The sequence below is a fragment of the Citrobacter sedlakii NBRC 105722 genome (assembly GCF_000759835.1).
GTDB classification, from domain to species: domain Bacteria; phylum Pseudomonadota; class Gammaproteobacteria; order Enterobacterales; family Enterobacteriaceae; genus Citrobacter_A; species Citrobacter_A sedlakii.
Map to the genome: position 1 here is coordinate 113,595 of NZ_BBNB01000007.1, position 57,671 is coordinate 171,265.

The window sequence follows — 57,671 nt, forward strand, 5'->3', positions numbered from 1 at the left end:
TTGGACTGACCCATGCACTGGCAGACGTCAGCGGACTGGCTTTCGATCGGATTTTTATGATAACCGAAGCGGACGGCACCTTCATTACCGCCCGTCAGTTTCCGCAGATGGTACGTTTTACCCCCTCACCTCTGCATGATGGCCTGCATCTGACCGCGCCGGATGGCAGTTCCGCCATCGTCCGGTTTAACGATTTCGCCGCACAGGACGCGCCGACGGAAGTATGGGGGAATCATTTTACCGCCCGCATCGCACCGGAGGCCATCAACCAGTGGCTGAGCGGCTTCTTTTCCCGCGCCGTGCAGTTGCGCTGGGTCGGGCCTCAACTCACCCGCCGGGTTAAGCGCCATGCGAGCGTCCCACTCTCCTTTGCCGATGGCTATCCTTATCTGCTGGTGAATGACGCCTCGCTGCGCGATCTTCAGCAGCGTTGCCCGGCAGGGGTTCAGGTTGAACAGTTCCGCCCGAATCTGGTGGTTTCTGGTGCCAGCGCGTGGGAAGAGGACACCTGGAAAGTGATTCGCATCGGCGGCGTTATCTTTGACGTGGCGAAACCCTGCAGTCGCTGCATTTTTACCACCGTCAGTCCGGAAAAGGGGCAGAAACACCCGTCGGGTGAACCGCTGGCGACGCTTCAGACCTTCCGCACCGCGTCGGATAATGGCGATGTGGATTTCGGTCAGAATCTGATCGCCCGAAACAGCGGCGTCGTCCGGGTCGGCGATGAGGTGGAGATTTTGTCAACCGGCCCCGCGCGCGTCTATGGCGCGGCCGATACGGATGACATCCCCGACGCCGCGCCGCAGGCAGACGCCTCGGTCAGCATTGACTGGCAGGGACAGGCATTTCGGGGTAATAATCAGCAGGTGCTGCTTGAACAACTGGAAAACCAGGGAATTCGCATACCCTATTCTTGTCGGGCGGGGATTTGCGGCTGCTGTCGCATCACATTGCTGGAAGGCGAAGTGACTCCGCTGAAAAAGTCCGCGCTGGGCCCGGACGGCACAATTCTGAGCTGTAGCTGTGTGCCAAAAAGCGCGCTGAAGCTGGCGCGTTAAACCGCCTGTTCCAGACTGTAGCTGCTGGCGGTCAACTGCGGCTTCAGTCTGTCGTTCATGATCTTTATCGCATCGCCAAGCTGCATCGTTCGTCCCGCCACCACGACGCCGGGCTGAGCAAGTAAGCACAGCGCGGCGTTGTCGCCAGGTTCCACCACCAGCAAATTGACCTGTTCCTGGGTATCGCTTAACCAGACGCAGGCGGTATCGCCTGTCGTCGGCGACCAGTTATCATTATGCGCCACAAAGTGCCAGCTTTTCGGCATTTGCGGCTTCAGATAACGAATCGCCACCAGCGCATTGAGCACCAGTTCCGCTTTTTGTTCCCGGGAAAGCTCCAGGTCACGGCATTTTTCTTCAAAGGAGAAGTAAAGCGCTGCGTCATCGACGCAGAAACCAGACGGCGAAAATGCATCCGGGGTGAGCATTTTGCGGGCAAAACGCGAGCGAAATAACATGCCATTGGCTAAATCGAGCATCATACGGTCATGCTCTTCGTCATAATACCAGCGCCAGTTATCGTCAGGTTTAATTCGCATTTTTCTCTCCCCTCTCCATTGACCTGTTGCAAAATTGTCCCTTTTTGCCGCTTCGCTTATTGCTTTTATAAGCAAAGCTTAAAATGTCTAAATAAGCAACAGTGAAAGAATATAAAACAACCAAGCGCGGAAATAAACCCCTGGTTGTCTGATATTCTGATATAGCGCGGGAAAAAAAATCAAATATGGGTAACGATTTCTTTAATCAGCGGCGGACCTTTAAAAATAAAACCGGAATAAATCTGTACCAGTGTTGCCCCGGCGGCCATCTTCTCGCGGGCGGCGATGACCGAGTCGATCCCACCTACGCCAATAATGGGCAGTTGGCCTTTTAATTCCTGGGAAAGTCGACGGATAATTTCTGTGCTTTTTAATTGCAGCGGACGACCACTTAAACCGCCCGTTTGATCGCAATTTTTCATTCCCTGGACCAGAGAACGATCGAGTGTTGTATTGGTCGCAATAACACCATCAATATTATGGCGAACTAAACTGTCGGCAACCTGGATCAGTTCGTCTTCTGAAAGATCCGGCGCGATCTTGACGGCGATCGGAACATATTTTTGATGGATCGTTTGCAGATCGTTTTGTTTATTTTTAATTGCGCTTAGCAGATCGTCCAACGCGTCGCCATATTGTAAGGTACGTAGTCCCGGTGTATTTGGCGAGGAGATATTAATCGCGATGTAACCGGCATAAGCGTAGATTTTTTCCATACAAATCAGATAGTCATCTTTACCCTGCTCGACCGGTGTGTCTTTATTTTTACCGATATTAATGCCGAGCACGCCGTCATAATGGGCCTTTTTAACATTCTCAACCAGGTTATCCACCCCGTGATTATTAAAGCCCATGCGGTTGATCAACCCTTCAGCATCAACCAGGCGAAAGAGCCGCGGCTTGTCGTTGCCCGGCTGCGGACGTGGAGTAACGGTGCCGATCTCGATCGAACCAAACCCCATCGCGCCCAGGGCGTCGATACATTCGCCGTCTTTATCCAGACCGGCAGCCAGTCCAAGGGGATTCTTAAAGGTTAACCCCATGCAAGTGACCGGCCTGGCTGGTACTTTCTGGCGGACTAACGCTTCAAAAGGCGTACCCTTAATGCGGCGTAATTGCTGAAACGTAAATTCATGAGCGCGCTCTGGATCGAGCTGAAAAAGGGCTTTACGAACGAAGGGGTAGTACATGAACTCTCCTGGATTCCCGGTGTGCAGACCGGGGGCGTATTATGGGTGATATCGCACAAAAAGGGAATTGACCTGCGGCAATAAAAAGCAATCGTTTCCCCCGCTGTGCCCTTTTTATGCTTTTTTCACATTTTCTATCCCGCATAAATCATTTCGGTTCCCGCCTCTCCTCTGACAGACTGCAAAAAATGTTATCAATGTTACTTAAAAGCAAACATTAAGTTATAAGGGAGAAGGCAACTATGCGCGTCATCACTCTGGCGGGAAGCCCACGCTTCCCCTCTCGCTCCAGTGCATTACTGGAATACGCCCGTGAAAAGCTCAACGCGCTGGACGTGGAGGTTTGGCACTGGAATCTGCACAACTTCGAACCGGCAGATCTGTTATATGCGCGCTTCGACAGCCCGGCGTTGCACATCCTGACGGAACAGCTTAAGCAAGCGGATGGCCTGATCGTCGCCACACCAGTCTATAAAGCAGCCTATTCCGGCGCCCTGAAAACACTGCTTGATATGCTTCCGGAGCGGGCGCTGGAAGGCAAAGTGGTGTTACCTGTGGCCACGGGGGGTACCGTTGCGCATCTGCTTGCCGTTGACTATGCGCTAAAGCCGGTGCTTAGCGCCCTCAAGGCGCAAGAAATCCTGCACGGGGTCTTTGCCGACGATACCCAGATCATTGAGTATCAACATGCCCCCCGCTTCACCCCCAATTTACAGTTGCGGCTCGACGACGCGCTGGAAACCTTCTGGCAAGCACTGCATCGCCGCGAGGTTCCCGCCCCAGCCTTCACGGTTCAGCGAGGCGCGGCTCATGCTTAACTTGCTAAAACAACCTTTACTGGCATTCGGCGGCCTGCTGGCGCTTTCAGCCGCAACCTTCGCTGCGCCTTCGTCACCAGACGCGCTGCGCATTGGTTATCAGAAAGGCAGCATCAGTATGGTTCTTGCCAAAAGTCATCAACTTCTGGAAAAGCGCTATCCGCAGACCCGTATTTCCTGGGTCGAATTCCCGGCCGGACCGCAGATGCTTGAAGCCCTTAACGTGGGCAGTATCGATCTGGGCAGCACCGGCGATATTCCGCCGATTTTCGCTCAGGCCGCCGGCGCGGATCTGGTCTATGTCGGCGTTGAACCGGCGAAACCGAAAGCGGAAGTGATACTGGTGCCGGAATCCAGCCCCATCCGGACGGTGGCGGAGCTGAAAGGGCATAAAGTGGCGCTTCAGAAAGGTTCCAGCTCGCACAACCTGCTGTTACGCGCACTCCAGCAAGCTGGATTGAAATTTACCGATATCCAGCCAACGTGGCTAACGCCTGCCGACGCCCGCGCCGCTTTTCAGCAGGGTAACGTAGATGCCTGGGCGATTTGGGATCCTTACTATTCTGCGGCGCTGTTGCAGGGTGGCGTGCGCGTGCTTAAGGACGGTAGCGACCTGAAACAAACCGGTTCGTTCTATCTCACCTCACGTCCCTACGCAGAGAAGAACGGCGTGTTTATTCAGGGCGTGCTGGACACCTTTAGCCAGGCCGACGCGCTGACGATTTCGCAACGCCCGGAAAGCATTACCTTGCTGGCGAAAACCATGGGATTACCGGAACCGGTGATCGCCGCCTATCTCGATCATCGCCCGCCGACCACCATTTCCCCGGTCAGCGCTGCCGTTGCGGCGCTGCAACAACAAACGGCAGACCTGTTTTACGACAACCGTCTGGTGCCAAAAAAGATTGATATTCGCCAGCGCATCTGGCAACCCACTCAACAGGAAGGAAAACAGCTATGAGCCTGAATATGTTCTGGTTTTTACCGACTCACGGTGACGGCCACTTTCTGGGAACGGATCAGGGTTCTCGTCCGGTGGATCACGGTTATCTCCAGCAGATCGCGCAGACGGCCGATCGTCTGGGATTCACTGGCGTACTGATCCCGACCGGGCGTTCCTGTGAAGATGCCTGGCTGGTCGCCGCCTCGATGATCCCGGTCACCCAGCGTCTTAAGTTCCTGGTGGCATTACGGCCAAGCGTCACGTCGCCCACGGTGGCGGCACGCCAGGCGGCGACGCTTGACCGGCTCTCTAACGGTCGGGCGCTGTTCAACCTGGTGACCGGTAGCGATCCACAGGAACTGGCGAGCGATGGGGTCTTTCTCGATCACACCGAGCGCTATGAAGCCTCCGCCGAGTTCACCCAGGTCTGGCGACGGTTATTGCAGGGTGAAACGGTTGATTTTAACGGCAAGCATATTCATGTAAATGGCGCGAAACTGTTTTTCCCGCCGGTTCAGCAACCGTATCCACCGCTCTATTTTGGCGGTTCCTCCGAGATTGCGCAGGAACTTGCTGCGGAGCAGGTTGATCTGTATCTGACCTGGGGTGAACCGCCCGATCAGGTAAGAGAGAAAATCGCCCAGGTGCGCGCTAAAGCAGCGGCTCGCGGGCGCACCTTGCGCTTTGGTATTCGTTTGCATGTGATTGTGCGCGAAACCAACGAAGAGGCCTGGCGCGCGGCGGACCGGCTGATCGCGCATCTCGATGACGAAACCATCGCGAAAGCGCAGGCCGCTTTCGCCAGGACGGACTCCGTGGGGCAGCAACGGATGGCGTCACTGCATAACGGCAAACGCGATAATCTGGAAATCAGCCCTAACCTGTGGGCAGGCGTGGGGCTGGTGCGTGGCGGCGCAGGCACAGCGCTGGTGGGAGACGGCCCAACGGTGGCGGCGCGTATTCAGGAATATGCCGCGCTGGGTATCGACAGTTTTGTGTTATCTGGCTATCCGCATCTGGAAGAGGCCTGGAAGGTCGGCGAACTACTCTTCCCGCACCTTGACGTTGCTATACCGGACGTTCCGCAGCCGCAGCATCTGCATTTGCAGGGAGAAGCCGTGGCGAATGACTTCATTCCGCGTAAAGCCGCCCAAAGCTAAGGAGGATGAACATGGCTACGCCCCTTGAAAAAAGATTGTTGCACGCTGCCCCCTGGTTTTTGCCGGTGGGTATTGTGGCGGTCTGGCAACTTGCTTCCTCCCTGGGCTGGCTTTCCGGTCGCATTTTTCCGTCGCCGGAAGGGGTGATCGCCGCGTTCTGGACGCTTTCCGCCAGTGGTGAGCTTTGGCAGCATCTGGCAATCAGCGCCTGGCGCGCGCTGATCGGCTTTTCGATCGGCGGTTCGCTCGGCCTGGCGCTGGGCCTGGTCAGCGGCCTGTCGCACTGGGGAGAACGCCTGCTGGATACGTCCATTCAGATGTTGCGCAACGTACCGCATCTGGCGCTAATTCCACTCGTCATCCTGTGGTTTGGCATTGACGAAACCGCGAAGATCTTTCTGGTGGCGCTGGGTACGCTGTTTCCGATTTACATCAACACCTGGCATGGGATCCGCAATATCGATCGCGGACTGGTGGAGATGGCGCGCAGTTATGGGCTTTCCGGTTTGTCGCTGTTTTTGCATGTGATTTTACCCGGCGCCCTGCCCTCGATCATGGTTGGGGTTCGTTTTTCACTTGGACTAATGTGGCTGACGCTCATCGTGGCAGAGACCATCTCGGCCAATTCCGGTATCGGCTACCTGGCAATGAACGCCCGGGAATTTCTGCAAACGGATATCGTCGTCGTCGCCATTATTCTTTACGCCCTGCTCGGCAAGCTCGCCGATGTCAGCGCGCAACTGCTGGAGCGCCTCTGGCTGCGCTGGCATCCCGCTTATCAATTGAAAAAGGCCGCTGTATGAATACCGCCCGACTGAACCAGGGTACGCCGCTCCTGCTGAATGCGGTGACAAAGCGATATGCGCGAAACACGGTGCTGAACGGGTTGGATCTGCATATTCCGGCCGGTCAGTTTGTCGCGGTGGTCGGACGTAGCGGTGGCGGTAAAAGCACGCTGCTGCGCTTGCTCGCCGGGCTGGAGGCGCCCACCGACGGCGCGTTACTGGCAGGTACTACGCCGCTGACGGAGATGCAGGGGGACATCCGCATGATGTTTCAGGATGCGCGCCTGTTGCCGTGGAAGTCGGTGATGGATAATGTCGGTCTGGGACTGAAAAGCGGCTGGCGGAACGCCGCACGTCAGGCGCTGTCTGCAGTAGGGCTGGAAAACCGGGCGGAGGAATGGCCCGCAGCGCTTTCCGGTGGACAAAAGCAGCGAGTGGCGCTGGCACGCGCGCTTATCCATCGTCCCGGGTTGCTGTTACTTGACGAGCCGCTCGGGGCGCTGGATGCGCTGACCCGACTGGAAATGCAGGATCTTATCGTATCACTGTGGCAGGAACATGGCTTCACGGTGCTGCTGGTGACCCACGACGTCAGCGAGGCTGTGGCAATGGCCGATCGCGTACTGCTGATCGAAGCGGGCAAGATCGGGTTGGATCTTACGGTGGATATTGCGCGACCACGTCGTCGGGGGTCCGTGCGTTTAGCGGAGCTGGAAACGGAGGTGCTGCAACGGGTGATGCAGCGAGGCGAAACGACGCAACCGGTGCGTCGGCATGGCTGATTAACCGCATGCTGTCGCCTGGTCAAATCAGCGCCACCCGGTAAATTACCCGGTGGCGCTGATTATTTATCGCCCCTAAGAAACGGCAGGTCGACGCATCAGGCAAGCGCTTTCGCGATCTTCTCGAACAGATCGCCGGACAGATTCTCCAGCCCTTTTAACTGTTCAAGCGCGGCGCGCATTTTTTCCTGGCGCGGCTGGTCATAACGCTTCAGACGAATCAGCGGTTCTATCAGCCGCGACGCCACCTGCGGGTTACGGCTGTTCAGCTCGGTTAACATGTCAACCAGGAACTGGTAGCCACTGCCGTCCTCGGCGTGGAAAGCCGCCGGATTACTGCCTGCGAAGGCGCCAATCAGCGAACGCACGCGGTTCGGGTTGCTCATACTGAACGAACGGTGCTTCAGCAAGCCGCGCACCGTTTCCAGCACATTTTCCGCAGGGCTGGTGGATTGCAGGATAAACCATTTATCCATCACCAGGCCATCCTGATGCCACTTATCATCATACTCCTGCATCAGCGCGTCGCGGCACGGTAGCTGTGCGGCCACCGCTGCAGAGAGCGCGGCCAGCGCATCGGTCATATTGTTGGATGTATGGTATTGCTTGCTCACCAGCGTATCGGCAAGCTGCGTTTCGCCAAAGGCGAGGAAACGCAGGCAGATATTGCGTAAGGTGCGCTTACCGATATCCCCGTGCTCCACACGATACGTGTCCAGATGATTCGCGTTATAGATCGCGAGGAATTCATCTGCCAGTTCTGTCGCCAGCGTCCGGGTCAGGGCTTCGCGTACCTGGGCAATCGCCAGCGGGTCGATAATCTCAAACAGTTCAGCCATTTCATTTGCGGAAGGCAGCGTCAAAATTTCCGCCGCCAGCGCCGGATCAATCGTCTCATCCAGCAGCACCGCGCGGAAGGCGTCGGCAACATGCACCGGCAGCGAGAGCGGTTGCCCCTGCTGAACGCGCGCGACGTTCAGTTTGATCCAGGTCGCCAGCAGGCTCTGCGCCGCATCCCAGCGCGAAAAGTCGTTACGCGCGTGACGCATCAGGAAGGTCAGCTGCTGATCGCTCCATTTATATTCCAGTTTCACCGGCGCGGAAAACTCGCACAGCAGCGCCGGAACGGGCTGGAAATAGACGTTATCAAAAACAAACGTTTGTTCCGCCTGCGTGACGTTGAGCACCGGATTCACCGGATGGCCCCCCTTGCGCAGCGGGATCACCTTACCTTCGTTGTCATACAATTCGATGGCAAACGGGATGTGCAGCGGCAGTTTTTCCGCCTGATCCGGCGTAGGTGGCGTGCGCTGGCTGATGGTCAGCGTGTACTGTTCGGTTTCCGGATTGTAGTCATCTTTAACCGTCACAATCGGGGTGCCGGACTGGCTGTACCAGCGACGGAAATGGGAGAGATCGATATTGGACGCGTCCTCCATCGCCTGGACAAAGTCGTCGCAGGTAGCGGCGCTGCCGTCATGACGCTCAAAATAGAGCTGCATTCCCTTCTGGAAGTTTTCTTCTCCCAGCAGCGTGTGGATCATACGGATCACTTCCGCCCCCTTTTCATAAACCGTCAGGGTATAGAAGTTATTCATCTCGATGACTTTGTCCGGGCGGATGGGGTGCGCCATCGGACTGGCGTCCTCCGCAAACTGTAACCCACGCATCGTACGCACGTTACTAATGCGATTTACCGCGCGGGAACCGAGATCGGAGCTGAACTCCTGGTCGCGGAACACAGTTAAGCCTTCTTTCAGGCTCAACTGGAACCAGTCGCGGCAGGTGACGCGGTTACCGGTCCAGTTGTGGAAATATTCATGACCGATCACCCGTTCAATATCGAGGTAGTCTTTGTCGGTGGCGGTGTCGGTTCGCGCCAGCACGTATTTGGAGTTAAAAATGTTGAGGCCTTTGTTCTCCATCGCGCCCATATTAAAGAAGTCGACAGCGACAATCATATAAATGTCGAGATCGTATTCCAGACCAAAGCGCTCTTCGTCCCACTTCATGGAGTTTTGCAGCGAAGTCATCGCCCATGGCGCGCGGTCCAGATTGCCGCGGTCAACGTACAATTCCAGCGCCACTTCCCGGCCTGAACGGGTGGTAAACGTATCGCGCAGCACGTCGAAATCGCCAGCCACCAGCGCAAACAGGTAGCACGGTTTCGGGAACGGATCCTGCCACTGAACCCAGTGGCGACCGTTATCCAGGTCGCCCTCTGCAACGCGGTTGCCGTTAGACAGCAGGAACGGATATTTGGCTTTATCGGCGATAATTTTGGTGGTAAAGCGCGCCAGCACGTCTGGTCTGTCGAGATACCAGGTGATATGGCGAAAGCCTTCCGCTTCGCACTGGGTACACAGCGCGTCGCCGGACTGGTACAGCCCTTCCAGCGCGGTATTTGCCGCGGGGCTGATCGCATTAACAATGCGCAGGGTAAAACGCTCGGGCAAATTGCTGAGGACCAGTTGGCCCTCGTCTTCTTTATAGTCCGTCCACGGTTCATCGTTAACATGGACGGAGATCAGCGTCAGCGCTTCGCCATCGAGTTTAAGCGGAGCATCGGATGCGCCATGACGAACAGCCTGGCTCACTGCCGTGACCAGGGTTTTTTCAGCATCCAGGTCAAAGGTCAAGTCAATATCAGTAATCTGGTAATCCGGCGCACGGTAGTCGTGGCGGTATTTGGCTTGTGGCTGTTGTGTCATAAAAAAACCTTTCGCATCTTTTATAGAGTCTCGACTCCAGTCTATTCCTGTTGCGCAAATCGCGCTACGCAGAATGTTCATCTTTTCAGGCACAAAGCCTCTTGTTGCTACATTTTTATAACACGAGGCACGAAATGCACTCGACCCGAAAGTCAGCTTATGGTGTGATCGGGGTTCAATAAATCGCTAAACAAGGTATACTCCAGCGGTTTTCTTAGTTGTTTATTGTACTAAACGCTCCCGTGAGAGGATGCTACTGCGCACCTATGACACAATTCGCTTCTTCTGTTCTGCACTCGTTGCTGGATACAGACGCTTATAAGTTGCATATGCAGCAAGCCGTATATCACCACTACTATGATGTGCAGGTAGCGGCGGAATTTCGTTGCCGTGGCGACGATCTGCTGGGTATTTATGCTGACGCCATTCGCGAGCAGGTCAACGCCATGCAGCATCTTCGCCTTCAGGAAGATGAGCATCAGTGGCTCTCTGGACTGCCTTTCTTCAAAGCGGATTACCTGAACTGGTTGCGCGATTTTCGCTATAACCCGGAGCAGGTCTCGGTCAGCAATGATAACGGTAAGCTCAATATCCGCTTAACCGGCCCGTGGCGTGAAGTCATCATGTGGGAAGTTCCCCTGCTGGCGGTGATAAGCGAGCTGGTGCATCGTTATCGTTCTCCGGAAGCGGGCGTCTCTCAGGCGCTTGATACGCTCGAAAGTAAACTTGTCGATTTCTCTGCGTTAACCGCCGATCTCGATATGTCTCACTTCCACCTGATGGATTTCGGCACCCGCCGCCGTTTTTCCCGCGAAGTGCAGCAGGCCATTGTCCAGCGCCTGCAGCAGGAGCCGTGGTTTGTCGGCACCAGCAACTACGATCTCGCTCGTCGTCTCTCCCTGACGCCGATGGGAACCCAGGCCCACGAATGGTTTCAGGCGCATCAGCAAATCAGCCCGGAACTGGCGACCAGTCAGCGTGCGGCGCTCGCAGCGTGGTTGCATGAATACCCTGACCAGTTGGGGATCGCCCTGACCGACTGCATTACCATGGATGCGTTCTTGCGCGACTTCGGCGTCGAGTTCGCCAGTCGTTATCAGGGGTTGCGGCATGACTCCGGCGATCCGGTGGAATGGGGTGAGAAAGCTATCGCCCACTATGAAAAACTGGGCATCGACCCGCAGAGTAAAACCCTGGTCTTTTCTGATAATCTCGATCTGCGCAAAGCGGTCGATCTGTATCGCCACTTCTCTTCACGGGTGCGGCTGAGCTTCGGCATCGGTACGCGCCTGACCTGCGATATTCCGCAGGTTAAGCCGCTGAACATTGTTATCAAGCTGGTGGAGTGTAACGGCAAGCCCGTTGCCAAGCTGTCCGACAGCCCAGGAAAAACCATTTGTCACGACAAAGCGTTTGTTCGCGCGTTGCGCAAAGCCTTCGATTTACCGCATATCAAAAAAGCCAGTTAACAGCTTAAGGGAGCCGCTACGGCTCCCTTTTCACGTTTATTTCCGAAATCTTCTTATTTGCTAACGAATTCTGCTTGTCTGATGGCAGATGCCAGGTAACATAGGTATTCCCCCGTTTCGGGGACGTGTTTTTATATTGGACTACTAACAGAGAGAATATTATGAGCGTTGTGCCTGTAGCCGACGTACTCCAGGGCCGCGTAGACGTTGACAGCGAAGTCACCGTGCGCGGATGGGTACGTACCCGCCGAGATTCAAAAGCTGGCATCTCCTTCCTCGCCGTTTATGACGGTTCCTGCTTTGATCCTGTACAGGCCGTCATTAATCATTCTCTGCCCAATTACAATGAAGAAGTGCTGCGTCTGACCACCGGTTGCTCGGTTATCGTTACGGGTAAGGTAGTGGCCTCACCGGGACAAGGGCAAAGTTTCGAGATTCAGGCGACGAACGTGGAAGTCACCGGTTGGGTGGAAGATCCGGACACCTACCCGATGGCGGCGAAGCGCCACAGCATTGAATACCTGCGTGAAGTGGCGCATCTGCGTCCGCGCACCAACATGATTGGCGCGGTCGCCCGCGTTCGCCATACCCTGGCGCAGGCGCTGCATCGTTTCTTCGACGAACAGGGCTTCTTCTGGGTGTCCACTCCCCTTATTACCGCGTCCGATACCGAAGGCGCGGGCGAAATGTTCCGTGTGTCGACGCTGGATCTGGAAAACCTGCCGCGTAACGAGCAGGGCAAAGTCGATTTCGATAAAGACTTCTTTGGTAAAGAGTCATTCCTGACCGTATCCGGCCAGTTGAACGGCGAAACTTACGCCTGCGCACTGTCGAAGATCTACACCTTCGGCCCGACCTTCCGTGCCGAAAATTCCAACACCAGCCGTCACCTGGCTGAGTTCTGGATGCTGGAGCCGGAAGTCGCGTTTGCTAACCTGAACGACGTCGCCGGACTGGCGGAAGCCATGCTGAAATATGCCTTCAATGCAGTGCTGACTGAACGTGCGGACGACATGAAGTTCTTCGCGGAGCGCGTAGACAAAGAAGCGATTTCACGTCTGGAACGCTTCATTGAAGCTGACTTCGCCCAGGTGGACTACACCGATGCGGTCACGATCCTGGAAAACTGCGGTAAGAAATTTGAGAACCCGGTGTACTGGGGCGTCGATCTCTCCTCGGAGCATGAGCGTTATCTGGCGGAAGAGCACTTTAAAGCGCCGGTCGTGGTGAAAAACTATCCGAAGGACATTAAAGCGTTCTATATGCGCCTTAACGACGACGGGAAAACCGTTGCCGCGATGGATGTTCTGGCGCCGGGCATTGGCGAGATTATCGGTGGCTCCCAGCGTGAAGAACGTCTGGATGTACTGGATGCCCGAATGCTGGAAATGGGCCTGAATAAAGAAGATTACTGGTGGTATCGCGATCTGCGTCGCTACGGTACGGTTCCGCATTCTGGCTTTGGCCTCGGCTTCGAACGTCTGATCGCCTACGTCACCGGGGTGCAGAACGTACGTGACGTGATCCCGTTCCCACGCACACCGCGCAACGCGAGTTTCTAATCTCGACGTCAAAAGGCCAGCGCTGCTGGCCTTTTTATGATATCAACTGTCAGTTTCTGTGAATAATTTGGCAGCAATGTAAAGATCAACCGCCTTCCCCTTCCGTCCTGTTACGTCATATTTCAGCGTCATATTTCATACAAACCAAAATCCCTGATATCACTACGGATTAGTTTATTCTCATCCATTAGTACTTTTTTTAAACAATTGCACAGCATTCCAGACGGCTACAACACGGCATACGCGAAAACAAAGGTGCTGATTTTCTGTTCGATTTTTTACACTTATCTGAATTAAAGATAAGAAAATCATATATATAGATATGACTGCCGATATTTGAAGCGGAAACAGGTTCGAAACTTGATATCGTTCACAAAGTTCCAAAAATGAAACATATAGTTACATATTTTTTCTTTTTGAAACCAAATCTTTATCTTTGTAGCACTTTGACGGTAGCGGAACGCTGGTTTGAATGGAAAGATGCCTGTCAGACACATAAAGACACCAAACTCTCATCAATAGTTCCGTAAATTTTTATTTACAGAAATTATTGGCGGCAGTGGCAGGTGTCATAAAAAAACCAATGAGGGTAATAAATAATGATGAAGCGCAATATTCTGGCAGTGGTGATCCCTGCCCTGCTGGCTGCCGGTGCGGCAAACGCTGCAGAAGTCTATAACAAAGACGGCAACAAACTGGATCTGTACGGTAAAGCGGTAGGTCTGCATTATTTTTCTAAAGGCAACGGTGAGAACAGCTACGGTGGCGATGGCGACCAGACCTATGCCCGTCTTGGTTTCAAAGGGGAAACACAGATTAATGACCAACTGACCGGTTACGGTCAGTGGGAGTATCAATTCCAGGGTAACAACTCTGAAGGGGGTTCTGACGCGCAGAGCGGCAACAAAACCCGTCTGGCGTTCGCGGGTCTGAAATTCGGCGACGCGGGCTCCTTCGACTACGGTCGTAACTACGGTATCGTTTACGATGCGCTGGGCTACACTGATATGCTGCCTGAATTTGGCGGCGATACCGCCTACAGCGATAACTTCTTTGTGGGTCGCGTGGGCGGCGTTGCGACTTACCGTAACTCCAACTTCTTTGGTCTGGTTGAAGGCCTGAACTTCGGCGTTCAGTACCTGGGCAAAAATGAGCGCGCAAGCACCTATGAGGTTGACGGCGATGACAACAACTTCAGCGACGTGCGTCGTTCTAACGGCGACGGCTGGGGTGGCTCTCTGAGCTATGAGTTCGAAGGCTTCGGCATCGTCGGTGCTTACGGCTCCGCCGATCGTACCAATGCGCAGACTAACCCGGCTTTGCGTGGCCAGGGTGATAAAGCTGAGCAGTGGGCAACCGGTCTGAAATATGATGCGAACAACCTCTATCTGGCGGCAAACTACGGTGAAACCCGTAACGCAACGCCAATTAGCGGCGGTTTTGCTAACAAAACCCAGGACATCCTGTTAGTCGCACAGTACCAGTTCGACTTTGGTCTGCGTCCGTCCATCGCCTACACCAAATCTAAAGCGAAAGACGTAGAAGGTATTGGTAATGAAGATCTGGTGAACTACGTGGAAGTTGGCGCCACTTACTACTTCAACAAAAACATGTCCACCTACGTTGACTACATCATCAACCAGATTGATTCTGACAACAAACTGGGCGTAGGCTCCGACGACACCGTCGCAGTCGGTATTGTTTACCAGTTCTAATAGCAGACCCCTTTGTTAAATGCCTCAAAAACAGGACTTCGGTCCTGTTTTTTTATGCCTGTCAGCGGAATCTCGCGACTTCACAAAACCTTGAGAGTTTTCACGTCTAACGGTTGGCATTTTGTAAATCTCCCGTTAACCTGATAGCGGAATTCCCTTCTGTAACCACAATGGAACCTCGTCATGTTTGAGAACATTACCGCCGCTCCTGCCGACCCTATTCTGGGCCTGGCCGATCTGTTTCGTGCTGATGACCGCCCTGGGAAAATTAACCTCGGGATCGGTGTCTATAAAGATGAAACTGGCAAAACGCCGGTGCTGACCAGCGTTAAAAAAGCCGAGCAGTATTTACTCGAAAATGAAACAACAAAAAACTACCTCGGCATTGACGGTATTCCGGAATTTGGCCGTTGCACCCAGGAGCTGCTGTTCGGGAAAGGCAGCGCGCTGATTAACGACAAGCGCGCACGCACGGCGCAAACACCAGGCGGCACCGGGGCGCTACGCGTCGCGGCAGACTTCCTGGCGAAAAACACGGCGGTAAAACGCGTATGGGTGAGCAACCCGAGCTGGCCGAACCATAAGAGCGTCTTTGGCTCTGCGGGTCTTGAAGTCCGTGAGTATGCGTATTACGACGCAGAAAACCATGCGCTCGACTTCGACGCGCTGCTGAACAGCCTCAGCGAAGCCCAGGCAGGCGATGTGGTACTGTTCCACGGCTGCTGCCACAACCCAACCGGCATTGATCCGACGCTTGAGCAGTGGCAAACGCTGGCTCAGCTTTCTGTCGATAAAGGCTGGCTGCCGCTGTTTGACTTCGCATACCAGGGATTTGCCCGTGGTCTGGATGAGGACGCTGAAGGGCTGCGCGCTTTCGCCGCGCTGCATAAGGAGCTGATTGTTGCCAGCTCCTACTCAAAGAACTTTGGTCTGTACAACGAACGCGTGGGCGCCTGTACGTTGGTCGCCGCCGATGCGGAAACCGTTGATCGCGCGTTCAGCCAGATGAAGTCTGTCATTCGCGCCAACTACTCTAACCCGCCAGCCCACGGCGCTTCCGTTGTCGCCACCATTCTGAGCAACGACGCGCTGCGCGCGATTTGGGAGCAAGAACTGACCGACATGCGTCAGCGCATTCAGCGCATGCGTCTGCTGTTCGTGAATACCCTGCAGGAAAAAGGGGCAAACCGAGATTTCAGCTTCATTATTAAGCAGAACGGCATGTTCTCCTTCAGCGGCCTGACCAAGGAACAGGTGCTGCGTCTGCGCGAGGAGTTCGGTGTTTACGCCGTCGCCTCCGGTCGGGTTAACGTTGCCGGAATGACGCCAGACAACATGGCGCCGCTGTGCGAAGCCATTGTCGCGGTTCTGTAAGCGACCCGGAAAACAGAAAGCCCGCTGAAACAGCGGGCTTTTTTACTGGCGCGTGACACCGGCCTGGAGCCTGGCTACATACCGTTACCAGACAGGCATTTCATCCTGGAGGAAAGGATTATGCAGACGTTCGTACCCCAGCGTCGACAGCGGCCCATGCCCCGGAATAAAGGTCACCTCATCGCCTAACGGCAGCAGCTTACGCTTAATGGAGTCAATTAACTGACTATGGTCACCGCGTGGAAAATCGCTGCGCCCCACCCCGCCTTTGAAAATCACGTCCCCGGATATGAGCAACTGAGACGATTCATCAAAAAAGACGATGTGTCCTGGCGTGTGGCCCGGGCAATGTAACACCTGTAAAGTCACATTCCCTACGCTGACAGTCTCTCCTTCATTCAACCAGCGGTCAGGCGTCAAAGGCTGACACTCGTCGAGGCCGAACATGCGACTCTGGGCAGGCAGTCCCTCAAGCCAGAACTGATCTTCTTTTTCCGGACCGATAATCGGGACGCCGTAGTGCTGCGCCAGCTCTGCCGCCGCTCCCACGTGATCGAGATGTCCGTGAGTGAGCAGGATCTGCATCAGCGTTACACCGCTGGCGTCCACTTCCTGTTTGATTTTCCCGGCATCGCCACCAGGATCGACCAGCGCTGCCAGACGGGTTTGCTCACACCAGATCAAGGAACAGTTCTGGGAGAACGCGGTGACCGGAATAATACGATAGTTCATACTTCCCCTGTTTCGTTAATCACCAGTGCCGTACGGGACCGGTGTCAATATGCACAAAGTTACTGCGTGGGTAGTATCCTACACCACCAGCGCGCATAGATAACGCGGCTTTGCGAATATTGCTTAACGAAACGCCTTCAATATGGAAATCCATTGCCTGGCCTTTGGTGTGGTAGCTTTTTTTAGCGACTCCACGACTGTGGGCGCGCAATTCATTATTGGTATCGAGCGAACGATAACCGGAAATCAACTGGACGGGTTTACGGGAGCCGAGTAGCCCCTGCAGGCGGAAAAGCTGGTCAAACAGTCCTGGATCGATGGACTTCACCTTGTTTGCGCGGTAGTCGCGGAAAAAATGGTTAAGTTTGGCTAATTCATCCTGAATGTAAGCTCTGCCATCAAAAAATTCCGCTTTGATTGACTCACCGGTATGAAGATTATTGAGAGTCAAAATACGCGGACGCGGGGTAGAGAGAGTGGCAAACGCAGGCACGGGCAAGATGGCAGCTCCCAGGGCAGCACCACCTAACGCCAGCAGTTTGCGGCGATTAGCGTCAAAATTGTCCATGGTAATAAGGTCTACAGGTAAAAGGTCATCAACAATATGCTTTAGCGCACGAAGGGCACCTTAACTGGCAAAAAAGCCGCCGTCAAGATGGCCCAAGCCCAGCAGTGGCGGGGCTTCTGGCCGGATAGCCCCGTGACTGCCAAATATTACGACAACAGATTTATCAGAACTTCTTCATTTACCTGATTAATTGTTCCGCTTTTGCCACAATTTGTGCGCTGGATCGCGCTATCTGGTCATAATTGTAAATATCTGTGCGATATTCCGTTCGTCCATCGGCTCCCACGAACGCGGTCAGATAATAAAGATTGACCGGAATCGTCTGGCGAATATTGACGTAGCGGGTATCCCCCTGCTTCAGAGCGTCAGAGATGCGGGTATTATTCCAGCCAGCATCCTGTAGCAACATATTGGCAAGCTCAGAGGCCTTGTTTACGCGCACGCAGCCGGAGCTTAACGCCCGGGAGTCCCGTTTGAACAGATTATGGTTCGGCGTATCATGCAAATAAATAGCATCTGAACTGGGCATGTTAAATTTATACCGTCCCAGCGAGTTATGCGCGCCGGGCGCCTGCTGGAAACGAAACGGCAGATTCGACGGCGTAATGGTGGACCAGTCGACCTGCCACGGGTCAATCGCCTCCCTGCTGTTCCAGCCGCGCATCACCGTATAGCCGTGACGTTCCAGATAGCCCGGGTCATTCCAGACCTTCGGCAGAATGTCTTTTCTCGCCAGCGTCGGCGGGACATTCCACGGCGGGTTGACCACCACATTATTCAGGGCGCTGCTCATCATCGGCGTTTTACGATCGGGACGCCCTACGATAACCCTCGACGCCAGCACCTGGTTGCCGTTCTGATAATAAACCAACGAGTAGGCCGGGATATTAACCATGATCCCCGTCGACAGGTCAGCCGGAAGTAAGCGCAGACGCTGGATGTTCAATGCCAGCACCCCTGCGCGCTGTGCCGGGGTGACGTTCAGCCAGTCGCGGGTCGCAGGGCCAATCGCCCCGTCCGCGCCCAGTCCCTGCCAGGTCTGGAAGCGTTTGACCGCCGCGACAAGCTCTTTATCATAAGCCGCGCGTACGGCTGGCGCTGGCTTGCTGCGCGGCGCGCTCTGCGGCGAGGACTTCGCGTCGGGTGCGTCAACGGCGACGGCTGACGGACTGACCACTGCCTCTGATGGCGTTTCATCGCCGGGTAGCGCGATCTTCGGTCCTCCTTCCAGCATCCCGGTACGCTGGAGGATTTCGCGCAGCGCCGGAACATCATTACTCCACTGTCCCGGCCGCAGCGTCGCTTTCCCGGTCAACTGCGGCCATGGACGGGAATCGCTGACCAACTCCAGCAGCGACGCATGCATCGACGCGTATTGCGGATGTTGCGGCGCCAGCCCGGCGATAAAAGCAGGCAGTTGACCGTTATCCATCGCGACCTGCCACTGGTTAATCACCGACAGCGGCGGCGTCGTCATTGCGTACGGCTTGCTGCTGTAGAGCCAGCGGTTGCCTTTGACCGGAATATTGGCGATAAAGTGCAGGTACCCCATCATCGCGTCAGACAGAACGACATCGCGCGTTAATCCGCTGACGGACGGATCGGTGAGTAGCGCCACCCAGTGGGTGAACTGTGGCTGGAAGCCCGCGATCGCCACCTCAGCCAGTTGCTGCTGGAAGGCTTTCACCGCATCACGGTTCTCCCACATCGGCCGCATATCACGCGCCGCATACAGCAGTTCCAGTTGATTCATATAGACAGGGGTGTACCCCGCAGGCAACCGGGACTGAAGCTCCGCGCGCGCTTTTTCCGCCGCGCCTTCAGGAAGGGGCTGGAGACCCGCCATCACAGCCGTTGCGGCGGACTGCGCCTGCGGCTGAGCGAGACTTTGTTCATTGGCGACGACAGGACTGCCGCCAGCGATAACCTCAGGCTCATCAGCCTGAACATTGAAGTGTGGAGCGAATGTTACAGCCAGGCACAAACTGAATGCCGAAAGCCGACGACCACCAAATTGATTAAGCAACATCCCTTGCCCCCTGGTTGCTATACGACATGCCCGCACATCCGGGGCTTTTTCCTATTATAGAAAGGCTGACAGGCGTTTACCTAACCTTATGTAAAGGAATTTAAAGATAACTCAGTATGAGAAGGTTGTTAAGTGGGCAGAAAAAATCCCCGTGTTTTAAGCACGGGGAAAGAACGAAAAGGACACCTTAGTCGGTAATGGTTAATGTGGTCTCGACATCATACTTGTAAGACCATTGCGTGCCTTTACTTTTGCCTAAAAGCTGTATCGTGCCGTGATACACCCCCGCAGGCAAAGACGTGTTTGTTGTGGAAGAATACACGAGATTCGCCCAGACAGGTGCGATGGCCTCGTAACACGCTTGCCCATAAGAGTTCAGTTGGAAGACATTACAGGCCGTGGCACGACGTCCCTGAACGATCACATTCCACGTTTTCCCGTTCTGATCGGTCATTGGCACCGTGAGCGGGCTGGAGCCCTTCGCGTCGGAAATCAGCGAACCTGGCCCTTGTGTATCGCCAGTCGTCACGAATGCCATATCAGGGATGCCTTCAATATGCTGTGAGTCCCAGTTATCGCCTTGTACGGTGGAGCCGACAACCGAGATGTTCCAGCTCCCCCGGTAATCATCAATGAAGGTGACCGCTTTATTGGTTAACTCTGAGCTGCCAATGGTGGCCTTTACCGTGACCTGCCCTACCGTAGAGCCCGACAGTTTAACCGTAGCGATACCCCCGCTATCGGACTGCGTTTCAGTAGCAGAAAGCGAATTCAGCGTCGTGCTCCAGGAAACCGTCGCGGAAGGCAAGGGATTATTATTACCGTCGACCACTTCAGCACGGTAAGTGACTTCGCCCTTCCCGACATAGGCTGAGTCAGCGCTTGGGGTTAATTTTGCCAGCGTTGCCGTCTTCGCATCCGCAGTAAAGGTAACACTATTGCCCGAATTTGATCCTGAAGGATTAGCGTCTGGCGTTGCAGTAACCGTTACCACGCCTGATTTCACAGAGGTCCCCTCCGTTGTGGCGCTGCCGCTGCTGTCAGTTTGACTGCTTTGCGGGGACAGTGTGACGCCGTCCAGGTCAGCACGCCAGTTTACCGATGCACCCGTTAAGACGTTGCCATTTTCATCCGCAACTGTCGCTGTCCAGCTGATTTTTTCCTGACCATCGGCAACCGCCGTCGCGGTGTTTGCTTTTACATCCGTCACCTGCGCGGTTGCCACATTCCCGATGACCTGGAGTTGTGCCGTCTGGCTGCTGGCGCCTGCCGCTGCGGTCACCTCGATATTCCCCGCCTTCAGGCTTGAGAATTGGGTCTTCGCGATCCCCTGAGCATCCGTCGTTGATGCACTTTCACTAAAGCGGCTGCTCGTTTCACTGCTACTCCAGTTTACGATTACGCCTGAAATTGGGTTCTGGTTGGCATCAATAACCTTCGCTGTTAGCGTCACGTTATCTTTATCCGCAATAATTCCCGACATTTTATCCGCGCTGAGTGACGATACAGTCGCCGTTCCTGGATCGCCAGTAAACGTTAAATCGCCTAACGTTTTTGTGCTTCCATTGATGCTGGCTTCGACGCTGTAGCGGTCCACCGTGGTCGTTGTCAGCAGCACATCCGCAACCCCATCGGCCTGAGTGGTGGAGCTTGTCGCAGACAACTGACCTGTGGAGGGCGAAACAGCCCATTTTACTTCAGCGGCGGACAGCGGGTTTTCATTTGCATCCACAACCGTTGCGCTAACTTTTATTGCCGCAGTTCCATTGGCTAGCGCACGTTGTTTGTCGCTACTTAATGCCCCAACGCGTGCAGTCGTTGGATCAGCCGTAAAAAACACGGCTTCAGCCTGGAAAGGCGCGCTCTCACTGGTTCGCGCAGTGACAATAACGCTACCCGCTTTCTTCGAGCTTACAGTCATTGCAGCGACGCCATTCGCATCACTGATCGTCTGATTCTGGCTTAATGTGACATTACTGTTGTCCGCTGACCAGTTAACGGTAATATCGGGTAAAGGAAGACCTTCCGCATTTCTGACCGTCGCTTCATAACGGATAGTACTGGCGCCATCGGCAACTTGTTTTGTGGTGCTTACCGTAATACCGTCAATTTTCTGCGTACTACTATCCGCAACAAAGGTGATGGGATCTGTGGTTTGCGCCTTGCCATTATTAACGCTTGCGCTCACCGTCACTGTTCCCGTCTTCGCTGACCTCAGACTCAATGTTGCCTTACCCTGTACGTCCGACACCGACGTCTTTTCAGTGATTTTTGCGCCGTCCGTTTTATTAACGATCCAGTTAACCGTCACTCCGCCCAGCGGATGATTGGCATTATCCGTCACCTGGGCGGTAATGATGTCGGTATCATTATTGTTTGCCACGACCTGCTTCTTCGCGGCAGAAATAGCGCTGACCTTTGCGCTGGTTATATCTGCGGTGAAACTCAGCGAAGGGGTGCTAATCGCGTTGCCCTGCAGCAACTGAGCTGTCACAACTGTGGTGATCACTGCCGTACTGCTTACCTGAATTTGCGCGGTACCGTTAGCATCTGTCAGCGTAGTGTTCGCGGACAATTTTGCCTGCGGATTATCGGCCGACCAGTCAACAGTCGCGTCTTTCACGACATTACCGTTTTGATCGGTGACATGCGCGGTCAGGGTTAGGGGCGTGACGCCGTTCGCCAGGGCGCTGGTTGCCGGGACATCCACGGCGGTGAGTTGCGCAGCGCTTTGCGTAGCCTCTTCAGTCAGCTTCGCGCTGGCCAGCTTCACGTTTCCGTCAATCAGTGGTTGAATCGTCAGTGTTTCAGCCTGTGTGCCCGCCGTCACGGTAGCAACGTATACGCCAGCTGACGTCTCGTTAAAGTGACCAATCGTCGCGTTCTTCTCTGCTACCTCACCGCCCACCTGCGCGGTGTTCATTTTCGCAGCGCTTAGCGTAGCCGTCAGTCGTGCCGCCAGTCCGCTCGCATTTTCGCCAGACGTTGTTTTGAGACTGATAGTAACATTGGCCGTTGAAGCGCCATCAGCAGGAATGCTGGCGGGTGAGACCACCGTGGTCGACTGCAGCGTAGTAACATTAATGCCGCTCACGTTGACCTTCATTTCGCTGGCGTCAGAAGCGTTGCCTTTTTTATCCCACGCAATAGCTTTGAGGGTGTAGCTATTGACGCCACTTCCCTGCCAGGCGGGTAAGGTGAAAACAAACTGCTCCGCACTTCCGCCGGAAGTGATCTTGCCGCCGTTGCTGAGAAATGAAGCCGCCTGCCATTCAATGCGTTCAAGACCATATTTGGTTTTTACTTTCGCTGTCACGGATTGTTTAGTCTGTTCTTCCCCCTGAATCGCCGTGGGTAATGACAGTGAAATGAGTTCCTGTTTGCGGTATTCAAGTACAATATTATTGTTACGGTCGACGAGATCCTGACGGCTTCCCATCAGAGAGCGACGCTGAGCCAGCGCAGAAGGATCGAGCTGATCGCGCAAAGGCACGCCAGGCGACCAGTTTACGCTGAGATTGAGCTGCGTATCGTTTTGGCCGCTTTTGCCCATTTTTTGATTTGCACCGAGGGTAATCAACGGTACAGGGGTATAGTTGAGGCCTAAGGTGACGGCGTAAGGATTTTTCTGTCGATCGTCTTCATCGTCACCGAATAACCCCACGCTGTCGCCATAATATTTTTCATAAATTATATTGGCGCCTAACTGAGGATAAGCAGGCAAATACCCCGTCGCGCGAACATCAAAACCATTCGCCGCGCGCTCGTCATAATCCCGATACTGAGAAGACGCCATCCAGTCACTGAGGCGAAAATAGCCATTAGCGGCAAGTTTGACGTAATCCCAACCTAACTCAGCGCCCACGCCGAGACGTTCGTGATGGTTATCCGAAACTTGCCGATCGTAAAAAAGATTTGTGCCCCACATCCAGTCATCAGAAAAATGGCGATACCCCAGTCCTGTATTGATAACATTTCTGTCATCATGCCGTCTGCCGCCTAACTGAGTAAAAAACAGATGTTCTTTTTCGTTATACAACGGAAGCAGGAGATCAAGTTCAGAATCAGAAAGCGTAAAATGTTCATCAGTACTGATATTCACCCGCGCCGTACCAAACTGATTCAACCACTTTTGCACGGCGGAGGAGGCTTCGCCTGTCGCCGTCGAGATAACCGTAGTGCTTAAGGCGGTCGCTGCGTCATCACTACTCAGTAACGATCCCGCTTGCACGGCCGCTTGCGCAACACGATTTGCGTCCTGCCCTTCGCGATTATTCGTATCGTTGGCTGATAAAACAGAGGACTTGTCCTGTGCGCTCTCAGCATAACTCGGTGAAAAATAGACCAGGCTTGAGGAGGAAAATAACTGAAGCGCTATTTGCAAACAGGCTAAAGACTTCCTTGTCGATAATTTCATACAATTTGCCCCTGGTTTATCCATAGGGAAAGTTAAAACCTTATTTTATGGTAAAAAGCACAACACCTTCAATTACGCCAATAATTAACAGGATTAAATTATCTGGAAAAAAAATGAAATTACATTCTTGAAAGAAATTAATATAAACCCGCCAGTCAGTTCTTTTGAATAAAAATTAACACCTTATAAAGATAAGCAGAATGAATATTATAATTTTGAGTTATATATTTAATTTTATATAAATATAAATTTAGAATTTTTCAGGTATCACGCGTAAAAAAGCCGTAATCACTGGATTACGGCTTTTGCAATATTGCAAACCGGGTTACGACACTTCAGTCACGCCCGGCACACCTTCCGGAGGCTGTGGCGCAAAGCCGCGCAGCCCTACCACGTGTACGTGTTCCGTATTCTGGAAGACTTTACGCACCAGTTTATAAGTGGTGCCTTTTTCCGGACTGATGTTTTCCGGCGCCGCGATGATGAGCTGCATCTGCAGGCGTTCGCACAGCTCAAACAGCGTGGCGATGGAACGCGCATCGAGACGCGCCGCTTCATCAAGGAACAGCAGGCGGCACGGTGAGATATCTTTGCCGCGCAGGCGACGCGCTTCATCTTCCCAACTCTGTACCACCATCACCAGAATAGACATACCGGTACCGATCGCCTCACCGGTAGACAGCGCGCCGGACTCTGCGCGCAGCCAGCCGTCGGAACCACGGTTAACCTCAACTTCCATTTCCAGGTAGTTACGGTAATCCAGCAATTCCTCGCCAATGGTCTGCGGCGTGCGCTGCCCCATGTCAATTTGCGGATTCAGTCGCTGATACAGCTTCGCCAGCGCTTCCGAGAAGGTGAGGCGATTGCTGTTGAACAGATCCTGATGCTGCTCGTGCTGTTCAGACAATACCTCCAGCAGCGTCGCGTGGGTTTCACGCACGTTGACATTCAACCGTACGCTATTGACCTGGCCGAAGGAAACGCTCTGCAAGCCCTGGTTGAGCTGACGGATACGGTTCTGTTCACGCTGGATAGTTTTACGAATGATGTTCGCCACGCTACGGGAGCTGATCGCCAGTTTCTGTTCGCGGGACGTCAGCTCTTCGGTCAGGCGGCCCAGTTCGATCTCCATCTGTTCGATCGCTTCCACCGGGTCGTCGGTACGAATGATATCCTGACGGATACGTTCACGCAGATGCTGATACACCGCGACGAAGAACTGAATTTTACGCTCCGGACGTTTTGGATCTTCCGACAAACGCAGGACGTCACGCAGATGTTCGTTATCCGCAACGGCCAGACGCAGCGCGCCGAGCGCCTTATCCGACATGGAACGCAGATCGTCCCCGGAAAGATAGGCCAGCTCGCGGCGGTGCAGGCGGCGCTCCACGCCGCTGTCTTTCACCAGCCGCATCACTGCACACCACCCGGCTTTCGCCGTGACAACCTGCTCACGCATTTCAAAGTAATCGCGTTCCAGACGGCGCAGTTTACGGGTCAGGTTATCCATTTCCGCTTCACAGAAGGTGAGCGCTTTCTCAAGCTGGTTGCGGCGCGAACGGTTATTGCTGAGCTGGGCATGCAGTTCATCACGACGCATCCGCGCACGCTCTTCCGCCCCGCTGTCGGCGCGCACGCCGATATCCTGCAGCTCGCGTTGCAGGTCGTTGAGCAACTCTTTCTTGGTGTCATAGGAACTTTTCAGCGACGCCAGCACCTGGTTGTACTGGCTCAATTGCGCAGCATGACCACGCAGCGCTTCGCGGGCGCGGGTGCGTTCCGCTTCCGCCTGTTCCAGACGTTGACGCAGCTTTTCGTTCAGATCGCTGTTGCCGCTGAGCATTTCCGCTGAGTCGGAGTAACCGAAGTGGGCACGACGCTGCACCACTTCCGTCAGCGCAAACGCCTGTTGACGGGCATCGCGCTGCACTTGTTGGGCATAGGCGAAATCGTCTTTCAGTTGTTCAAACTGTTCCGGGTCGCTCTGCAATACCGAAACGACCGGTTCCAGTTTAGCAAGCTGGTTGCCGTGCTGCTGAATAAAGCGCGCGGCTTCCTGCGCATCGTCCAGCCGTTCGCGGATCTCATCCACGCGATCCGCCAGACTGTCGTCCGCCAGCAGATTGAGACGCGGCAGCAGGCGGTTCAGGGCAGAAACGCCCTCTTTCGCCTGTTCGTACTGGAGACGCTGCTGCTGGTTATCGCTTTCATGGGCGGTCAGCGCGCGCTCGAGCTCAACGCGGCGGGCGTTCAACTGGCGAATTTCGGCTTCCGGATCGGACTCAAACGCCACCGAAAGATGGCTACCGATGAAGCGGCTAAAAGCCTGATGCAGACGCTGGGTTTTCTGGACGTCAAAAGAGAGCGTGGCGAAACGTTCCGACAGACCTTCACGCTCAGCGTGCAGGCTTTCGATACGGCTTTCACGCGCAGCGCGGCCAAACAGCGGCACCGACGGAAAACGGGAGTAACGCCACTGGCGATCGGCAATTTTGACCACCACCGCTTTTTCCAGTTCGTCGACGCTGAAAACACTGTCATCGAAAGACTGCGGATCCCCTTCAATCAGATACAAATCTTCCGGGCAATCCGTTAAGCCTTCCAGTTGCTCGGCGATCTGCGAAAGATCCGGGACCACGATAGCATGGCGCGACGGGCCGTACAGCGCGGAGAAGTACGGGGCATCTTCCAGACTGACGTCGTCATAGATTTCCGACAGCAGGACGCCGCCAAACCGTTCCGCCAACGCGTTAAGCCGTTGATCTTCCGCACCGCCAGGCTGACTTAAGCGTTCAATTTCTTCGTCAACGGCGTTCTTACGCGCGCCGACTTCATCACGCTCAACAATCGCTTCACGTTCGCGTTCCAGCAACTGTTGCAGATATCCGGTCACATCCTGGCTGGAGGTGAACTCCTCGCCACACTGCTCGCTGAGTTGACTCAGGCTGTTCTGCGCCGCCAGCCACACCGGCGCGCGCTGCATTAAGTGCTGAATGCGCGACTGAAGCTGCTCCTGTTCCTGACGCAGCGCCATCCGCTGTTCGTGAGCGTTAGAGACGCTGTCAGAGAGCGACGCGATGCGCGCTTCCAGTTCCTGATGCAGTGCCTCCAGTTCATCAATGTCGAATTGTTTACCCTGCCGTTTGCAGAACTCCGCCAGCAGACGCTCCGCATCTTGCTGTTCGCGCAGGCGCTGCTCCAGCTCGCTCAGGCGCATCCGCAACGGCTGAACCTGTTCAGCCAGGTGGCGTTGATCGACGCCTTCGCGCAGCAGTTCGCGCGCCACGTCCCATGCTTCGTTACGCGCCAGCGGGCCGTTAATCGCCACCACCAGTTGATACGCCTGCTCAAACTGGCTGTGCGCCGTTTGCGCCACACTCATTTTCTGCTCGAGAGAGAGCATTTTTTCGGTGGCTTCCTGCTCTTTCGCCTGGAAGGTGTCCAGCCACTCGGCGGCACTGTCTGCGGTAAGATCCGGCAAATGGCAAAGTTCTTTAGCGCGCTGTAACGCGGAAATCGCCTGGTTGTATTGAATCGCGCGGGTCTGCTGAACGTCCAGCGCCTGCTGGTAGTCGGCGAGCTGGCTTTTCAGCTCATCCACTTCCAGTTCGGCGGCTTCGGCGCGCGCCTCGTTATCTTCCTGCCGTTCGGCGGCTTCCGCCACCACTTCGTTTTGCTCTTCGAGACGGATCTGCAGCTCGTCGAGATCCGCTTCATAGCGCTCAATTTTTTCCTGCTGACGGAGCGCGGTTTGCACCAGATTCAGGTGATCGCTCGCGGCCTGATAGTCGGCCTCAAGATCCCCTTCCGCGCCGTTGTGCTCGGCAAGTTCGCGCGCCATATCGACATGTTTATACTGCTCAGCCGCAAGCTGTTTACGCGAGGCGTAAAGTTCACGACGGAACTCCAGCGCCTTGTCCAGGTGAATGCGACGCTCGTTGGCGTGGCGCATGTAGTCCGCCGCCACATAGTTGGTGGCTTCGCTGATCAGGTGCTTAAACAGATCGCGGTCAGACTGGGTGACGCGGATCGCTTCCAGGGTCATGCGGTTTTCACGCAGCGCCGCTTCCATATCCTGGAATGCCTTGCGCACACCGCTGTTTTCCGGCAGCAGGTAGTCGCGTAAAGAGCGGGTGATGGCGCTGGAGATGCCGCCGTACAGCGACGCTTCAATCAGGCGATAGAATTTACTGCGGTCGGAAGCCGAGCGCAGACGACGGGCAATGATGCCCAAATCAAACATCAACGAATGGTAATCAGTTATGGAGTTGAACTGCTTAAACTGTACGCCTTCCATTTCATCAAGCTTGTCTTTCAGCTCGTTGAGCGTGAGCACGCGCGCCTGACGTTCGTTGAGGGTTTCCGTCACCAGTTGCGTCGGCTGAACCGACATCGGCAGTCCCTGAATGGCAAAGGGTTTAATGTCCACTTTCCGGTCGCGACCGGCGACCTGTTGCAGACGCACGCCGACCACCACCCGCTGGTGGCGTGAGTTGATGGTATCGAGCATCGAATAACACACGCCCGCCTTCAGCTTACCGTGCAGGCCTTTATCGCGTGACCCGCTGGTCGCCCCCGCTTCGGTTGTGTTACGGAAGTGCAGCAGGGTTAAGTCCGGGATCAACGCCGTGACGAAGGCCGCCATGGTGGTCGATTTCCCCGCCCCGTTACCGCCGGAAAGCGTGGTGACTAATTCATCAAGGTCAAAGGTACGGGCAAAGAAACCGTTCCAGTTAATCAGCGTAAGTGAGCGAAATTTACCGCGTTCAATCATTATTCTTCTTCTCCACTGTCCGGCTGATTCTCTTCGGTCTCATCGTTGAGCTGTAAGTGGTTTTCGACCGGCATCGCCTCTCCGTCGCGAATTAAGCGGCGCTGGGCTTCGCGCGGGTCGTCGCCAGTACGAACATCCGCGCCAAAGCGGAATACCGATTCCGTAATGCGGAATTTGCTGCTGTCGTGCCCCATAAACCATACCATGCCTAAGCGACGCAGACGGTTTAAGGACGAGCGCATTTTTTCCTGCAGCTTTTGCCGGTCCACGTCGGAGCCGGTTGAGCGGTTATTCACCAGCTTCAACAGTTTAGCTTCGTCGGCCAGCGTTAACAGTTCGTCGTACAGCTCCTGTTGGGTGAAAATCCCTTCATTCGCCAGCCGCTCCGGGCTGAGATAGAGGTAGCAGAGGATTTTCCCGACCATCATATCCAGTTCGGAAAGAACAGAACGCGGGATCAGCGTCGTGGAACGCGGACGCAGGTAGAAAAACCCTTCCGGCGCGCGGATCAGCTCGACGTTATAGCGGCTGTAAAACTCTTCCAGATAGTCCTGAAAATCCATCAAAAAGGCATGATTATCCAGTTCGTCCAGTCCAATATGACGGCCTGAGCGTAACGCGCTGTCCAGCGCCGGAAATAACGGATTCGCCAGCGCCTGCGCCAGCTTAACCGGCATCACTTGTTCAATATTTGTCAATGACATGCGCCTGTACCTTGGCTCCGTAATCATTAATCGGCTGCCATTTGGCTGGCAGTCCGGTGAAGTCTGCTTGCGCTACGCCAAGACGTACCGCCTGATCGATAACAATACGCGCCACGTCGAAATGACGCGCACGCGGGTACTGCGACAGATATTCGCGTACCACGAGACCGAGATCCAGCGGCGTCTCTTTGGTTTTGTAGACAGCCAACTGTTCTTCGATGATCGCCGCCAGTTGCTCGCGGATCTCGTTAAATTCTTCGTACTCTAAATCCGGTGGAAGTTCCCCGGTCACCTCTTCGTCGCGCAGCGCCATTTCCTCGTCACGCATATCCAGCAGACGATCGGCGTTCGCATAGGTCAGCGCCCACGGCTCATCGAAATAGGTCTGGACAGACTGGCGCAGACGCTGGGCAAAAACGCGATTTTTATCCATGTCGATAGCGGTACGGATAAATTTATGCACGTGGCGGTCATAGCCGATCCACAGATCGATAGACTGCTGGCCCCAACTGATAATACGGTCAAGCTTACTTTGCAGATCAAATACCAGACGATCGACGAAATGCAGATCGTCATGCGCCAGCGTCGCATCCTGGATGCGCAGCAGGTTGGCCTGCAGCTTATCACCCGCCGCCTCCAGCGTATCCTGCAGTTCGCGCAGGGTGCCCGACGTTTCCGAGAGCAAGAGTTCGCAGCTGGAAATTGCCGCCCGCCAGTCTTTATTCAGCAGTTGCGCGATGTCGTCTTTTACCTGCTGTTGCTGCTCATCCATGATGCGCTGAGTGAGATCGATGCTGTCGAAAATTTCCGCCACCGAGTATTTCAGCGGCGCATAGACGTTACGGTGCCAGTGGAACTCGTCGCCGCCTTCATCTGCGGCATCCGCTGCGCGCTTCAGTTCTCCTGCGACGATCGACAACTGCATTGACAGACGCAGCGTGGAGAACTCGCGCTGGCGGATATAATAATCGGTAATCCCGATGCCAAGCGGGGTAAGACGGTAAATGGCGTTCCCTTCCGCCTGCTCGCTGGTAAAGCGGTTCAGCAGACGTTGACGCACCATGTCGTTGATCGCATTGTTCGCGCGTACGCCAATGGTTTCGCTGGTTTGCTCAAACGCATCACTGACATGGCGAAACGCATCCACCAGTTCGCCTTCACTCATCTCGCCGTCGAGTCGCTCACCGTTCAGCGTGGCCACGGCCAACAGAAACGAAAGTCGGTCTACCGGCAGCGAGATAGAAAAATCATTTTTTCTGGCCCAGGCAACCAGTTCGGGGACTGTCTGGGAAAATTCACTCATAGGTTATCCTTGCATCTGCGGGTAAAGCCTCATGGGACAGGCGTTTCAGCGCGGTGACGTGTATATACCGGCCAAGGCTTATCCAGGGTTCCTGACGGCAATAACGCGTTTCAAGTTCAAGCAGCATCTCATAGCAGTCCCGCTGCTGGTGCTTTTCACGCAGATAATCATGAAAGACGCGCACCCCGGTTTTTCCGGTAATTTGCCAGCCAATCTGTTCCAGCCACTGATAAACCTGCCCTGGCTCACGGGGATAGTCCGGTGAAAGCGTGCGCTTTTTACGCTTTGGCATCCCCACCTGCACGTAATCGAAATTCCCGGCCACCATATTGTGCATCAACAGGCCGTTGGCATTGTAGAACATTAACGACAGTGCGCCACCGGGGCGCAATACCGACCACAGCGTCTCTAATACGCAGACCGGTTCTGCAACCCATTCCAGCACCGCATGAAACAATATCAGATCAACCGGGCTTTCCAAATGCGAAGCTACGTCCTGAGCGGCGCATTGTATAAAATGCATGTTATCGCTCACACCTTTTGCGTCCGCCGCCTGCTGCGCGCGGGCGATCATTTCCGCGGAAAGGTCACATAAGGTGACGTGGTGGCCCCGCTCTGCCATTTTGATCGCGGTCTGGCCTTCGCCGCCGCCGGCATCCAGCACGCGCAGTTTTTGCGTACCGTAGTGCGCCAGCAGGCCATCGAGATCCTGCCAGAGGATCGCCTGGCGCAACTGGCCTTTGGTGGTGCCGTAAATGTTACGGGAAAACTTTTCCGCGATGTCATCAAAATTGCGATCCCGCATCGGGCTCTCCACTGACGGCTTGGGGTTCTTAATCAAAACCGCTATTTTGTCACACCCGAGCGGAGAATGAACCTGTCTGGTGTAATATCCTGATTATTCTTCTGCTGTATGGTTAAAAAAGGAACCAAAAAGAATGCTTTTTACACTAAAGAAAGTGATTGGCGGCATGCTGCTGCCTCTCCCTTTCCTGTTGTTAGCGATCGGCGCAGGGTTGATGTTGCTGTGGTTTAGCCGTTTTCAGAAAACCGGGAAGGTGATGATCAGCGCAGGCTGGCTGGCGCTGTTTCTGCTTAGCCTGCAGCCCGTTGCGGACGGACTGCTTCGGCCGATAGAAAGCCGGTATCCCACCTGGCAGGAGACACGAAAAGTGGACTACATCGTCGTGCTGGGCGGCGGTTATACCTGGAATCCCGAGTGGGCGCCCAGCTCCAACCTGATCAGTAACAGCCTGCCGCGCCTTAATGAGGGCATTCGCTTATGGCGGGCGAATCCGGGTTCGAAGCTGATCTTTACCGGCGCGCACGCGCTGACGAATCCGGTCAGTACCGCGGAAGCCGGCGCGCGCGTCGCCGAATCGTTAGGCGTGCCTCGCGCAGATATTATTACCCTGGAGCAGCCGAAAGATACTGAAGAAGAAGCGCTGGCGGTGAAGCGGGCCATTGGCAACGCGCCGTTCCTGTTAGTGACGTCCGCCTCGCACCTGCCGCGGGCGATGATTTTCTTTCAACGCGTCGGGCTGGATCCGCTGCCTGCCCCGGCAAATCAGTTGGCAATTGATTCACCGCTGAATCCGTGGGAATACGCGCTCCCCTCGCCGGTCTGGCTGATGCACAGCGATCGCGTGGGTTATGAGACGCTGGGGCGTATCTGGCAGTGGCTGAAAGGACTGTCAGGCGAGCCAGGGCAGGAGTGATTTCGCCGCAAGATCGACGTTAGCGCGGCTAAAGCGCCCGGTATTGACCAACTGGGCCACTTCGTCCCATAAGACATAAAGCCAGCGCCGACAGATAAACGACTCTGCCACAGGCGCGCGGCGCAGGTAATGCCAGAGCAGATCTTCCGCCAGCGCGTTATCCATCAGACGGAACAGTTCATATTCCCGCGGCGCCCAGAGCATAATGCCCGGCCCCACCATCGCCAGAAGCTGATCGCTTCTGGCATCTTTTAACATACTGCGCAGGCTGAAATTGCCATGCACCAGCACGCAATTATCATTGAACCCCTCGAATAACGCAGGTAGGCATTCCCGCGTTCGAAACAGGATCCTTTTGTCCTGCATCGTCAGCCCGGTGTTGTTGAACTGATTGAGTGTGCTCCATAGCACTTCAACACGCTGGCGATACCAGGAGGGCCAGATGTTTTCCTGGGTATTATCCACCGCGCCGACGCAGCCCCGGCTGTCCTGACGATGCCAGGCGAGCAGACCTTCGACGATCTGATCTTTAAGCTGCTCCCAACGCTCCGGGGTGCGGGCTGGCGCTTCGACAGACACGCCCCGCAGGCGCTCCAGCAGCAACACGTCGGGGCCGGGGTGCTCGTCGTGGGTCATTACGCCATACACGACCGGCATCCGGACGGTACCGCTGCGCGCCAGCATAGTGATTTTCCACGCCAGCTGCTGCGCGACGCCGGGAGTGGTAAAACTTCTGGCCATCAGCGGCATCGGATTGCCATGGCTGTCATACAGTGACCACAGCGCCGTATCGGCTTTTTCATTCACGCATTCAATACGGCTCAGTTTTTCGCCCAGTAAATGGCTTAATTCGGCACGCAGCTGTTCCATTCAGTTTACCCTTATAAACGCTACTGCTTTTATAATGAGCGCCAGAGGGGCAGATGTCACCCGGATGAGATCAATTGTTGACAAGAAAATGTGAGGAAAATCGTAACGGTACGACGCGCCGCCCGGGATCGGACGACGCGTCGTAAGGGAACATTAACGCATTTCGGCGCGGACGCGCTCAAGATCTTCGGCGGTATCCACCCCGGTACCGGGAACTTCTTTCGCCACCGCGACGTGGATCTTTTCGCCGTACCACAGCACACGGAGCTGCTCCAGCATCTCGATGTTCTCCAGCGGGCTGGGCTGCCAGCTCACGTAACGGCGAATGAAACCGGCACGGTAGCCGTAAATCCCCAGATGGCGCAGGAAAGTATCGCCAACGGTTTCCAGGCTTTTGGCGAATCGGTCACGATCCCAGGGGATTGTCGCGCGCGAGAAGTAAAGCGCATAGCCTTCCGCATCCAGCACAACTTTGACCGCGTTGGGATTAAAGGCTTCTTCCGCGCCGTGGATCGGTGCCGCCAGCGTAGCCATGCCGACCTGACGCTGCGCCAGGTTTTCTGCGACCTGACGAATAATGACCGCCGGGATCATCGGCTCGTCACCCTGAACGTTAACAATCACGGTGTCATCGCTAAACCCGCACTTCTCGATGACTTCCGCCAGACGTTCCGTGCCAGACTGGTGGTCAGCGCGGGTCATGCAGACTTCGCCGCCCGCAGCCTCAACGGCGCGCGCGACATCGTCGTGATCGGTTGCGACGATAATACGCTCGGCGCCGGATTCACGGGCGCGCTCCAGGACGTGCACTATCATCGGCTTGCCATTAATGTCCAGCAGCGGTTTGCCAGGCAGACGCGTTGACGCATAGCGCGCGGGGATGATGACCACGAAACTCATGATTTCCCCTCGTCAGCCGCCAGCACGCGGGCTTCTGTTTCCAGCAGGACGGGAATGCCGTCACGCAGGGGAAACGCAAGGTTATCCAGTTTGCAGATCAGTTCTTGTTTTTCCTGGTTAAACCAGAGTTTCCCGTTACAAACCGGGCAGGCGATGATTTCAAGCAGACGATGATCCATAGTTCCTCCAGATGGACCGGACAGTGAATCGGTAAATCTTATCATAATCGTTCACGCGTCTGCGTCTAATTCCCAGCCCTGCCGACATTCCGTGAACAGTCCCGGCGGGCAGTGGCCTAACGTCACGCGCGTGGCCTGCTGCCAGCGGGCAAAATCGTCAATCGCCTGTTTTAAGCCGTTCTGTAGCGAAATCCCGGACGTGACGCCCTTTTCCAGGTGCAGCGAAATGATCTCCAGCACCGCTGTTTTACGGTGCATTTTGGCGTCCATCCGACCAATCAGCTGTCCCCGGTGAAGTAACGGCAGGACAAAATAACCAAACTGCCGTTTCGGCGCGGGGGTGTAGCATTCCAGCCGATAACTGAAACCGAAGAGTTGTTCCGCGCGTTTACGATCCCAGACCACCGGGTCAAACGGCGACAGAACCGCGCTGTGCGTCGCGCTCAACTTTTTTGCCTGCGCCAGTTCAAGCAGCGGCAGGAGCTCAGCGTGTAGCCACAGCGTACCGAGCGTGTCGACTTCAACGGGAATAATTTGCTGTTGCTCCGCGCGCGTCTCTCGCCAGCGCTGTAGATCGGGTCGCTTTAGCCGATAGTAATCCGCCAGCCATTGCTCGCGAAAAATGCCAAGGCTGCGGGCGCTGTTGTCCAGCATGAACAGCTCAGCCTGCGCGCGCGGTAGCAGGTCGCGCTCATCATCCCAGTGCGGCATCACGCGATGGGTTAAATCATAAACGCGCTGAAAGTTGCGCCGTTCAACCACCATCAGTTTCCCGGCGGTGAACAGCCCTTCCAGGTGGCGCTTATGCGGCTTCCACTCCCACCATCCGCTGGTTCCCTTACGTGGATGCGCAAAATCCGCCGACCGCACCGGGCCGTTATGCTGAATATGCTGTATGAGTTGTTCAATTTCCCCGGCATGGTCGTTCATCCACGCCGCTTTGTACTTCCAGCCCATATTTTCCGGGGTCAACATCCGGTGACGTATGAGCTTAAAGTCGCTGCGCGGCAAAAAGCAGGCTTCGTGCGCCCAGTACTCCATTAGCTCACCGCGAGTCAGCGCGGCGTCAAGCCACTGCGAGGGATAATCCCCCAGACGGCTGAACAACACCAGATAAGGGCTGCGCGCGACAATATTGATGGTGTCGATTTGCAACAGCGACATGCGGGTTATGGTCGCGAGAATATCGGACTCACGGGCTCGACGGCGTGGCTTGCGCAGTAAGCCCTGTGCAGCGAGGTGGAGAAGACGGGCCTCTTTAAGAGAAAGGGACGGCAACGACATTGATGACTCCATCATTCATTCGCTGCCCTCGTGTCAGAATGCTAACGCGCCAGCGAGATCAGCTTTTCAAGTAACGCTTCAGGTTTGTTCCCCGACAAATGCGCATCGACAGGGAGATACCACCAGTTGTCTTCAGCAAACGCGCGACACTTCACGGCATCTTTTTCCGTCATGATCAGCGTCTGCCCTGCATTCAGCAATGCCTGTACATCACGCGCGCGCAACGCCTGGTGATCCGCCAGTGCGACACACTTTTGCGGCTGCACGCCGCAGGCTTCAAGCGTGGCGAAAAAACGTGGCGGATGACCAATGCCTGCCATCGCAACGACATTGTGTAACTGCGCGACGTTACGCCGCTCGCCAGTGCGCAAATTTACCGCCAGTCCCGGCTCCAGACGCATTGGAATTTCTCCCGGCTGCGGCACACCGCCATTAACAATCGTCGCATCAACAGTTTTCAGACGGCCTGCACGTTCACGCATCGGCCCTGCCGGTAACCACCAGCCGTTACCGAAGCGACGAACGCCGTCAATCACCACGATCTCAACATCACGCGCCAGACGATAGTGCTGCAAACCATCGTCAGTCACGATAATCTGGACGTCATGCTGCGCCAGTATCGCCTGAACCGCCTCCGGGCGATGAGGCGATACGGCAACCGGCGCCCCGGTACGCTGATAAATCAGCACGGGTTCATCACCCGCCTCGGCCGTAGTGGTTTCAGCGCTCAACAACAGGGGATAGGCAGCCGCTTTGCCGCCGTAGCCTCGCGAAACAACACCAACGCGCAGTCCACGTCGCTGAAGCTGCTCCACCAGCCAGATCACCACCGGCGTTTTGCCGTTACCGCCTGCCGTCAGGTTTCCCACCACAACAACCGGCACCGGGGCGCGCCAGGCGCGTTTGATGCCCAGCCGATAGCACAGACGAATCGCCCCGCTCACCAGGCCATACAGCCAGGAGAGCGGCAGGAGTAGCCGCCACAGAGACGATTCACCGGACCAGATGCGTGCGATCATTGACCAAACTGCATTTTGTGTAGCTGCGCATAAACGCCATGATGCGCCAGCAGTTCGCTATGCGTCCCGCGTTCTACGATCACGCCGTCTTCCACCACCACAATTTCATCAGCCTGTTCAATGGTAGAAAGGCGATGCGCAATCACCAGCGATGTGCGGTTTTTCTGCAACTCGTCCAGCGCCGCCTGGATGGCGCGCTCAGATTCGGTATCAAGCGCCGACGTCGCTTCATCCAGAATCAGGATTGGGCTGTCACGCAACAGCGCGCGCGCAATGGCGATACGCTGACGTTGACCGCCGGAGAGCAGCACGCCGTTTTCTCCGATGATGGTATCGAGGCCATTATCCATCTTATTGATGAAATCCATTGCGTAAGCCATGCGAGCAGCCTCTTCGATCTGCTCACGGGTGTAATGCTCGTTACGCGCATAGGCAATATTGTTGGCTACCGTATCGTTGAACAGATGCACATTCTGCGACACCAGCGCAACCTGATTACGCAGGGACGCCAGCGTATAGTCACGCAGATCGTGACCATCCATCAGGATTTCGCCTTCATCGATGTCGTAGAAACGCGTAATCAGACTGGCGATCGTCGACTTACCGGAGCCAGAGCGCCCCACCAGCGCGACCGTTTTACCCGCCGGAATTTTAAGGTTGATGTTGCGCAGCGCAGGCACTTCGCGTCCCGGATAGGTAAAGGTAACATTGCGGAATTCCAGATCGCCGCTGGCGCGTTCAATAACGCGTTTACCGTCATCTTTTTCCTGTTCGCTGTCGAGAATCGCAAACAGAGTCTGACACGCCGCCATACCGCGCTGGAACTGGGCGTTGACGTTAGTCAGAGATTTCAGCGGACGCATCAGGGCGATCATTGCCGAAAAGACAACGGTAATGGTCCCCGCCGTCAGGCTCTCCATAACGCTCGGGAAGCTAGCCGCATACAACACAAACGCCAGCGCCAGCGAGGCGATAAGCTGGATGATGGGGTCAGAAATAGACGACGCGGAGACCATTTTCATCCCCTGCAGACGCATTTTGTTGCTCACCTTGTCAAAGCGTTTGGTCTCAACTTCCTGGCCGCCAAAGATCAGGACTTCTTTGTGTCCCTTCAGCATTTGCTCGGCGCTGGTCGTGACCTGCCCCATCGTGTTCTGCATGTTTTTACTGATGGCGCGAAAACGCTTTGACACCACGCGGATCGCAATCGACACAATCGGCGCCAGCACCACGAGGATAATCGACAGTTGCCAGCTGTAATAGAACATCATGGCAAACAGGCCGATTATCGACGCGCCTTCGCGCACAACGGTAATCAACGCGCTGGAGGACGAGGAGGCCACCTGTTCAGAATCATAGGTGATGCGGGAGAGCAGTGTCCCGGTAGATTGCTTATCGAAGAAGGCGACGGGCATCCCCATCATATGACCAAACAAACGGCGACGCATGGTCATCACCACTTTGCCCGATACCCAGGAGATGCAGTAACTGGAGATATAGCTGGTAATACCACGTAATATCATCAGCCCAATGACCACCAGCGGCATCCAGAGCAGCACTGAGCGATCGGTTTTACCAAAACCTTCATCAAGTAAAGGTTTGAGGAGCGATAACATGAAGGTATCGCTGGCCGCGTTGAGGATTAACGCCACACCCGCCACGATCAGACCCGCTTTGAAAGGCGCAATGGTAGGCCACAGTCGGCGAAACGTCTGCCACGTAGAGAGATCTTTATCGTTATGCATTCAAAAAACCAGCATTTGTTGAAATAGCCGCATATTCTACCCGTTATCGTCTGACACGCCAAACCACTGATGATACCAACGCGGTAAAATTTGCTCCCGTAGGCTGCTTATGCGCCAGCCCTGTGCGGAGAAATCCAGCGAAATTTGCCCCTGATGCGGGGTATCGCGCCACTGGTACCCCTGCTGCTGATAGCGCTGTCTGACCTTCCATGACGGTAACCGCCAGGCGTTATAACGCGATGCCGAGGCCAGCGCCATCTCGCCATTAACCCGCTGTATGAGTGCCAGCGAAGAGGACGTATTGCTGCCATGATGCGGCACCTGAATAATCGTAGCCGACAGATGCTGCCAGTAATGACTCAGCATCCGTTGCTCAGCTGGCGTCTCTATGTCGCCCGTCAACAGTAGGCTGTGGCGACCATCGTCGATTTTCACCACACAGGAGTGATTATTGCCCTTGCCGCGATCGCCTTTTAACGGCCAGTGCGCGCTGAAACGCAATCCCTGCCAGTACCAGACCTCACCGCGATAACACGGTAAATGATTTCGCCAGCCTAACGGACTGCGGACCCATAGCCCGGGCCAGGCGCTCAGCATAGAGTCTAGCCCACCCCGGTGATCAAGATGTTCATGGCTGAGAATAATCCCTTCTGGCTCCAGATGATGCCAGCGTAGCCACGGAATAATAATGTGTTGCGCGCTGTCCCCTTCAGGCCAGGCCAGCCCGGTGTCGTACAACAGTGCTTTGCCGTTACGCGCGATAACTACCGACAATCCTTGTCCAACATCCAGCATATGCGCCTGCCACGTATCGGTACGCGGCGGGCTCCAGAAAGGCCAACTGAGCAGGGCAAGCGTTGCCAGGCAGAGTCCGGGTAGCACCCGTAAGGCATTAAACCGCCAGCCAACAAGCACCAGCCAGGGAGCGAAAACCAGCCACTGCCAGCGCGCATCTACCGCTATCCACCCTTTCGGCAATTGGGTTAACGCCCAGAACACGGCGGCAAGCGAGCGATCGGCCAGATACCACAATACAGACTCAACCACTAACGGCCCGCTGACATGCGCCACCATTCCTGCGAGGATCAGCGGTACGCTAATAAACGTTACCTGCGGCACGGCGAATAAATTCGCCGCAAAAGAGGTCAGGCTAAGGCCGTGAAACAACGCGATTTGCAGCGGCAAAAGCAACAGCGTCATCCCCAACTGTAAATGGGCCAGCTCAACCAATAAACGCCCTGCCCGCGGTAACGTCCACTCCGGACAGGGAAACCATTGATACCAGAACAGCAGGGCCGCAACGGCGAAAGCGGAAAGCCACAGGCTTTGGGAGAGCACCGCCAACGGATCGCAAATAACAATCGCCGCCAGACAACAGCACCAGACGGCCCATCCGCTCCACTGCCGTCCACTCAGCTTTAGCGCCGTCCAGACAAATAGCGCAATGATCGTACGCAGCGCGGGTGGCTGAAGACCGGTTAGCCAGGCGTAGAATATGGCGCCGAGCAGCCCGCCGATAAGCGGATGCTGCCAGTGGATCCAGCGCACCGGCAGAAGAAACTGAACGCCACGAAGCAATCCACTGACGAGCAGAGCCATTAAGGCAATATGCAGCCCGGAAATCGCCATCAGATGGGCGGTGCCGGTATCGCGAAGGATGTTTTTCACCTCTTTCGTTATCGCCAGACGTTCCCCCATCCCCAGACCGACTATCACCTGCTGCCACGGATACTCAGCCAGCCTGGCTTTCAGTGATGCGAGATATCTGGCTCGCCAACTGCATTCCCCGTCCAGGATTTTTGCCTGCAGAAAACGGCCTGTGAGCGGTTGATGCTGTGCCAGGGCGTAGCGCTGGCTGTCAAATCCCCCGTCATTTAACTGCCCGTGAACAGCCCTGATCCTAATCGTCATCGCCCAGCGCTGCCCTGCACAGGGTTCAGACGGCAAATACTGCCCATAAAGAACGATACCCACCGCAGGAAAAAGACGACGCCCTGCCAGATGAGTGATGCGTCCGGCGTGTGTCGTGATGTTATCCGTCGCGGTCAGCTCGATAATGGCGTCCTGATTTTTTACCGGCAGCGTGTTTCCGGCCCAAAGCGACTGTTTAGCCGCGAAAACGCCCCACAGAAAAAACAACAGAACCAGCCCGGCAAGCTGCATCCATTTGCCGGAGAAAAGCGTTAGCGAACAGGCCAGCGCGAAAAGACTGACAAGCCAAAGCGTATCAGGCAAAGCCGGTAAGAAAAGCAAAGGGAAAATACCGCATAGCGCGCCCAGGCTGACCGTCGTGATTTTCATGAACACCTCCGTGTGAGCGGAAGTGTGCAGGTTGGCCAACGGTCTGTCAGGCGGTAATGGCAGGCTTTACGATGCGGTTTCCAGCGTTTTTATCACCGTGTTGTAAACCGCCAAATTTATTGCGGGGCGTCTTCCAGAATGGAGCGTCAGAAATGAAAAAAGCACCAGAAAGGTGCTTTTTCGCAGGTTACGTTTTGAGGAAACTTAACCGTAAATATTGGCGCGATCGCGCAGTTCTTTACCTGGCTTAAAGTGCGGAACGTATTTTCCTTCCAGCTCGACTTTATCGCCAGTCTTCGGGTTACGCCCGGTTCGTGGTGCGCGATAGTGCAAAGAGAAGCTGCCAAAACCGCGGATTTCAATACGCTCGCCCTGCGCAAGAGTCGAGGCCATATGTTCCAGCATCTCTTTAACTGCATCTTCAACCGCTTTTGCGGGAATATGAGATTGCTGGGTTGCAAGTCTTTCAATCAATTCTGACTTGGTCATGATTCCTCCGGTTCCTATAAGGCATATAAGCGCTGCTGTTGCATTGATTAAGGGCGGCCGTAGCCGCCCTTTGTCATTGATTACAGAACGAATCCTGTAATCTGTCAAGTAATCTCATCTGACTTCGCGATGAAACATCCCGAAGTTTCAAAGAATTACTCGCCTTTAGCTGCTTTGAATGCTTCAGCCATTGCGTTGTTAGAGAAGTTTGCATCTTCCTGTTTGTTAACAGTTGCGATGGCATCTTTCTCATCAGCTTCGTCTTTCGCACGAACAGACAGGCTGATTGCACGGTTCTTACGGTCAACGCCGGTGAATTTCGCTTCAACGTCGTCGCCTACGCTCAGAACCAGTGTTGCATCTTCAACGCGGTCACGGGAAGCTTCAGAAGCGCGCAGGTAACCTTCAACGCCGTCAGCCAGTTCTACGGTTGCGCCTTTCGCGTCAACTGCAGTCACTTTACCGTTTACGATTGCGCCTTTCTTGTTCAGTGCAACCCAGTTGTTGAACGGATCTTCTGCCAGCTGTTTAACGCCCAGAGAGATACGCTCGCGCTCTGCGTCAACCTGCAGAACAACGGCTGCGATTTCGTCGCCTTTTTTGTATTCACGTACTGCTTCTTCGCCTGCAACGTTCCAGGAGATGTCAGACAGGTGAACCAGACCGTCGATGCCGCCGTCCAGGCCGATGAAGATACCGAAGTCAGTGATAGACTTGATTTTACCTTCAACACGGTCGCCCTTGTTGTGGGTTTCCGCAAACTGCTGCCACGGGTTAGATTTGCACTGCTTCAGACCCAGGGAGATACGACGACGTTCTTCGTCGATATCCAGAACCATCACTTCCACTACGTCGCCAACGTTAACAACTTTGGACGGGTGGATGTTTTTGTTGGTCCAGTCCATTTCGGAAACGTGTACCAGGCCTTCAACGCCTTCTTCGATTTCAACGAAGCAACCGTAGTCGGTCAGGTTGGTCACGCGACCGGTCAGTTTGGTACCTTCCGGGTAACGCTTAGCGATAGCAACCCACGGATCTTCGCCCAGCTGTTTCAGGCCCAGGGATACACGGGTACGCTCGCGGTCGAATTTCAGCACTTTAACAGTGATTTCGTCGCCAACGTTTACGATTTCGCTCGGATGCTTAACGCGTTTCCAGGCCATATCGGTGATGTGCAGCAGGCCGTCAACGCCACCCAGATCAACGAATGCACCGTAGTCAGTGAGGTTCTTAACGATACCTTTAACTTCCATGCCTTCCTGCAGGTTTTCCAGCAGCTGATCGCGCTCTGCGCTGTTTTCGGATTCGATAACGGCACGACGAGAAACAACAACGTTGTTGCGCTTCTGATCCAGCTTGATGACTTTGAACTCAAGCTCTTTGCCTTCCAGGTGCAGCGTGTCGCGCACCGGACGAACGTCTACCAGGGAACCTGGCAGGAACGCACGAATACCGTTCAGCTCAACAGTGAAGCCGCCCTTAACTTTGCCGTTGATAACACCGGTAACAGTTTCAGCATCTTCGTAAGCTTTTTCCAGCGTGATCCATGCTTCGTGACGTTTAGCTTTCTCACGGGACAGCAGGGTTTCACCGAAGCCGTCTTCTACTGCATCCAGAGCAACGTCAACTTCGTCACCCACCTGGATTTCCAGCTCGCCCTGGGCGTTTTTGAACTGCTCAGCCGGGATGGCGGACTCAGATTTCAGACCAGCGTCAACCAGTACTACGTCTTTGTCGATAGCAACAACAACACCGCGAACGATGGAACCCGGACGGGTTTCGATTTCTTTTAAGGATTCTTCAAACAGTTGAGCAAAAGATTCAGTCATGTTTAATCTTCAGGTTTCATATTTAACGTCCATCTGACTCCATGCCGGATGGGGTTGTTTAACATACCCGCTGTCATTCCATTGCAACGGGGGTACTGCAAATTCGGTCGCTTTTAAGCGAGTGCCAGTTTTTGGCGCGCGTATTGTAGCGCTTTTTCAATCACTTGCTCAATGCTTAATCGGGTTGAATCTAAAACTAAAGCATCAGCAGCGGGAACTAACGGCGCTACAGCACGGTTTCGGTCGCGATCGTCGCGTTCTTTGATCTCGGCCAAAAGGCGTTCAAAGTTAACACTAAAGCCCTTTTCCTGCAACTGTAGCATACGGCGATGCGCACGTTCTTCAGAGGAGGCGTCAAGGAAGATTTTCACCGGCGCGTCCGGAAAAACCACCGTCCCCATATCCCGTCCGTCCGCGATCAGGCCAGGCAACTCACGGAAGGCGCGTTGACGACGCAACAGCGCTTCACGTACGCGTGGAAAGGCGGCGACCTGTGACGCAGCGTTCGCCACTTCCTGCGTGCGAATTTCACCGCTCACATCTTCGCCTTCGAGAATCACTTCCAGATTTCCGTTGGTTGAGACAAAGCGCACATCAAGATGGGTCGCCAACGGAACCAGCGCATCTTCAGAGGCGACATCGACATGATGATGCAGCGCCGCCAGCGCTAACACGCGATAGATAGCACCAGAGTCCAGCAGATGCCATTGCAATGCTTCCGCCATTGCCTTGCACAAGGTGCCCTTTCCTGCACCACTTGGGCCATCAATGGTAATTACCGGGGCAATTGCCGTCATCTTTCTCTCCTTAAACAGGCACACCGTTAACGTAAACGCCGCGCATTATACGCGCCAACGCCCACAATCGTTAACGTTGTGTGCAAAAACCCGAATCGTCTGTATTCAGATGAAGAATAATTGCGCAATTATAGCGGGCTGGCGCATAACCAGCCCAAAAGATGACAATGTTTTACTTTTTGTCGGCGGCAATACGGTCGCGCATGTGCTGAGCGCGATCGGCTGAGGCGGGGTGGGAGTCCATCAATGATTTCGCATGCCCCGCGTCCATGGTGGCGAATTTATCGAATGCGGTGACCAGTCCCTGGGTATTTATGCCGCGTTTCTTCAGCAGGTCATAGGAGAAATCATCGGCATCCGATTCCTGGCTGCGGGAGAACGAAGAGTTGATTACCCCTTCGGCCAGGTCGCCGAGTTGAGATTGCGACAGTTTGGACGCCACTCCGCTGGTAGCGGAGAGGGCGTCACGGGCCGCCAACGTTGCATAGGCCGTTTGCATGGCTTTACGAGAATGCCCTAACGAGACGTGGCCTAACTCATGCCCCAGAACGCCTTCGATTTCGTTATTGGTCATCAGATCCATCAGGCCTGAATAGACGCGAACACAGCCGTTGGCCATTGCCCATGCGTTGATCTCACGGGTCATATATACCTTGTAAGATACCGGCGTGCCGTCAATGTTATTGCCCAGCGCTTTCGCGATTTTATTTAGCCGCTTCGTGTATTTGCTCTTAGAACCCGCCAGTTTATTTTCACTGTCCATCTGTTTGCAGGACTCAGCAGACAGCGCTTTGACGTCCGCATCCGAAAGCGTCGCCGCTTTGTAAGCAGCGACGCCGGAACTGGCGAGCAAATCGCCATTGACGCCATTTTTACAGCCAGCCATTAACGTAGCGGAAATCGCCACCGCCAGCAGCAATGATTTATTTTTCATGCTAATCTTCCAATGATATTTATAATAAAAAGATATAAATCAAGAGGTTAAATCGAGAGGAAGGTAGCATTAGCGATAAGGGTAAATAAAGTACGAAAGCGGACGCAAGCGCGCCAGCGCAAAGGCTGGCGCGAAAGTTAATCAGGCGGGAGTGCTAATACGCGCCAACTGCTCGAAATAATCCGGGAAGGTTTTAGCGGTACATTTCGGATCAAGAATGGTCACCGGCGTGTCGGATAACGCCACCAGCGAAAAACACATCGCCATACGGTGATCGTTATAGGTGCCAATTTCAGCAAACTGTAATTTCGCTGGCGGGGTGATGCGAATATAGTCGCGCCCCTCTTCCACTTCCGCCCCTACTTTACGCAACTCGGTCGCCATCGCAAACAGACGGTCAGTCTCTTTGACGCGCCAGTTATAGATGTTACGAAGCGTGGTCGTACCTTTAGCAAACAGCGCCGCCGTCGCAATGGTCATTGCCGCATCGGGAATGTGGTTCATGTCCATATCAACGGCATTTAGCTCACCGCGAGTACAGGCAATAAAATCATCGCCCCAGGTCAGTGTCGCCCCCATTTTTTCCAGCACATCCGCGAAGCGAATGTCCCCCTGCATACTTTTGCGGCCAATACCGGTCACCTTTACCGTCCCGCCTTTAATGGCTCCCGCGGCAAGGAAATAAGAGGCGGATGAAGCATCGCCTTCGACCAGGTAAACACCGGGAGACTGGTATTGCTGACGGCCCTTCACGACAAAACGCTGATAGTGATGGTTTTCAATTTCCACGCCGAAGGTTTTCATCAGATTTAACGTAATGTCGATATACGGCTTCGACACCAGCTCGCCTTTAATGCTGATGATGGTTTCCTGCGACGCCAGAGGGGCCGTCATTAACAGTGCGGTCAAAAACTGGCTGGAAACGCTGCCATCAACCTCAACCTGACCGCCGGTAAAGCCACCGCGCAGACGAAGCGGCGGATAGTTTTCCTGCTCCAGATAGTCAATACAGGCCCCGCCCTGACGCAGCGCATCAACCAGATGACCAATTGGTCGCTCTTTCATACGCGGCTCGCCGGTCAGCACAATGTCGTTTGTACCGAGGCAAAGCGCTGCGGCAAGCGGACGCATGGCCGTTCCGGCGTTGCCCAGAAACAGCTCCAGTGCGCCGGTAGCCTGTAGCGGACCACCGTTGCCGGTGATTTCGCAACGGGTACGATCCGCAGAAAGGGTGTAATTGATCCCCAACGCGCTCAGCGCATTGAGCATATGGCGCACATCATCGCTGTCTAACAGGTTGGTCAGAACGGTGGTGCCATGGGCTAACGCCGCCAGGAGCAAAGCGCGGTTAGACACGCTCTTAGAGCCAGGCAGATTAATGGTGCCATCGACCCGCGCGATGGGTTGTAACGTCAGGGATTCCATGTACTCAACTCTCAAAAAACAAAAATAAAAACCCCACAGACGACGCTGTGGGGATGAAACGCCACACTTATTTAGCCGTGACGACGTTCGAAATCGACCATAAAGTCGGTCAGGGCTTTGACGCCTTCCAGCGGCATCGCGTTATAAATGGACGCACGCATTCCCCCCACCACACGGTGGCCTTTCAGCGCGTGAAGACCTGCCGCAAAAGACTCTTCAAGGAACAGTTTGTCCAGCGCGCTGTCCGCCAGTTGGAACGGTACGTTCATGCGGGAACGGTTGGCTTTCGCCACATCGTTGCGGTAGAAATCGCTGTTATCAATCACGCCATACAGCAGTTCGGCTTTCTGTTGATTGATTTTATGCATCGCGTCGACGCCGCCATTCGCCTTCAGCCATTTAAATACCAGGCCGGAAAGATACCAGGCAAAAGTTGGTGGCGTATTAAACATTGAGTCGTTATCGTTCAGAACGGTGTAGTCCAGAATCGACGGGCAGCTGGTGTGCGCTTTTCCTAACAGGTCTTCGCGAACGATCACAATCGTCAGCCCGGCAGGTCCGATGTTTTTCTGCGCGCCTGAATAGATAACGCCGTAGCGGGAAATGTCTAACGGCGCCGAAAGAATCGTTGAGGAGAAATCAGCCGTCACGACCACATCGGAGGCAAAATTCGGCGTTTCATTAATGGCAATGCCGTCAATGGTTTCGTTCGGGCAGTAGTGCATATACGCCGCGTTATCCGAGAGTTGCCATTCGCTCATCGGCCTGACCGCGCGCAGTCCGTCCACGGTAACTTTGGCATCAATCACGTTTGGGGTGCAGTATTTTTTCGCTTCTTTTACCGCGCTGGCCGCCCAGTAACCGGCGTCCACGTAGTCTGCGGTGGTTTTATTTCCCAAAATATTCAGCGGAATAGCCGCAAACTGCCCGCGTCCGCCGCCGTGACAGAACAGAACTTTATAATTGGAAGGGATGTTGAGGAGATCGCGAAAATCCTGTTCCGCTTCCGCTGCGACCTGGATAAATTCTTTACCGCGGTGGCTCACCTCCATGACGGAGGTGCCAAGACCGTTCCAGTCGCACAGTTCCTGTTGAGCCTGTTTGAGCACGTCTGCCGGTAACATTGCCGGGCCTGAACTAAAATTGAAAACCTGAGCCATTTCCCCTCACCACGTTGCATTGTTATTCACCCACGCTCTGACGAAGCGCAAAGAGTGGGTTTACGTTATTCCTGTGGATATTGGTTTTATCATTCAGTGATACGCGCCGCAACGGGTAATAATCGGCGCGGTTAAAATGAGTGTTCGCTCACACAACACAATCTGTCGGATTGATGGCTAATGACCGATATTTTTGCTGTCAGAGCACCCTTTTTGCCCGACTGGCCTTCGACCATTCTGGATTCTTGCAGCGCGGACAATCTTGCCTGTCGCCAGCGTTAAGAGTAATGACTTCGCTGCAACGCACGCAGGCGTAATCTCCCGTTTCGGGAACGACATGAAATCGCTCGGTGCAATATTTAGGCAAAATGCTCAGACCGGGTTTTATCTTTTCTTCTTCAAAGAAATAGACGCTGATTTGCCCGTTGGTTTCCAGTATCGCCAGCCGCACCTGACCAAGTTGCTCTACGCCATTCAGACGCAGTTCCATAAAGAACTCAAACTCCGTCATATTGGCATGATTCAGTTTGGACCATGCCAGCTCGCCATCTTCAATGATGACGACCGGTTTCCCCTCCAGTAAATCGCCAATCCTTTCACTACGCGCCATCAGCCACATCGCCAACCGGTAAAGCAGCGCAATTATGATAAAGACCACCAGCACCGGCAGCATTGGGACATCATCATAAAAAGCGACGTCCCCTGCCGCGGAGCCCAGCGTCAAAATAATCAACACTTCAAAAAGCGACATCTGGCGCACGCCGCGCCGTCCCGTCAGCTTAAGAAACAGATAGACCAGTACAAAGGTATAAAGACTACGTAACGCAACCTCGCCCAAAAATTCCAGTGGCACTTTGTCCAGTGCCATCCGTTGTAGATCAAACGCTTTCATTTCTCTGCTCTTATGGTGGTTTACTGCATAAAAGCATAGTCAAAACTTTTATTTCCGCCGCGTTCGTGGCGGCGATAGCGTCAGTCAGATAAAACCCGTATCATTGCGCGCTTTCCGTACGACAAAAGTGATTTTCATGACGCAAACATTTATTCCCGGCAAAGACGCCGCCCTGGAAGATTCCATCGCTCGCTTCCAGCAAAAATTGCTCGATCTCGGTTTCCATATTGAAGAAGCCTCATGGCTGAATCCGGTGCCAAACGTCTGGTCGGTGCACATCCGCGACAAAGAGTGCGCGCTGTGCTTTACCAACGGCAAAGGCGCGACGAAAAAAGCGGCGCTGGCCTCTGCGCTGGGCGAATATTTTGAGCGTCTGTCGACGAACTATTTCTTTGCCGATTTCTGGCTTGGCGATACCATCGCCAACGGCCCGTTTGTGCATTACCCTAACGAAAAATGGTTCCCGCTGAACGACAGTGACGACGTGCCGGAAGGGTTGCTCGACGCGCGTCTGCGCGCTTTCTACGATCCGGAAAACGAACTCGCCGGCAGTATGTTGATCGATCTCCAGTCCGGCAACGAGGAACGCGGCGTGTGCGGCCTGCCTTTTACTCGCCAGTCAGATAACCAGACCGTCTATATTCCGATGAACATTATCGGCAATTTGTACGTCTCTAACGGTATGTCCGCCGGTAATACCCGTAATGAAGCGCGAGTCCAGGGACTGTCGGAAGTCTTTGAGCGTTATGTGAAAAATCGCATCATTGCCGAAAGTATCAGTCTGCCGGAGATCCCTGTCGATGTACTGGCGCGCTATCCGTCGGTGGTGGAATCCATTGCGACACTGGAAGCGGAAGGTTTCCCGATCTTTGCCTATGACGGATCGCTGGGCGGCAACTTTCCGGTGATCTGCGTTGTCCTGTTCAACCCGGCTAACGGCACCTGTTTTGCCTCTTTTGGCGCCCATCCGGATTTCGGCGTCGCGCTGGAACGTACCGTGACCGAACTGCTGCAGGGCCGTGGACTGAAAGATCTCGATGTGTTTACCCCACCCACCTTCGACGACGAAGAAGTGGCCGAGCACACCAATCTGGAAACCCACTTTATCGACTCCAGCGGTCTGATCTCCTGGGATCTGTTCAAGCAGGATGCCGACTACCCGTTCGTCGACTGGAACTTCTCTGGCACTACCGAAGAGGAGTTCGCAACGTTAATGGCCATCTTCAACGCCGAAGATAAAGAGGTCTACATCGCCGATTATGAACATCTTGGTGTGTACGCCTGCCGTATCATCGTACCGGGTATGTCTGACATCTATCCTGCCGAGGATCTGTGGCTCGCGAATAACAGCATGGGAACGCATCTTCGCGATACTCTGCTTTCGCTTCCGGGTAGCAACTGGGAAAAAGAAGAGTATCTCCGTCTTATCGAGCAGTTAGATGATGAAGGGTTTGATGACTTTACCCGCGTGCGCGAACTGTTGGGCCTGGCGACGGGTCCGGATAACGGCTGGTATACCCTGCGTATTGGCGAGCTGAAAGCGATGCTGGCTTTGGCGGGCGGCGATCTGGAACAGGCGCTTATCTGGACCGAATGGACAATGGAGTTCAACGCGTCCGTCTTTACGCCGGCGCGAGCCAACTATTATCGTTGTCTGCAAACGTTGCTGCTGCTTTCCCAGGAAGAAGAGCGCGAACCGCTGCAATACCTGAACGCCTTTGTGCGTATGTATGGCGCGGATGCGGTAGAAGCGGCAAGCGCGGCGCTGAGCGGTGAAGCGGCTTTCTACAGCCTGCAGCCGGTGGATTGCGATCTTCATGCCTTCGCTTCACACCAGTCTCTGCTGAAAGCGTATGAAAAGCTGCAGCGCGCAAAAGCCGCATACTGGTCAAAATAAAGGCAATTGGCTTACTGACTGTAGGCGTTAATTATCGTCTGAGCTATATTACGGGGCGCTTTACGTGCCCCGTTTTACTTATTATTGAAGAGCCAAATATAAATGTAATAACAAGGTTAAATATTGGTAGTTGATATTACTATTATTAACCGCTATTTGTTACTTTATTTGGCAATTACTCCATATTAATTAACCGCTCAACAGACCCAGGAAGGAAAAAATTCAACTCATTTGCTAAATTTTAAAATTTATTTTTATTAGGATAATCAATAAATTACACCTAAATCGCATAAAAACCATGCGCTTTACGGGCCTATAAGCCAGGCGAGATATGATCTGTATCAATTTCTCATCTATAATGCTTTGTTAGTATCTCGTCGCCGACTTAATAAAGAGAGAGTTAGTGTGAAAGCTGACAACCCTTTTGATCTTTTACTCCCTGCTGCAATGGCCAAAGTGGCCGAGGAAGCAGGTGTCTATAAAGCAACGAAACATCCGCTTAAGACTTTCTACCTGGCGATTACCGCCGGTGTATTTATCTCCATCGCCTTTGTTTTCTATATCACTGCGACGACCGGCACGGGTACGATGCCCTTTGGTATGGCGAAACTGATTGGCGGTATCTGCTTCTCTTTGGGGTTGATCCTTTGCGTAATTTGCGGCGCTGACCTCTTTACCTCCACCGTTTTGATTGTTGTTGCCAAAGCCAGTGGGCGTATTACCTGGGGCCAGTTAGCGAAAAACTGGCTGAATGTCTATTTTGGTAACCTGGTGGGTTGCCTGCTCTTTGTGCTATTGATGTGGCTTTCCGGCGAGTATATGACCGCCAATGGTCAATGGGGACTCAATGTTCTGCAAACCGCCGACCACAAAATGCACCATACTTTTATTGAAGCCGTCTGTCTCGGCATCCTCGCTAACCTGATGGTGTGCCTGGCCGTATGGATGAGCTATTCAGGTCGTAGCCTGATGGATAAAGCGTTTATCATGGTTTTACCGGTCGCCATGTTTGTTGCCAGCGGTTTTGAGCACAGTATCGCAAACATGTTTATGATCCCGATGGGTATTGTCATCCGTGATTTCGCCACACCGGAATTCTGGACCGCTGTTGGGTCTACTCCGGAAAGTTTTTCTCACCTGACCGTGATGAACTTCATCACTGATAACCTGATTCCGGTTACGATCGGTAACATTATCGGCGGCGGTTTGTTGGTCGGGTTGACATACTGGGTCATTTATCTGCGCGGCAACGATCATCATTAATTCTGATTTTCGCACTGCGCAGTAAATAAAAAATCCACTTAAGAAGGTAGGTGTTACATGTCCGAGCTTAATGAAAAGTTAGCCACAGCCTGGGAAGGTTTTACCAAAGGTGACTGGCAGAATGAAGTAAACGTCCGTGACTTCATCCAGAAAAACTACACTCCGTATGAGGGTGACGAGTCCTTCCTGGCTGGCGCGACTGAAGCCACCACAGCGCTGTGGGACAGCGTAATGGAAGGCGTTAAACAGGAAAACCGCACTCACGCGCCTGTTGACTTTGACACCTCTGTTGCTTCTACCATCACTTCTCACGACGCTGGCTACATTAACAAAGCCCTTGAGAAAATCGTTGGTCTGCAGACTGAAGCGCCGCTGAAACGTGCGATCATCCCGTTCGGCGGTATCAAAATGGTTGAAGGTTCCTGCAAAGCGTACAATCGCGAGCTGGACCCGATGCTGAAAAAAATCTTCACTGAATACCGTAAAACGCACAACCAGGGCGTGTTCGACGTTTATACTCCGGACATCCTGCGTTGCCGTAAATCCGGTGTTCTGACCGGTCTGCCAGACGCATATGGCCGTGGTCGTATCATCGGTGACTACCGTCGCGTTGCGCTGTACGGTATCGACTACCTGATGAAAGATAAATTCGCGCAGTTTACCTCTCTGCAGTCTGACCTGGAGAATGGCGTAAACCTGGAAGCGACGATTCGTCTGCGTGAAGAAATCGCTGAACAGCACCGCGCGCTGGGTCAGATCAAAGAGATGGCGGCGAAATACGGCTGCGATATCTCTGGTCCGGCTACTAACGCTCAGGAAGCTATCCAGTGGACCTACTTCGGCTACCTGGCTGCCGTTAAGTCTCAGAACGGCGCAGCAATGTCCTTCGGTCGTGTCTCCACCTTCCTGGATGCGTACATTGAACGTGACCTGAAAGCGGGCAAAATCACCGAGCAAGACGCTCAGGAAATGATTGACCACCTGGTCATGAAACTGCGTATGGTTCGCTTCCTGCGTACCCCGGAATATGATGAACTGTTCTCTGGCGACCCGATCTGGGCAACAGAATCTATCGGTGGTATGGGCGTAGATGGCCGTACTCTGGTTACCAAAAACAGCTTCCGCTTCCTGAACACCCTGTACACCATGGGTCCTTCTCCGGAGCCGAACATCACCGTTCTGTGGTCTGAAAAACTGCCGCTGAACTTCAAGAAATTCGCCGCTAAAGTGTCCATCGACACCTCTTCTCTGCAGTACGAGAACGATGACCTGATGCGTCCGGACTTCAACAACGACGACTACGCTATCGCATGCTGCGTAAGCCCGATGGTTGTGGGTAAACAAATGCAGTTCTTCGGTGCGCGTGCAAACCTGGCGAAAACCATGCTGTACGCAATCAACGGCGGCGTTGATGAAAAACTGAAAATGCAGGTGGGTCCGAAATCTGAACCGATCAAAGGCGATGTTCTGAACTTTGACGAAGTGATGGACCGTATGGATCACTTCATGGACTGGCTGGCTAAGCAGTATGTCACCGCGCTGAACGTTATCCACTACATGCACGACAAGTACAGCTACGAAGCCTCTCTGATGGCGCTGCACGACCGTGACGTGGTTCGCACCATGGCATGCGGTATCGCAGGTCTGTCCGTTGCGGCTGACTCCCTGTCTGCTATCAAATATGCGAAAGTGAAACCGATTCGTGACGAAGACGGTCTGGCTATCGACTTCGAAATCGAAGGCGAATACCCGCAGTTTGGTAACAACGACGCTCGCGTTGATGACATGGCGGTTGACCTGGTAGAACGTTTCATGAAGAAAATTCAGAAACTCACTACCTACCGTAACGCTATCCCGACTCAGTCTGTGCTGACCATCACCTCTAACGTTGTGTATGGTAAGAAAACCGGTAACACCCCAGACGGTCGTCGTGCTGGCGCGCCGTTCGGACCAGGTGCTAACCCGATGCACGGTCGTGACCAGAAAGGTGCGGTTGCCTCTCTGACCTCCGTGGCTAAACTGCCGTTTGCTTACGCGAAAGATGGTATCTCTTACACCTTCTCTATCGTACCGAACGCACTGGGTAAAGATGACGAAGTTCGTAAGACTAACCTGGCGGGTCTGATGGATGGTTACTTCCATCACGAAGCGTCCATCGAAGGTGGTCAGCACCTGAACGTGAACGTCATGAACCGTGAAATGCTGCTCGACGCGATGGAACATCCGGAAAAATATCCGCAGCTGACCATTCGTGTATCAGGTTACGCAGTACGTTTTAACTCCCTGACGAAAGAACAGCAGCAGGACGTTATCACCCGTACTTTCACTCAGACCATGTAATTCCCTGTCTGACTGAAAAAGCGTAGAATAAAGGCTCCACGTAAGTGGGGCCTTTTTAGCAAATAGCCCGCCTCACAGCCTGGTTTGTCAGCTATCTATACTTTGGGTATCTGCCAAAACAGACTCGACACAGCCCATGAGCTGTGCGCCAACACGGCCCCGGATGGGCCACATCTGGAGAAACACCGCAATGTCAGTTATTGGTCGCATTCACTCCTTTGAATCCTGTGGTACCGTTGACGGCCCGGGCATTCGCTTTATTACCTTCTTCCAGGGCTGCCTGATGCGCTGCCTGTATTGCCATAACCGCGATACGTGGGATACCCACGGCGGTAAAGAAGTTACCGTTGAAGAACTGATGAAAGAGGTGGTGACCTATCGCCACTTTATGAATGCTTCTGGCGGCGGCGTAACGGCATCTGGCGGCGAAGCGATCCTGCAGGCGGAATTTGTTCGCGACTGGTTCCGCGCCTGTAAAAAAGAAGGCATTCATACCTGCCTGGACACCAACGGCTTTGTCCGCCGTTACGATCCGGTTATTGATGAACTGCTGGAAGTGACCGATCTGGTGATGCTCGACCTTAAGCAGATGAACGACGAAATCCACCAGAACCTGGTGGGCGTATCAAACCACCGCACGCTGGAGTTTGCCCGGTATCTGGCGAAAAAAGAGGTTAAGGTCTGGATCCGCTACGTTGTGGTGCCAGGCTGGTCCGACGACGACGACTCCGCGCATCGCCTGGGCGAGTTTACCCGCGATATGGGTAACGTCGAGAAAATCGAGCTGCTGCCCTATCATGAGTTAGGCAAGCACAAATGGGTGGCGATGGGTGAAGAGTACAAACTGGACGGCGTAAAACCGCCGAAAAAAGAGACCATGGAACGCGTGAAAGGCATTCTGGAGCAGTACGGTCATAAAGTGATGTATTAATTAAGAACGGCTGCACATGAGCAGCCGTTTTGTTATCTGCCATAAACAGGGAATGGATGCTCTATGCGCTTATTACTATCAGGAATTCTTCTCTTCTCAGCGCAGTGCGCGTATGCCGCCGATGTCTGCAATATCAGCACTATCGTTCAGCACGCCTGGCCGGATGCCACGCCAACAACGGATGGTTTCACCACCCGCGACAGGCAGATCATTACTTTCGATGACGCCTCGCCGCAGCGCGCTATCTGCCGCGTCTGGCCCGCCAGGCCGGAGCTGACGCTGGCCGCCGTTCCGCTGATGTCGGATGAACAAACGGATTACGACCACACCGGCGATCTGGAACTCTTGGTGCTGGATTCCGCGACGCTGGCGGTGAGGCAGCGATTGCATCTGCCCAACCGTATGAGTGATGATGCCTTTCGCATCACCAGACTCACCCTTGATACCGCACGCTGGAAAGTCGCTCCCGATCAAATCGCGTTTGGCCTGCATATCGTTCGTGACGGTAGCTCGCGCGTTAACCCTTTTCGCGAGGATGCTCTCTCCCTGTACGTGATCGAAAATAATCAGCTGCGTACTCTGCTTCCAGGAATCATTCTGGAAGATAACAGCGGCGAATGGGACGGAATGTGCGCAGGCGAGTTTAATGATATAAAACGCACCCTTGCCATAGGCGCCTCTTCCCACAAGGGTTATGCCGATATACGCGTCAGCGAAAAAAGCGTGGCATCCACGGCTTATATTGACGCCAACGGTGAATGCACCGCAAAGGATAAACCGGGAAAAGCCAGCTGGACCTTACACTATGACGGCAACCAGTACGTCGTCCCGAAAAGCCTGACTCCGCTTGAGTAACCGTCTTAAGGCATAAATGGCGCAGTATCCGTTCCCGGTGACCGGTTATGCCTTGCTGCGCGCCAGCAGAGGGAATATCAGGCCCAGCCCGACCAGCACAAACGGCGTCACGATATTCAGCGTCAGCTGGAAGGTCCATTCAGGGGTAAAAGCTTCTATTTTGGGGAAGATGCCGGTTAGGCAGGCAAAGGCGGTAAAGCCGAAACACCAGATGCCAACCGTCAGCGCCAGCGGGCGGTTACGGATAAACACATACTCCGGCTGATATTTCTGCGCCAGACGAATCACGGCAATAAAGGCGACAAATACCCACAGATAACGCAACGGCATCACCACGGAATTCAGGTTCAGCAGCCATTTATAAAGATTATTCATATCGCCAATACCAAGCGTGGGCAACATAATCAAAATCGCCACCAGCACAAGCGTCAGTATATAACCGTTTACCGGCGTTCCGGATGCGTTCGTGCCGCATAAACGCTGCGGAATATATTTACTGTCTGCATCCCCAAGCAGCACTTTCAATGGCGCATCGATAGAGAAAACCAGCGCCGCAATCTGACCTAACGTATTGGCGATAGCGTAAATAATCATCAGCGCATTGCCCAGATGGTAATATTCGCCTAACTTCTGGAAGGCGTAATATTGACCATTGGTCATCAGATCGTCGGGAATATTTCCTGAGTCAAACATCATTCCCATCGCCAGCGAGCCGAGAATAGCGCAAACGGCCACCATTACCGCCAGAAACAGCATTCCTTTGGGAAATTCCCGTCCCGGATTACGCGTCTGATTCACATATGGCGAAATCTTTTCCGCCCCGCCGACGGCAAAAACCAGCATGGAAATGGTCGTAATGTAGGTGAAATCAAAATGCGGAATAAACGTTTGCCAGGTGATGTTGGTCGTCGCGATCTCTACGTGGGTAATAGCCGGGGCCGTCACCGCCATCACCACATAGAGTATGGACATGACGAACATGGCGATACCCGCCACCGAACCGACAAACTTCAGCGATTTCATCCCCCGTGACGCCACCCACATGAAGAAGACAAAAAGCACCAGTGTGAGGCCCTGCAGCGCCACGACTGAATACTCTTTAATTAACGAACCATCGCCATTTAGCGCCCACCCCAGCGCGATTAAAATCGCCTGTGGTTTTTGCGCCAGATAAGGGATATGCACCACCCAGTAAGTCCAGGCGGCAAGATAGGCCAGTCCCGGCCCCATAGTCTGTTTTATCCACGTGCTGACGCCGCCCTTACCATCTTTAAAGGTGGAGCCAAGCTGGCCGACGATAAGGGCATAAGGAATAAAATAGAGGGCAAAAATAAACACCCATGAAAAAACCACCACCAGCCCCTGGTTGGCATAGTTATTCACTACGTTGCCAAAACCCCAGACGGTGATAAATGACATCAGCGCAATGTTGTACCAGCGCAACTGTTTTTCCCGTTCACCTGCCATAACACAATCCTTCGTGAAAGCTTTTATACAAAAATTAGGCGAAGGATTATGCGCGGGAAAAGAGGAAAGCGATATTGGCAGAGTAAAAAACTCTAACCGTCTGCACAGTTTATTTTGCAACAGTCGGAAGATATGATCAGTATATTAATTATTTCCCGTCATATATACGCAAACGCTATGCAAAAATAAGGCATAGCGTTTGCGCTGGTTTAAACGTGAGCAATCGGATCGGGCGTGTGCCCGGCATTACGCAGCAGCATCAGTAAATAAATAAACGAGACGCTGGCAATCATAATAAACAGCAGATTATCGGAATAATTCTGCATTAACATCGCGGTGAAGGAGGGCCCTAACAGGCTGCCCACGGTGTAGCTCAACAGCAATGCCTGGTTCATCGCCACAAGCTGATGCTGTTCCACTTTTTCACATGCCCATGCCATCGCCACCGGATAGAGGGTAAAACCTGCCGCCCCCAGAATAAACAACGCGGGGGCCATCGCGGCCTGGCTGAGCATCGCGATACTGCCGAGGATCACCACGAAGACCTGAACGCGCAGAACCAACAGGCGACCAAACTTATCGGCCAGACGTCCGATCGGCCACTGTCCCAGGATCCCGGCGCTAACCAGCACCGCCATCCAGAAACCGATGCTGGCGTTGCTTATCCCCTGGTGATTCAAATACAGCGGCATCAGACCGTACAGGGAGCCGAGAACAATTCCGGAGATAATACAACCGTTCAC

General features: G+C 54.2%; 43 protein-coding genes (2 of these 43 cut by a window edge). 16 read left to right on the plus strand and 27 right to left on the minus strand.

Annotated features, from left to right (window positions below; translation table 11 throughout):
• A protein-coding gene (locus CSE01S_RS10970; RefSeq protein WP_042288040.1) for a YcbX family protein crosses the window boundary here: on the plus strand, positions 1–1,058 show its 3' portion. 52 nt of this gene lie to the left of the window's left edge; 1,058 of the gene's 1,110 nt are visible here — the last part of the coding sequence; its start codon lies beyond the left edge, outside the window; its stop codon occupies positions 1,056–1,058.
• On the opposite strand, the gene zapC is transcribed toward CSE01S_RS10970, so the two are convergent.
• Complete coding sequence (gene zapC, locus CSE01S_RS10975; RefSeq protein ID WP_042288043.1) at positions 1,055–1,597, minus strand: cell division protein ZapC; 543 nt, start codon at positions 1,595–1,597, stop codon at positions 1,055–1,057. The genes CSE01S_RS10970 and zapC overlap by 4 nt on opposite strands.
• 179 nt (positions 1,598–1,776) lie before the next feature.
• Positions 1,777–2,787, minus strand: a complete 1,011-nt coding sequence (pyrD, locus tag CSE01S_RS10980) for a quinone-dependent dihydroorotate dehydrogenase (protein WP_042288046.1) — start codon at positions 2,785–2,787, stop codon at positions 1,777–1,779.
• A gap of 242 nt (positions 2,788–3,029) precedes the next feature.
• On the opposite strand from pyrD, the gene ssuE reads away from it, so the two are divergent.
• The 5 genes from ssuE to ssuB are packed head-to-tail and all read left to right on the plus strand — an operon-like array spanning position 3,030 to position 7,275.
• A complete protein-coding gene (ssuE, locus tag CSE01S_RS10985; RefSeq protein ID WP_042288049.1) occupies positions 3,030–3,605 on the plus strand; it encodes an NADPH-dependent FMN reductase in 576 nt (191 codons plus the stop codon).
• Positions 3,598–4,566 carry a sulfonate ABC transporter substrate-binding protein gene (locus CSE01S_RS10990; RefSeq protein ID WP_042288051.1) on the plus strand — a complete coding sequence of 323 codons (969 nt, stop codon included), beginning with the start codon at positions 3,598–3,600 and terminating at the stop codon, positions 4,564–4,566. Before ssuE ends, CSE01S_RS10990 begins: the two co-directional genes overlap by 8 nt.
• On the plus strand, positions 4,563–5,708 hold the full coding sequence (ssuD, locus tag CSE01S_RS10995; RefSeq protein ID WP_042288054.1) for an FMNH2-dependent alkanesulfonate monooxygenase: 1,146 nt from the start codon (positions 4,563–4,565) through the stop codon (positions 5,706–5,708). Before CSE01S_RS10990 ends, ssuD begins: the two co-directional genes overlap by 4 nt.
• A gap of 11 nt (positions 5,709–5,719) precedes the next feature.
• Positions 5,720–6,511 carry an aliphatic sulfonate ABC transporter permease SsuC gene (ssuC, locus tag CSE01S_RS11000; protein ID WP_042288057.1) on the plus strand — a complete coding sequence of 264 codons (792 nt, stop codon included), beginning with the start codon at positions 5,720–5,722 and terminating at the stop codon, positions 6,509–6,511.
• A complete protein-coding gene (ssuB, locus tag CSE01S_RS11005) occupies positions 6,508–7,275 on the plus strand; it encodes an aliphatic sulfonates ABC transporter ATP-binding protein (RefSeq protein WP_042288061.1) in 768 nt (255 codons plus the stop codon). The genes ssuC and ssuB overlap by 4 nt, the downstream gene beginning before the upstream one ends.
• Before the next feature lie 98 nt (positions 7,276–7,373).
• On the opposite strand, the gene pepN is transcribed toward ssuB, so the two are convergent.
• Complete coding sequence (pepN, locus tag CSE01S_RS11010) at positions 7,374–9,986, minus strand: aminopeptidase N (RefSeq protein WP_042288065.1); 2,613 nt, start codon at positions 9,984–9,986, stop codon at positions 7,374–7,376.
• A gap of 266 nt (positions 9,987–10,252) precedes the next feature.
• Between pepN and pncB the strand changes: the two genes are divergently transcribed.
• The 4 genes from pncB to aspC all read left to right on the plus strand — a co-directional run bounded on the left by pncB (position 10,253) and on the right by aspC (position 16,106).
• Positions 10,253–11,455 (plus strand): nicotinate phosphoribosyltransferase, encoded by a 1,203-nt coding sequence (gene pncB / locus CSE01S_RS11015; protein ID WP_042288068.1) that lies wholly within the window; start codon positions 10,253–10,255, stop codon positions 11,453–11,455.
• A gap of 161 nt (positions 11,456–11,616) precedes the next feature.
• Positions 11,617–13,017, plus strand: coding sequence for an asparagine--tRNA ligase (asnS, locus tag CSE01S_RS11020; protein WP_042288071.1), 1,401 nt, complete (start codon positions 11,617–11,619; stop codon positions 13,015–13,017).
• A gap of 599 nt (positions 13,018–13,616) precedes the next feature.
• Positions 13,617–14,732 carry a porin OmpF gene (ompF, locus tag CSE01S_RS11025; RefSeq protein WP_042288074.1) on the plus strand — a complete coding sequence of 372 codons (1,116 nt, stop codon included), beginning with the start codon at positions 13,617–13,619 and terminating at the stop codon, positions 14,730–14,732.
• A gap of 183 nt (positions 14,733–14,915) precedes the next feature.
• Positions 14,916–16,106 carry an aspartate transaminase gene (gene aspC / locus CSE01S_RS11030; protein WP_042288078.1) on the plus strand — a complete coding sequence of 397 codons (1,191 nt, stop codon included), beginning with the start codon at positions 14,916–14,918 and terminating at the stop codon, positions 16,104–16,106.
• Positions 16,107–16,190: 84 nt separating this feature from the next.
• On the opposite strand, the gene CSE01S_RS11035 is transcribed toward aspC, so the two are convergent.
• The 8 genes from CSE01S_RS11035 to cmoM form a co-directional block, all read right to left on the minus strand.
• Positions 16,191–16,838 (minus strand): MBL fold metallo-hydrolase, encoded by a 648-nt coding sequence (locus tag CSE01S_RS11035; RefSeq protein WP_042288081.1) that lies wholly within the window; start codon positions 16,836–16,838, stop codon positions 16,191–16,193.
• A gap of 19 nt (positions 16,839–16,857) precedes the next feature.
• Positions 16,858–17,406 (minus strand): peptidoglycan L,D-endopeptidase MepK, encoded by a 549-nt coding sequence (gene mepK, locus CSE01S_RS11040; protein ID WP_042288084.1) that lies wholly within the window; start codon positions 17,404–17,406, stop codon positions 16,858–16,860.
• A gap of 178 nt (positions 17,407–17,584) precedes the next feature.
• The gene (gene ldtD / locus CSE01S_RS11045; RefSeq protein ID WP_042288088.1) at positions 17,585–19,435 is read right to left on the minus strand and encodes a L,D-transpeptidase; all 1,851 of its coding nucleotides are present in this window, start codon (positions 19,433–19,435) and stop codon (positions 17,585–17,587) included.
• 187 nt (positions 19,436–19,622) lie between these two features.
• The gene (locus CSE01S_RS11050; protein ID WP_233422701.1) at positions 19,623–23,876 is read right to left on the minus strand and encodes an Ig-like domain-containing protein; all 4,254 of its coding nucleotides are present in this window, start codon (positions 23,874–23,876) and stop codon (positions 19,623–19,625) included.
• Between the two features lie 301 nt (positions 23,877–24,177).
• Complete coding sequence (gene mukB, locus CSE01S_RS11055; RefSeq protein WP_042288095.1) at positions 24,178–28,626, minus strand: chromosome partition protein MukB; 4,449 nt, start codon at positions 28,624–28,626, stop codon at positions 24,178–24,180.
• Positions 28,626–29,330, minus strand: a complete 705-nt coding sequence (mukE, locus tag CSE01S_RS11060) for a chromosome partition protein MukE (RefSeq protein WP_042288098.1) — start codon at positions 29,328–29,330, stop codon at positions 28,626–28,628. The genes mukB and mukE overlap by 1 nt, the downstream gene beginning before the upstream one ends.
• Positions 29,311–30,633 (minus strand): chromosome partition protein MukF, encoded by a 1,323-nt coding sequence (gene mukF / locus CSE01S_RS11065; RefSeq protein ID WP_042288102.1) that lies wholly within the window; start codon positions 30,631–30,633, stop codon positions 29,311–29,313. Before mukF ends, mukE begins: the two co-directional genes overlap by 20 nt.
• A complete protein-coding gene (gene cmoM, locus CSE01S_RS11070; protein WP_042288105.1) occupies positions 30,626–31,438 on the minus strand; it encodes a tRNA uridine 5-oxyacetic acid(34) methyltransferase CmoM in 813 nt (270 codons plus the stop codon). Before cmoM ends, mukF begins: the two co-directional genes overlap by 8 nt.
• Before the next feature lie 133 nt (positions 31,439–31,571).
• Here cmoM and elyC point away from each other — a divergent pair, with 133 nt between their 5' ends.
• A complete protein-coding gene (gene elyC, locus CSE01S_RS11075) occupies positions 31,572–32,351 on the plus strand; it encodes an envelope biogenesis factor ElyC (protein ID WP_042288109.1) in 780 nt (259 codons plus the stop codon).
• On the opposite strand, the gene CSE01S_RS11080 is transcribed toward elyC, so the two are convergent.
• The 14 genes from CSE01S_RS11080 to CSE01S_RS11145 form a co-directional block, all read right to left on the minus strand.
• A complete protein-coding gene (locus CSE01S_RS11080) occupies positions 32,328–33,221 on the minus strand; it encodes a YcbJ family phosphotransferase (protein ID WP_042288113.1) in 894 nt (297 codons plus the stop codon). The two genes, elyC and CSE01S_RS11080, sit on opposite strands and share 24 nt — an antisense overlap.
• A 153-nt stretch (positions 33,222–33,374) precedes the next feature.
• A complete protein-coding gene (kdsB, locus tag CSE01S_RS11085; protein WP_042288116.1) occupies positions 33,375–34,121 on the minus strand; it encodes a 3-deoxy-manno-octulosonate cytidylyltransferase in 747 nt (248 codons plus the stop codon).
• Positions 34,118–34,300 (minus strand): protein YcaR, encoded by a 183-nt coding sequence (ycaR, locus tag CSE01S_RS11090; RefSeq protein WP_042288120.1) that lies wholly within the window; start codon positions 34,298–34,300, stop codon positions 34,118–34,120. The genes kdsB and ycaR overlap by 4 nt, the downstream gene beginning before the upstream one ends.
• A gap of 51 nt (positions 34,301–34,351) precedes the next feature.
• Positions 34,352–35,584 (minus strand): winged helix-turn-helix domain-containing protein, encoded by a 1,233-nt coding sequence (locus tag CSE01S_RS11095; protein ID WP_042288123.1) that lies wholly within the window; start codon positions 35,582–35,584, stop codon positions 34,352–34,354.
• A 41-nt stretch (positions 35,585–35,625) separates the two neighbouring features.
• Positions 35,626–36,603: a tetraacyldisaccharide 4'-kinase gene (gene lpxK / locus CSE01S_RS11100; RefSeq protein ID WP_042288126.1), complete on the minus strand. Its 978-nt coding sequence runs from the start codon at positions 36,601–36,603 to the stop codon at positions 35,626–35,628.
• Complete coding sequence (gene msbA, locus CSE01S_RS11105; RefSeq protein ID WP_042288128.1) at positions 36,600–38,348, minus strand: lipid A ABC transporter ATP-binding protein/permease MsbA; 1,749 nt, start codon at positions 38,346–38,348, stop codon at positions 36,600–36,602. Before msbA ends, lpxK begins: the two co-directional genes overlap by 4 nt.
• A gap of 36 nt (positions 38,349–38,384) precedes the next feature.
• Entirely contained in the window at positions 38,385–40,649 is a 2,265-nt protein-coding gene (locus CSE01S_RS11110; RefSeq protein WP_042288131.1) for a ComEC family protein, read from the minus strand.
• A 204-nt stretch (positions 40,650–40,853) separates the two neighbouring features.
• Positions 40,854–41,138, minus strand: a complete 285-nt coding sequence (ihfB, locus tag CSE01S_RS11115; RefSeq protein WP_000167332.1) for an integration host factor subunit beta — start codon at positions 41,136–41,138, stop codon at positions 40,854–40,856.
• 155 nt (positions 41,139–41,293) lie between these two features.
• A complete protein-coding gene (gene rpsA / locus CSE01S_RS11120) occupies positions 41,294–42,967 on the minus strand; it encodes a 30S ribosomal protein S1 (protein WP_042288135.1) in 1,674 nt (557 codons plus the stop codon).
• Between the two features lie 113 nt (positions 42,968–43,080).
• On the minus strand, positions 43,081–43,764 hold the full coding sequence (cmk, locus tag CSE01S_RS11125; RefSeq protein ID WP_042288138.1) for a (d)CMP kinase: 684 nt from the start codon (positions 43,762–43,764) through the stop codon (positions 43,081–43,083).
• Positions 43,765–43,936: 172 nt separating this feature from the next.
• On the minus strand, positions 43,937–44,698 hold the full coding sequence (gene loiP / locus CSE01S_RS11130) for a metalloprotease LoiP (RefSeq protein WP_042288141.1): 762 nt from the start codon (positions 44,696–44,698) through the stop codon (positions 43,937–43,939).
• Between the two features lie 141 nt (positions 44,699–44,839).
• On the minus strand, positions 44,840–46,123 hold the full coding sequence (aroA, locus tag CSE01S_RS11135; RefSeq protein WP_042288144.1) for a 3-phosphoshikimate 1-carboxyvinyltransferase: 1,284 nt from the start codon (positions 46,121–46,123) through the stop codon (positions 44,840–44,842).
• Positions 46,124–46,194: 71 nt separating this feature from the next.
• On the minus strand, positions 46,195–47,283 hold the full coding sequence (gene serC, locus CSE01S_RS11140) for a 3-phosphoserine/phosphohydroxythreonine transaminase (RefSeq protein ID WP_042288146.1): 1,089 nt from the start codon (positions 47,281–47,283) through the stop codon (positions 46,195–46,197).
• Between the two features lie 199 nt (positions 47,284–47,482).
• Positions 47,483–48,175, minus strand: coding sequence for a DUF421 domain-containing protein (locus tag CSE01S_RS11145; RefSeq protein WP_042288148.1), 693 nt, complete (start codon positions 48,173–48,175; stop codon positions 47,483–47,485).
• Positions 48,176–48,311: 136 nt separating this feature from the next.
• On the opposite strand from CSE01S_RS11145, the gene ycaO reads away from it, so the two are divergent.
• The 5 genes from ycaO to CSE01S_RS11170 all read left to right on the plus strand — a co-directional run bounded on the left by ycaO (position 48,312) and on the right by CSE01S_RS11170 (position 55,461).
• Positions 48,312–50,072: a 30S ribosomal protein S12 methylthiotransferase accessory factor YcaO gene (gene ycaO, locus CSE01S_RS11150; RefSeq protein ID WP_042288225.1), complete on the plus strand. Its 1,761-nt coding sequence runs from the start codon at positions 48,312–48,314 to the stop codon at positions 50,070–50,072.
• A 405-nt stretch (positions 50,073–50,477) separates the two neighbouring features.
• Entirely contained in the window at positions 50,478–51,335 is an 858-nt protein-coding gene (gene focA / locus CSE01S_RS11155; RefSeq protein ID WP_042288150.1) for a formate transporter FocA, read from the plus strand.
• A gap of 57 nt (positions 51,336–51,392) precedes the next feature.
• Entirely contained in the window at positions 51,393–53,675 is a 2,283-nt protein-coding gene (gene pflB / locus CSE01S_RS11160; RefSeq protein WP_042288152.1) for a formate C-acetyltransferase, read from the plus strand.
• 190 nt (positions 53,676–53,865) lie between these two features.
• The gene (gene pflA, locus CSE01S_RS11165) at positions 53,866–54,606 is read left to right on the plus strand and encodes a pyruvate formate lyase 1-activating protein (protein WP_042288154.1); all 741 of its coding nucleotides are present in this window, start codon (positions 53,866–53,868) and stop codon (positions 54,604–54,606) included.
• A gap of 63 nt (positions 54,607–54,669) precedes the next feature.
• Entirely contained in the window at positions 54,670–55,461 is a 792-nt protein-coding gene (locus tag CSE01S_RS11170; protein WP_042288155.1) for a PA3715 family protein, read from the plus strand.
• A gap of 45 nt (positions 55,462–55,506) precedes the next feature.
• On the opposite strand, the gene CSE01S_RS11175 is transcribed toward CSE01S_RS11170, so the two are convergent.
• Together CSE01S_RS11175 and CSE01S_RS11180 are read right to left on the minus strand one after the other, a co-directional pair.
• On the minus strand, positions 55,507–56,928 hold the full coding sequence (locus tag CSE01S_RS11175; RefSeq protein ID WP_042288157.1) for an APC family permease: 1,422 nt from the start codon (positions 56,926–56,928) through the stop codon (positions 55,507–55,509).
• Between the two features lie 209 nt (positions 56,929–57,137).
• Positions 57,138–57,671: the end of an MFS transporter gene (locus CSE01S_RS11180; protein WP_042288159.1), read on the minus strand. It continues 615 nt past the right edge of the window; only the last 534 of its 1,149 coding nucleotides appear in the window; its start codon lies beyond the right edge, outside the window; it ends in the stop codon at positions 57,138–57,140.

Excerpts from the sequence above, each read along its gene's own strand:
- zapC (WP_042288043.1), bottom strand. The coding sequence starts at position 1,597 with ATGCGAATTAAACCTGACGATAACTGGCGCTGGTATTATGACGAAGAG.
- pyrD (WP_042288046.1), bottom strand. The coding sequence starts at position 2,787 with ATGTACTACCCCTTCGTTCGTAAAGCCCTTTTTCAGCTCGATCCAGAG.
- ssuE (WP_042288049.1), top strand. The coding sequence starts at position 3,030 with ATGCGCGTCATCACTCTGGCGGGAAGCCCACGCTTCCCCTCTCGCTCC.
- CSE01S_RS10990 (WP_042288051.1), top strand. The coding sequence starts at position 3,598 with ATGCTTAACTTGCTAAAACAACCTTTACTGGCATTCGGCGGCCTGCTG.
- ssuD (WP_042288054.1), top strand. The coding sequence starts at position 4,563 with ATGAGCCTGAATATGTTCTGGTTTTTACCGACTCACGGTGACGGCCAC.
- ssuC (WP_042288057.1), top strand. The coding sequence starts at position 5,720 with ATGGCTACGCCCCTTGAAAAAAGATTGTTGCACGCTGCCCCCTGGTTT.
- ssuB (WP_042288061.1), top strand. The coding sequence starts at position 6,508 with ATGAATACCGCCCGACTGAACCAGGGTACGCCGCTCCTGCTGAATGCG.
- pepN (WP_042288065.1), bottom strand. The coding sequence starts at position 9,986 with ATGACACAACAGCCACAAGCCAAATACCGCCACGACTACCGTGCGCCG.
- pncB (WP_042288068.1), top strand. The coding sequence starts at position 10,253 with ATGACACAATTCGCTTCTTCTGTTCTGCACTCGTTGCTGGATACAGAC.
- asnS (WP_042288071.1), top strand. The coding sequence starts at position 11,617 with ATGAGCGTTGTGCCTGTAGCCGACGTACTCCAGGGCCGCGTAGACGTT.
- ompF (WP_042288074.1), top strand. The coding sequence starts at position 13,617 with ATGATGAAGCGCAATATTCTGGCAGTGGTGATCCCTGCCCTGCTGGCT.
- aspC (WP_042288078.1), top strand. The coding sequence starts at position 14,916 with ATGTTTGAGAACATTACCGCCGCTCCTGCCGACCCTATTCTGGGCCTG.
- CSE01S_RS11035 (WP_042288081.1), bottom strand. The coding sequence starts at position 16,838 with ATGAACTATCGTATTATTCCGGTCACCGCGTTCTCCCAGAACTGTTCC.
- mepK (WP_042288084.1), bottom strand. The coding sequence starts at position 17,406 with ATGGACAATTTTGACGCTAATCGCCGCAAACTGCTGGCGTTAGGTGGT.
- ldtD (WP_042288088.1), bottom strand. The coding sequence starts at position 19,435 with ATGTTGCTTAATCAATTTGGTGGTCGTCGGCTTTCGGCATTCAGTTTG.
- CSE01S_RS11050 (WP_233422701.1), bottom strand. The coding sequence starts at position 23,876 with ATGGATAAACCAGGGGCAAATTGTATGAAATTATCGACAAGGAAGTCT.
- mukB (WP_042288095.1), bottom strand. The coding sequence starts at position 28,626 with ATGATTGAACGCGGTAAATTTCGCTCACTTACGCTGATTAACTGGAAC.
- mukE (WP_042288098.1), bottom strand. The coding sequence starts at position 29,330 with ATGTCATTGACAAATATTGAACAAGTGATGCCGGTTAAGCTGGCGCAG.
- mukF (WP_042288102.1), bottom strand. The coding sequence starts at position 30,633 with ATGAGTGAATTTTCCCAGACAGTCCCCGAACTGGTTGCCTGGGCCAGA.
- cmoM (WP_042288105.1), bottom strand. The coding sequence starts at position 31,438 with ATGCGGGATCGCAATTTTGATGACATCGCGGAAAAGTTTTCCCGTAAC.
- elyC (WP_042288109.1), top strand. The coding sequence starts at position 31,572 with ATGCTTTTTACACTAAAGAAAGTGATTGGCGGCATGCTGCTGCCTCTC.
- CSE01S_RS11080 (WP_042288113.1), bottom strand. The coding sequence starts at position 33,221 with ATGGAACAGCTGCGTGCCGAATTAAGCCATTTACTGGGCGAAAAACTG.
- kdsB (WP_042288116.1), bottom strand. The coding sequence starts at position 34,121 with ATGAGTTTCGTGGTCATCATCCCCGCGCGCTATGCGTCAACGCGTCTG.
- ycaR (WP_042288120.1), bottom strand. The coding sequence starts at position 34,300 with ATGGATCATCGTCTGCTTGAAATCATCGCCTGCCCGGTTTGTAACGGG.
- CSE01S_RS11095 (WP_042288123.1), bottom strand. The coding sequence starts at position 35,584 with ATGTCGTTGCCGTCCCTTTCTCTTAAAGAGGCCCGTCTTCTCCACCTC.
- lpxK (WP_042288126.1), bottom strand. The coding sequence starts at position 36,603 with ATGATCGCACGCATCTGGTCCGGTGAATCGTCTCTGTGGCGGCTACTC.
- msbA (WP_042288128.1), bottom strand. The coding sequence starts at position 38,348 with ATGCATAACGATAAAGATCTCTCTACGTGGCAGACGTTTCGCCGACTG.
- CSE01S_RS11110 (WP_042288131.1), bottom strand. The coding sequence starts at position 40,649 with ATGAAAATCACGACGGTCAGCCTGGGCGCGCTATGCGGTATTTTCCCT.
- ihfB (WP_000167332.1), bottom strand. The coding sequence starts at position 41,138 with ATGACCAAGTCAGAATTGATTGAAAGACTTGCAACCCAGCAATCTCAT.
- rpsA (WP_042288135.1), bottom strand. The coding sequence starts at position 42,967 with ATGACTGAATCTTTTGCTCAACTGTTTGAAGAATCCTTAAAAGAAATC.
- cmk (WP_042288138.1), bottom strand. The coding sequence starts at position 43,764 with ATGACGGCAATTGCCCCGGTAATTACCATTGATGGCCCAAGTGGTGCA.
- loiP (WP_042288141.1), bottom strand. The coding sequence starts at position 44,698 with ATGAAAAATAAATCATTGCTGCTGGCGGTGGCGATTTCCGCTACGTTA.
- aroA (WP_042288144.1), bottom strand. The coding sequence starts at position 46,123 with ATGGAATCCCTGACGTTACAACCCATCGCGCGGGTCGATGGCACCATT.
- serC (WP_042288146.1), bottom strand. The coding sequence starts at position 47,283 with ATGGCTCAGGTTTTCAATTTTAGTTCAGGCCCGGCAATGTTACCGGCA.
- CSE01S_RS11145 (WP_042288148.1), bottom strand. The coding sequence starts at position 48,175 with ATGAAAGCGTTTGATCTACAACGGATGGCACTGGACAAAGTGCCACTG.
- ycaO (WP_042288225.1), top strand. The coding sequence starts at position 48,312 with ATGACGCAAACATTTATTCCCGGCAAAGACGCCGCCCTGGAAGATTCC.
- pflB (WP_042288152.1), top strand. The coding sequence starts at position 51,393 with ATGTCCGAGCTTAATGAAAAGTTAGCCACAGCCTGGGAAGGTTTTACC.
- pflA (WP_042288154.1), top strand. The coding sequence starts at position 53,866 with ATGTCAGTTATTGGTCGCATTCACTCCTTTGAATCCTGTGGTACCGTT.
- CSE01S_RS11170 (WP_042288155.1), top strand. The coding sequence starts at position 54,670 with ATGCGCTTATTACTATCAGGAATTCTTCTCTTCTCAGCGCAGTGCGCG.
- CSE01S_RS11175 (WP_042288157.1), bottom strand. The coding sequence starts at position 56,928 with ATGGCAGGTGAACGGGAAAAACAGTTGCGCTGGTACAACATTGCGCTG.